Source organism: Acidicapsa acidisoli, assembly GCF_025685625.1.
Classification (GTDB): domain Bacteria; phylum Acidobacteriota; class Terriglobia; order Terriglobales; family Acidobacteriaceae; genus Acidicapsa; species Acidicapsa acidisoli.
The window spans coordinates 1-57,671 of sequence record NZ_JAGSYI010000006.1 but is presented as its reverse complement, the minus strand read 5'-3'; the positions used below and the strand labels follow the sequence as shown (position 1 = coordinate 57,671).

Sequence of the window (57,671 nt, the reverse complement as noted above, 5' to 3'; positions counted from 1 at the left end):
GTATTCACAACGTCATTGAGTCTCTGTCTGATCTGAATGCGATTGATCTCGTCAAATGCATCTTCTGGAAGTGCGGAGATGTTGAAATTCTCTCTTGCCCGATCTGCAGTCTTGGCCGTCGTTAGCAACGCCGTGCCGCGTTGTACCGCCCAGGCCAGCAGTACCTGTGACGGCGTCTTTCCAACTTGCGCAGCAATTGCCAAGACTACTGGATCTTCCAGCAGCCCTGGCCTCATTCCGTGCCCCAAAGGCGCGAAGGCTAACAACACAATGCCCTTATCCTTGCAGAATTCCAGAAGCTCTGTTCCCGGAAGGTACGGATGTGACTCGACCTGTACCACGGACGGCTTGATTCTCGCCGCCTCGTAGATGGGCAACAGTCCGTCCAAGGCGATGTCAGACAGTCCGATAGCGCGGCATTTGCCCTCGTCCACAAGGTTCTCCATCGCCCTCCATGTGTCGAGCAAAGTCACGTCCCGGTCGTAAAGAACATTGCCGTTTTGATCCCGTGGGTCCTGCTCATCCCCCGGTTGAAACGCAAATGGAGTGTGAATGAGATAGAGATCCAGATAATTGAGCCTGAGCCTGTCCAGGCTCGCTTCGAAGGCCGGTTGCACGCGCTCAGGCCGATGATTGGTGTTCCACAATTTTGTTGTTACGAAGAGATCCTCGCGCGCTATCCCACCAGCGGCAAGGCCTTCCTGCAAGGCCTCGCCCACCTCACGTTCGTTCCGGTATCGCTCCGCACAATCGAAGTGTCTAAATCCGGCTTCGAGCGCGTTTCTGGTAGCACTTATCGTCGCGGCTGCATCGGAAATCAGGGTACCAAACCCCAGTGCGGGTATCTGACCGCGTCCATGGTTGAGCGGTATTCTGGTGTTTCGAAAATCAGAAGATCCGATCATGATGACTCCTCGGCACTATCACGTATCCAGCATCACCGTTCGGATAGCCCATCCTCTCATAGGCAGCGAGGTTGTGGGCATTTTTCTGGCAGCATCCATGGTTTTGATTTTCCCTTCCGAAAGAGCAACACCAGCTTGTTCGACCATTCGATGTTGCGGCTATCAGTTGGAAACTCCGTCAAGTGCGATTCGAAGTTCGGTGTAAGCACGAACCAATTGATCCAAGCCAAAGGAACGATTCAGTCCGCTGGGATTGGGCAGAACCCAAGTCTTCGATCCTCCAAGCAGTACGTCTTGCTTGCCCCAGGATACCGACCTTCTATCGAAAATAGCCGCAAAGGCGGCCTTTCCGAGGAACGCAACATACCCCGGTGAGTAGCGTGCGATCTTTGCGGACAAACTCGAGGCCGCGCGTTCAAATTCATCTCGCGATAGCTGATCCGCACGAGCCGTCGGCCTCTCAACCGCAGTCGTAAGACCGCATTTATAAGCCAAAACTGATGCGCCATTTTCGGGAGCAATCTCTTCCATAGTAAAACCAGCGAGGTGGATAGTCTTCCAGAATCTGTTTCCGCGTCCTGCGAAATGATGACCCAACGCAGCCGATCTGAGGCCAGGATTGATACCGCAGAATACGACGAGCAAATTCTGCGCTAGGATATCTTGCAAACCATGTGAAGTGTTTGTCAACGTAGTCAATTTCCCAGCTCCTCATGACGTTCATTACCGAACAGGAATGGAATGCTGCACTCTCTGCATATTATTCTTTATGTAGATCAGACTAATGGGTCACAGCAGAGCGCCGTCATAAGTTGTCGGCAGACCTTTCTTGCGAGTGAGCTCAATCGATCAAAATTCATCAACGTCAATCACAGCTTGGGCAACGGAGTGCGGAGCTTTTCGAGGCAGATCGTGTCCGACTTCTTCGCTATTGCATCATCGTCAACTCTCCTCTGAATTCGATTCTGCTCGCCTAGTTACGCTCTTCGTCGGCTTTCCCAAAGCAATTCGCCAAAGCCTATTCATTCAATCTTGCCTCCATTCAGCTATGAACGTCGTACCGGATGAACTAGGCAGAGTCTCCCTCTTGAAACGAACTGGCCCCTGTCTGAGCCTCCACATGTAGACCTCTGAAGGTGCGCGCTGCTGTCAGCCGTGCACGTGCGCGTAAGAGCCTGGACTTGACGGCGGCTTCAGAGATGTTAAGTGCTTGAGCAATCTCTCTGATAGAGCTTTGCTTCATCTGTAACTCAATGACCTGGCGCAGCCTGGGTTGGAGTTTCCCGATGGATCTAAGTAAACGAGCGCACCGCTGGCGGTGAACGCAGATTTGCTCCGGACTGGGAGCGGCATCTTTGAATTGAAAGACAGAGTTATCCTCCTCCGCATCATTCGGATGGTCAAACGATATTTCAGGACGGGTTCGGCGTTTGCGAAGAATCATCAGCGCGGAATTAATCGCGATGCGGGTTAGCCACGTATAGAAGCTCGATCTTCCTTCGAAGGTATGGATCGCCAAGTATGCTCGCAAGAATGCATCCTGCAAAGCGTCTTCGGCATCTTCTCGGTTGTTGGTAATGGAGAGGAGTCGCCTATAGACTCGATGCGAATAAATCTCCCTGAGCTCGGCAAACGCGGCAGACGATCCCGCTCGTGCCGCAGAAATAAGGCGCTCACTCTGAAGTGGATTCCTGCGTAGGCAAGCGACATCAATTGCCACTTCTTCATCTGTAACATTCATGGATTGCTCCTTTTCAGCGCGATGTGGTGTGATCTTGCAAAGAAAACAAATCATTGACATGGATCTGCTGTCTTGAGACGCACGGCTAAGGTTACGGTGCGAGCTTTTCGAGGCTGCTATTCTTTCTGATTCTGTGCACCTTACTCAGCGCAGTGATCGAAATGCCACCCGGATCTCTTCGAGAAGAGTTGAGGTTGCTCCCACGCGGCAAAGTGATTGCCTCCTTCTCTGGCCACTGTGTCGCCGCCAATCGACGATGCAGGTCGATGAGTGCCTCTTCTGGAATATTGATGCGAAAAGGCCGTCTTGAATCGCCTGCAACTCCGCCAGTCTGTACTACAGAAGCCGCGCTCGCATCAGAGACCTCTACATCGACTGCCGATTTGGTTTGAGCGTGACTGTAGGAAATAAAAACAATCGGACCAAAGACGGCCGCACTTATTACGGCAAGCAGGTTGCGCTTTGACTGTGACAACATCATTCGTATATGTGGAGTTATTTCATCCTGGATCACGTGAATACCCCCTGAAAGAAAGGTTGATCGGCAATGTGGAAAGAATTTGACTACGTTACATTGCGATTAAGACAGAAGATCGGAGGGTAATCCATTGGACGAAAGTATCGACCGATACCTAGGTATCACGGAACGCGATGGGCCTTCTGTCGAGGAGCTTGAATTCAGCCGGTACTGTGGAACTCGCCGGCCATCGTTAGGCGCTTCGCATGGTCGGCCAGATGGGCATCGCCGAGCAGACATGCTCGTTTGTGCTGTTGAGAATTAGGTAGCCACTTCTGCGAATAGCTTCAGAAGCGCCCGCGCTGCGGCGGTCGAAGATGGTGGATTCTGTCCGGTAATCAGGCGACCATCAGTAATCGCAAAGCTCTGCCAATCGGGTGCCTTCTCATAGAGGCCACCAACACGCTTGAGTTCGTCCTCGACGAGGAACGGAACAACATGGGCAGCGGTACGGCTTCCTCTTCGCTGTCAGCAAGGCCGGTGACGCGTTTGCCCCTCACAATGGCCTCCCCGTTGTATGTAACATGGAACACAGCCGGCGCATGGCAGAGTGCTGCAACGGGCTTGCCTGACTTGTAGAAGGACTCGATCAGCGCAATTGAATCCGGATTATCGGCAAGATCCCACATAGGACCATGACCGCCCACGTAGAAGATAGTGTCGAAATCTTCCGATTTCACATCCGCGAGTTTGACAGTCTCAGATAGAGCCGCTTGTGCCTTCTGGTCCTTCTTAGAACGCGACATCGCGTCTGTTTGATTCTCCAGCAGATCGCTCTTTGGATCGATCGAGTGCTGCCAGCCATTCGGCGAGGTGAGAGTTATCTGCGCACTGGCGTCTCCGAAGACAAATAAGGGGCCGCGAATTCCTCATTTGATCCACCGCATCACCTCACTGGCCTGATCCGGATTCGATTTCTGTGCGATCCGGCCACATACCGCTCGACGGCCAAATTTCTTCATTTCCATTTATTACGACGCTACACGTTCAGCGGAATGAAGAAATCAGTGATTTTCCGAATTCCGAAGAATATACTTCTATCTAGCGAGCAACGTGATCCTGAGATGAGGTAATCACTTATGTCGCAAGCCACTCCAATCGTATTTGTTGTCGATGATGACGTTTCAGTACGTGAATCTCTGGAAATGCTCATTCGCTGCGAAGGTTGGCAGCCCGAGACCTACGCAGCGGCATCGGAATTCCTCGCGCGTCCACGCGTCCAGACGCCGAGCTGCCTGATACTTGACGTTTCCCTTCCGGGCCTCAACGGACTTGATCTGCAAAAGCAAGTGGCCACCGAACGGACTGAGATGCCTATCATTTTCATTACTGGCCACGGCGATGTCCCGATGACGGTCCGCGCCATGAAGGCCGGCGCGCAAGAGTTCCTGACAAAGCCATTCAGCGACGATGTGCTATTGGCCGCCATTCGACAGGCGCTCGAACGTAGCCGCATCGCGCTCGGCCGCGAGATGGAGATTCAGTCGCTCAAACATCGCTTCGCATCGCTCACGGGTCGCGAACGCCAGGTAATGGCATTGGTAGCCTCCGGCAAACCGAATAAGGTGGTGGGCAGCGAACTAGGCATCAGCGAGATTACAGTGAAGGCGCACCGAGGCAGGGTCATGGAAAAGATGAATGCCGATTCCATCGCCGACCTGGTTAAGATGGCCGGGAAGCTCCGCCTTACGCGCGCTTCCGAAGTCGCTGCGCCTATGGCCTAATGTTCCTGAACTACCACCAGCGTTCAGTCGGAATGCCGTAGGTCAGCTTATTCGTTCGCCTCTCAAACAGCACTCCTACCAATCTACGATGGGCGTTTGAGCAATTGGCGTATGCGAGCGCCCCATCAAATGAATCCGCATGCGCTCGGATCTGTGACTTCGAAAGATAGATGGGAGAGTTCGCCGGATTGAGTTATTCCAAGCGGCGCACCGTGGTGGTTCAAGTGAGCCAATGCTTTGCATCATCTAATACGAAGGTATCGATCGATACCTTCGTCCAATAGGATCATTTCTTCTGCCGTGGCTTAATCAGAACATCGAGCAGCCCGAATGGATGGCGCACGCGATCCTGCGATTCGGTTTGAAGGCAAGTCTGGATCAGATGATCTCCATGGATGCGGTTTCACTGTGGCCTCCTCACAATATTCCCCGGAAATCAGTAACCGTTAAGGGGCATAGTAACCCCGTTGCACAACAACAGGAGATAGGCATGGCAACCAAACAGACGGTCATTGTTACAGGAGCCTCACAAGGCATCGGTGCAGCCGTAACTCAGACATTTCTGGATCGCGGTTACAACGTGGTCGCGAATTCACGCAACATCAGCAAGTCGGAAGCATTCAATGCGTCGGACCAACTCGCCCTCGTCGACGGCAATATCGGCGAGAGTGCGGTAGCCGCGAAGATCGTCGAAACGGCCATCACCAAGTTTGGGTCGATCGATGGGCTCGTGAATAACGCAGGCATTTTCTTCACAAAAGCGTTCCCAGAGTACACCGCCGAGGATTTCAAAGCCCTTTCTTCCGTCAACCTCGAAGGCTTCCTTTATGTCACGCAGGGCGCGGTAAAGCAGATGCTCTCGCAGAAGTCAGGCGGCAGCGTTGTAACTATCACAACGTCGCTCGTGGTTAATCCCATTGCTGGCGTCACGGCATCCGTGCCAATGATCACCAAAGGCGGCCTTGAGGCCGTGACACTCAACCTGGCGAGCGAATACGCGAAGGATCACATTCGCTTCAACGCCGTCGCGCCCGGCATCGTAGATACACCGATGCACGTAACCGATCCGAAGGACTTTCTCAAGACACTGTCGCCGATGGGCGTGATCGCTGAGGCGAAGGACATTGCCGACGCTGTCGTTTACCTGACGGAAGCTCGTTACGTCACAGGGGAGGTGCTGCACGTGGACGGCGGTGCGCACGTGGGCCGGTGGTAGACGGTAACAGCTCGCTGTCTGTCAGTGCAGAGCGGCGGCTGCAGGAACTTGGCATTCAACTCCCAGCGGCCCCGACGCCGTTCGGCACATACGTTGAGGCGCTGCAGACGGGCAATCTTCTCTTCCTGACCGGCATGCTCCCAGTTGTCGATCACAAGCCGAAATATCTGGGCCGGCTTGGAAAAGAACTCGATGTCGACGCAGGACGGGATGCCGCTTATACCGCGGCATTGAGCGCTCTCGCCGCGGCCAAGCAGTACTTGGGATCTCTCGATCGTGTGAGTCGCGTTGTCCGGCTCGGAGTGTTTATGGCAACCTCCGGTGACTTTTTCGATCAACCCAGGGTTGCGGATGCAGTATCGGACCTGTTTCGGGATGTCTTCGGAATCGAGAAGACATCTGTTAGGCTCGTTATCGGCGTTGCCAGCCTTCCTCTCGGGATGCCGATTGAGCTTGAAGTCATCTTCGAGGTTGGCGAGTAAGAAGTTCGGGTAGAGACCAAACAGTTTCTCCCTTTTGCATCCAAAGGATAGCCATGAAGGAGCGGTCTACTAACTCGCCTGCACCGTGGAATAAGACCCGTGTTACATCGAGCCTGGGAATTGAGTACCCCATCATTCAAGGTCCACTGGGTGGGCTGTCGACGCAGCGATTAACCGCAACAGTCTCGAACTTCGGTGGTCTGGGTTCGTTTGGGGCGCATGGCTTGACTCCGTCAGCAATCAGAGATGTCATCGCTGAGATTCGTGAACTGACTGCCAAACCTTTCGCCATCAATCTGTGGGTCTCGATGGAAGATGAGGGCGCAGGCACTTCCGGCAGAGCAGAATTTCAGCGAAGTCTTGCCCACTTGGCCAAGCATATCGAGGCCTTGGGCGTCCCACTCCCGGAGTACAAGCCTTACGTTCCCAAAAGGTTTGAAGACCAGGCGCGCGTTTTGCTCGACGCGAAGGTGCCCATCTTCAGCTTCATCGTCGGAATTCCACCAAAAGAGATCCTCGACGAATGCCGCGCTCAAGGCATCGTTACGATCGGAACAGCCACCACACCATCCGAAGCCATTGCTCTTGAACAGGCCGGGGTCAATGTCATTGTCGCTTCCGGCTTTGAAGCGGGCGGCCATCGCGGATCTTTTCTGCTCTCCGCCGAGGAGTCACTCACTGGAACCTTTTCGCTGACGCCTCAAGTTGTAGATGCTGTTTCGCTTCCGGTAGTTGCCGCCGGAGGCATCGCTGATGCTCGAGGAATCCTGGCGGCTTTGGCCCTCGGAGCCGAGGGTGTACAGATCGGCACCGCCTTTCTAGCGAGTGAAGATTCCGGTGCAAGCCTGCATCATCGCAATGCGCTGCTCAGCGGAAAGGCTCAAAACACCGCGTTGACCAAGGGCTTTACTGGACGGCTTGCTCGCGGAATTCGCAACCACTTGCTCGACGAACTCAATGGCCCAGGAGTGGAGATTCTTCCATATCCATTGCAGCGCTTCCTGGTGAAGAATCTCTCCATCCCTGCCGAGAAGGCAGCGAGACCTGAGTTGCTTCCGCTCTGGGCCGGACAGAGCGCAAGCCTCTCTCGAGAGCGCGATGCGAACGTGTTGCTTCAGACATTAGTATCCGAGATTAAAGATGTTGCCGGTCCAATTCTTCATTGGAACCGCGAACGCCGCTCTGGCCATCGAACTCCATGAGTCGAGGCAACCCCGGTCACACTCAAACCAACCTGCGCCCCTGATCTTCCGCGATCATTCCCAGCATCCGACGTTGCATATATTGCCATGGTGTGACTTCCATGATCGCTTTGAATCGTCGCATGAAATGAGCCTGATCGACGAAGCCTGTGTCCAACGCGATGTCCGAGATCGTGTTGCCGAGACGCAAAATCTGCTTTGCTCGCTCCGCCCGAACCGGCGTCAGAAGCCATGCCGAGTACCATGCGGCGTATTTCTCCAGCGTCTTCAATCAATGCAAGAGACGATCTACTAGGTCTCGGCGATTGTCCCAACAGACCAATTGTCAATTGCTTTTACAACGCCAGTTTCTGGCATAAAGTTCAATCTAGCTTGCCGCTCAAGATCAGAAGCCATATCCAAGAGGGAAGCACATAACCGCATTTCGGTGTACTTCGACAGGTTGTTTCCGTCTCTTGATCTTGCCTCTTCTATTGATACCTTCGCGCGAAGCTCCTCGGCACTCATACTCCACAGCGAGAGCTGTTCAGGTGATTCTCCTTCGATTGCATTCGCCAATCGATGAAGCACACTGGATGCTCTCTCTTCCACCTCCTGAATCAGCCCCTCTTCCACCTCGCCTACCGCCAGGCTTCTTTGCTGCAGAAGTCCCGTCTTCACGAGCAGGAACGCGCGCAATTCCGGCAGGAGCGTTTGAATGCTCCGGTTTACCAGGCTTTCGTGCGGCTTCTTCGGGAAAGATTCAAAGGCGTAAAAATCAGCAAGATCTCGCAGCTTATCGAAATCCCGGTTGATTTTCGAACTCTCCGCAGTCAACAGCTGATTTGTCTCTCTAGAAGATCCAGCCGAGACCGCTTTGAAGTTCGCTACGTTACGCAACGTTCCGAGGAATAGGCTGCGGACAGATGCACTGGACGTCTGAGCCCAGAGATGGTCAAACACTAGCCACATTGCAACAATCCCAAGTACGACACCCAGAACCGTGTCGCGAGAGGGCACAAGGGAAGTATTGATCGTGAACCTGTTGAGGTTCACCAGGTTGTAGGATAGGACGATCTGAAGCCCCAAGAATGCTATCCGCGGACCGGATGTCGCTACCCAGGAGCCAATCCAGACGACCGACGCGAATAACACAGCGTACTCCGCGATCGTGTTTAGCTGAGGGAGAATGAACACCTCGGTTCCCCATCCGATAACGCCTGCCCCCAAGAGGAAGCCCGCAAATCGGAGACTCTGTCTATGCCGGCCCGCGCCTATCAATCGACGAGAAGTAAGGGTACACGTTAAAATCGATGACGCAGCAAGACCCATCCAGCCTGTGCTCATATAGAACAGATAGCAGAGAAAAGCTGAGAGCGTGCCACGCACGGCAAACTTCATATGCTCCGGATCTCGAAGGGCGTTAACGACAAACTCACTGATCGACGGTGTCGAAGCCGATGTTGGCAAGAGCCAATGGATACGAAAACTCTCACCGCAAAAGCTCTGAGCTATTAAAGTTATTGTGCGCTCAATTTCTGTCAATATCGGATTTGACGGCTGACTTGCGAAAGGAAGATCGATCCATGCCGGACACTCCAGGCGCGTGAGGCTGGAACGAACCAAACCTAGATTTCGCGCAATGGCTCTGCAACGTTCCTGGTCCTCGATAGATAAGATTGGAGCTGATTCGACAAGATTCGAGCCCAGCTCCGTGAGCTGTCTTGTGAGAGCTATCACCGTTGCGAGCAAATCATGAAAGCCTTCGTCATACCTGGAACGCGTGAGGAGTTCCCGCAAATCATCTACGCCTCTTGTGGCAGAACGAGTGAGCTGAATCGTCAACGTTGAGGAGGCAAACTCTGCCTCGGATGTTTCACTCAAGAGCGTTTGTATGAGATTCAAGCGGCGAGAGATTCCCTCGAGCACGGCGTCCGGCGGGTTCTTCTTCGCAAATATGGTTTCAATTATGATGGAAATTACACACGCTAATAGAATCGCGAGCAGCGTGTAAAGCGTACGTTCCACGCGTTCTTCAGCAGAGATTGGATAATCCCAAGTCCGTATCCCAAGCGAGAGCACTGCGCTAACAGTGAGAGACGGATTCGAAAAGTTCAAGCAGCTGATTGCGTAGAATACTGCGAAGAGGCTCACCATCACCCATATCACATGAAGAAATGGTGAGCCTGCCGTCAACATTCCACCAACAATCACTTCAGCGGTTCCGATGGAACAAGCAAGGCCAATCTGAAATGCACTTTTTCGGGTAGCCTTTGGATTTTCCCGCGAAATCAATATCGGGAAGCTGGCGCCCAATACCGCGCCGGGAATTCGAAAGATTACTGCGAGCAACATTACGCTCGTACAGGCGAGTACGATTCTTCCCACTAAGGCGGGCCGGGCAGGGTACCACGCAAGTTCGGTTCGCAAAATCTCGATAAGATTCCGAAGCGATGACTTGGACCTGCCATACGTGGTCATAGCTGGCCTCAGTGATCTCGGTGGAGAGGTCGCATCACGACAACTGCAACCTGACCTACACGAAGTGTGGCCGGGGGTGGGTCAATAATCCTAACGCGTACCGGGTATCGTGACGCCAGACGCACCCAATTCAGCGTACGCTGTACTTCGGGTAATCCCTCCGAAAGTTTTCCCACTACATCAGGATCGGGTGTGACACCAAAGCTCGCGCTCTCGACAACGCCATGATATTTCGTGGTTGAATCGGATACGAGGAACACGTCAACCGGCGTTCCTGGCCGAGTATGTGAAATTTGGGTTTCTCTGAAATTTGCGAGTACCCACCAAGTCCGATTGTCGATAAGGATGAACAATTGCTTGCCCACCTTCACGTATTGCCCCTCGGATGTGGTGAGATTGGTTACGCGGGCATCGAATGGCGCCACCACGTTGCACTGCTCATAGTTGTATCGAGCCAATCGAACCGCTGCAGCCCTGCTGTCGCGCTGCGCAAGCAAAGGCGCTAAAACCAGAACCGAATGTGTCGATTCTTTGACTTGAGCTCGGCTCTGTGTAATCTGCGCCGTGGCTTGCTGCTTTTGGGCAGAAGCTGAAAGCAGGCTCGCTTTCGCCAGCTGCAATTGAGACTTTGCCTGTTCCACTGCTGCCGTCCTCGCATCGGCCAGAGATCGAGCTTTATGGACATCATCCTCAGTCACGAAGCCTTTCGCGAGGAGCGGCTCGATACGATGAAAATTGCCTATAGCATAACTTTCATCAGCCTGCGCTTGCTTGACTGCAGCTTCCGATCGCGCAATCGCCGCTTCCGCGACCTCGATTTCATCGGTGGCCTTGCTCTCATTCGCCAAGGCGCTTTGCTCGCCTGCGTTCGCCACATCAACGCCGTTGACCTGAGAGGATATCCTACGGGATTCATTCTCAATTTCGCCTTCGAGCTCCGCTTGAGCAGCGAGTGCATTTTGCAATGCGTACAGATAGGGTCGATCATCAATCTTGTACAGCAGGTCACCCTTTTTGACAAGGTCGTTGTCATGAATAGGTAGTTGCACGACGGGACCTTCAACGACAGGCGCTATACCAATGAAGTTGGCTGTCACTTCAGCGTCATCAGTACGCGGGAACAACACCACGGCCCGAAGCACCAGTCCGGCCGAGATAAGTGCGCCGACAACAATACAGACACTGATGATCGATCCTTTGCGTCTAAGCGTTTCTGAAATTCGCAATGTAGTTTCCTCCTACTCGAAAAAGATCATCCAAAGAGTGCAGCTGAAGAAACATACAAGCGCTGAATATATGATCGGTAAAGGCCAAAGCTGCTCCGCAAGCTTCTTCGTCGTAACCAACAGGTGAGCCAGAAACGTCAATCCTATCGAGATGCCCAGACATACAAGCCACGACGGGAAATACGAGCCCAGGATGTTGAACACGGGCGATCCGGAGCACCCGGCAATAGCCAGCACAAACAGACTCGTCACAAAACTTGTCCACAATCGACGTGTGCTGGAGCGATTAAATGATTGGTGATTCGTGCTCATGGATTCTTGCCTTTCGGATGATTTGTCAGTAAGTCGCCTGTTCGGAAGTCAAGATCGGTGAAGGTTTGAAGCACTTGAGTGCGAGCAATGACGTCGATTGCGCGGGCTTGCGCCAGAGCATCTTCCGCCGCCAGCACATCCAGGAAGTTGCGGACGCCATCCTTGTACGACTCCAGCGCCGCCGAGTACGACTCGGAAGAAGCACTTAATAAGGCTGCCGCCGCCTGTCTTTGCTCTAACGCTGTCGCTGCATTGGCGTAGTCGTTCCAGACTTGATTTGTAATCTCGTCCTGACGATCGCGAACCTCCTCCGTCGCTACCTTCTCCTCTGCTTTCGCGTTGCTGATGCTGTTTTCGCGACGGAATCCATCGAAAACTGTCCATTTCAGAGCGAGTGTCGCACCGTAGGTAAAAGTCTTTGCATAAGTGCCAGGCGAGTCATATTGCTCTCCAAAGCCGCGGATCCAACCTTTCGAACCGTCGAATGTCAACGATGGATAATAGGCGGCGTGAGCATGTTTTACTTCAGCCTGTGCGGCACGAACCCGGGCCTGGTCAGCTTGCAGGTCGGGGCGATCTTTGAACGCCGTGTTTATGGCATCCTCGACTGATTGATCCAGCTTGTCTGGAATTCTCAGTTGATCGAGTGGTTCCACTTTCAACGGTTTCACCGGATTCGCGGTAATAACCCTGGCGAGATTTCCTATTTCGACCTGTTCAGCTCCGATCGCACTCTGCAAATCATAGGCTGCTTTTGCAGTCGCAGCCTTAGCCTCCAGCACCTCCGGCACGGTAGCAAGCCCGTTTTTACGTCGTTCTTGCGCAGCGGTCTCCGTTGTCCTGGCGTCGTTAAGCGAAACCTCTGCTGCTTCTCGCAATCCTCTTGCCCTGAGTAGGCTGAAATAGGCTTGGCTGACTTGCCGAATGAGGATCAGATGTTCATTGTTGAACGACAGATTTGCAGCAACAAGCCGCGCTTGAGCTGCACTGATCTCGGTACGCCGCGCACCAAAATCCACAAGCGTGTAAGCCAGATGGATCTCCGTGTCAAAAATAGCCCAATCTTGCAGGACAAAGGTTGGACCGAAGAGTTGTGGGTTGAGATACGTTGTTCCGGACACCGCAGCAATGATTGTCGGATACAATTCGCTTTTTGCGATCCCGACCGATGCGGCAGTCATCTTAGCTCGATTCCATGCAGCTTGTGTCGTAGGGCTGTTTGATTCTGCAATGTCGATCAGCTCGCCCAGACTGTAAACGTGTTCTTCATCGATCGGCGCTTCATGAGTGGCGACAGCGGTAGTGTGGCGTTCCAATGAGTGGTGGTCTGGTAGCCAAGGCACGTTCGGCGTCGTCGGAGCTCTTTGACCCCAAGCCCCGACCGACAGGAGAGATGTCATCGCCATACCAAGCGCAAATAGCCTTGAGACTACTACCAGCGTCGGAGTTTGCTTTGCCTGATGACGAGATCTCATATCAACAACTTTCCATCACTGATTGACTGTGGGTCTTGTACAAATTTGCTGTATTCTGCATTTCGTCGAGAAGCTTATCGGGTCGTTCACGCAACACAGCGCTTCGTCGAGCCTGACAGGCCACGATCGGCTCATGGAGAAATTCAGATCCAATACACATTTGCGATTAAGCCAGAAAAGGGGAGAGCTATCTATTGGACGTTGGTATCGATCAATACCTTGGTATGGGGTCGGCAAGAACCGGTTTACATGAGTTCCTAAGACTCAATAAGCTCGCATGACGGCATATGCGAGAGCATCCGAAGGACAAGTATTTCTTAGCAGGCACTTTTTGAAAGGGCCGACAGATTTGGCTTAAAAGTCAGGCTTGAGGAGACGGACACACCTCCTGCGAGCAACACCATTGCTGACAACTTCCTCCTCCACAGGATTGAGGGAAGCCCGAGATTCCTCTTGTAGTGATTGCCACTGCTACGAGGCCATTCAAGCCAGGAAGAGAAACCTCCAGGACCATACAACTTGGTGCGGATGTAAGAGGATGCGCAAGGAATCCCCGTGCCGATCTGAACGTCTCGACCTCCAGGCCTTCGAGGCGAATCAATATTTGAAGCGATTCTAGAACGGAGATATCGTTATCGACAACGAACACGATGGGCGGTGTGCGCGAAACGAGGCGCGGGATCATTTGAGAGCCATATCCACTCGCGGAAATCGTTGCACTTCCGCATAACGAGTCGAATCGCCAGTCAGACCTCAATTGGTTCGAAGCGCTGCATTCAACGCATTGAGCACAGCCGTATCAGTGAAAGGCTTAAGCAAACATTCCACCGCTCCTTGATCGATAGTCTCTCTCCGCACTGCCTCATCCTGATGAGCGGTGATGAAGATGATTGGCGTCTGTATCCGGCGAAGCTTTAACTCGCGTTGAAGTTCCGGGCCGCTCATGCCTGGCATTGCAATGTCGAGGATCAAGCATCTGGTCCGTAGAACTATGTCGGATTCAAGAAACTCTTCTGCCGAGGAAAAAGCACGGGCCGTAAACCCCAATTCTTTCAGCAGATCAGGTAAAGATTCGCGCACCGATTCATCATCATCAACTACCGATACCAACAAACGTGTATCCGTCATGGAGTTCCCATTTCGTGCCTAATTAACACCTAGAACGCTTTGCCCAACAGCTTATCCAGGAAGTCGATGTATTCCGAGAGTGCGCGCTAAAGGTTGATCTAGGAAAGAGATCGATCACGCAGCCGAATTTTTCGATAAAGTCCTGTTTGTGTGACACTCTGATAGAAAGAATGCCCGAACCACGCGAAAATCTCTATTGCACTTTGGTATTGGTTTTTGCCTTTACACGAGGGAATCGTGCGTCTGTCATGATGTGCTGTCCATCTAAAGCCCGGAATCACAAGGAATAGAAAAAGCAAAGGTCGCACCTGGGCCATCGTTTCTGGTGGCCCATAGATGGCCGCGATGGGCCTCGACGATGGAGCGACTCAGCGAGAGTCCGATGCCCATCCCCTCTTGTTTCGTGGTAAAAAACGACTCGAAAAGCCGGTCAGTAGTCTCGGGATCGAAACCAACTCCAGAATCCTGAACAAAAACAGTAGCGTGACCACCATCTGCATCTGTCCGTATGAATAGCTGCCTCGGCCGATCGGTGATCGTGACCATAGCGTCAGAAGCGTTGCGGAGGAGATTCAGAAGGACCTGCTGAAGCTGAACCCGATCACCCTTGACCGGCGGCAAATTGTCGTTGAACTGGTTTTGCACGATCACGCGGTTTTTCTGCAATTCGCTCAATGACAGCGCGATTACTTCCCGAACCGCCTCATTCAGGTTTACCTGTTCGATGTTGATTTGCTTCTTGCTGATGAGTGTGCGTAAACGGGTGATCACATCCGTAGCGCGATTACCATCGCGTATTGTGCGTTGCGCAGTCTCGCGCGCACCGTCGACATTTGGAGGTTCGCTATTCAACATTCGCAAGCAGGTGTTCGCGTTCGTGATAATCCCAGACAGGGGCTGACTAACCTCATGTGCGATCGAAGCGGTCAGTTGTCCGATCGTCATAACGCGCATCATTCTTGCAAGTTCCGCCTGAGTATTGCGTAATTCTTCTTGTGCCTGCTTCCAATCGTGCATGTCCACAACTGTGCCGTGCCACCTTACTATGCGCCCTTCTTGGTCAAGTAATGGCAGCGCTCTCGTCATACACCAACGGTATGTGTGGTCGGCAGCGTGAAACGTACGAACTTCGACGCTATAGGGAGTGCCGCTTTTCACACATGATTTCCAGACTTCCGCTGTCGGTTCGACATCATCGGGATGCAGAAGGTTCATCCAGCCACCGCTCCTAACTTGTTCGGGGCTAAAGCCGGTGTAATCATGCAAGCGGCCATTGCAGTAGTCAATCGCTCCATCGGGCGAAGCACTCCAAAGCATCTCGGGTATGGTTTCTGTTATCTGGAGCAGGTTTAACTCCCGTATGCGTAGCGCCTCTTCTGCTCGCCTCCGATCGTCGATATCGGTATTTGTGCCATACCATTTGAGGATTGCACCTGAGTCATCGCGCATTGGGTCTGCGCGGAACAGAAACCATCGATAATTTCCGTCAAAGCGTCGAAGACGTGCTTCAATTTCGCCCGGTCCTCGCGAGAGAATGATGGATTGCCAGTACTCTGACATCTGGCCGAGATCGTCAGGGTGAATTGCGTCAGTCCATCCTCGCCCCTGTGCCTGCTCAAGTAATAAACCCGTGTAGTCCAGCCACCGCTGGTTGAAGAATTCGACAGTGCCGTCTGGAAGAGCGGACCATGCAAGAACGGGCATCGTATTGATGATCAGGCTCAGGTTTCGCTCACTTGCAAGGATCGCTTCTTCAGAGCGCTTCTTTTCGGAGATATCTCGAATGAATCCGGTGAATACCTTTCGCTGATCCGCGGCCATCTCTCCGAATGAAACTTCTACAGGAAATTCCTCACCGTTAGCCCGCAGCGCAGTCACCTCGGTTCCCTGCCAGTTCAGATGTCTCGCGCCGGTTTCCAGATATCGTTTGAAACCTGTCTCATGGAGGTTACGCATTGCTTCCGGCATGAGAAGCGTGAGAGGTTTGCCGATAAGCTCTTCCAGGTTGTATCCAAATATCCGCTTTGTTGCGGGATTCGCAAGAATGATCGCGCCGCTTTCGTCGATACTGATTACCGCGTCGCTGGCTGTTTCAACCACAACCCGGTATCTAGCTTCGCTTCGCCTGAGTTCGTCCTCCACCCGCTTCCGATCTTCAATATCGGTTGAGAGAATGTACCACCCGGTTATCCGACGATCTTTGTCTCGCACGGGAAGAGAGCGAACGTGGAACCATCGATAAACGCCATCGGCCCGGCGATATCGGTACTCATCGACGAAAGGAGGTCCGCTTGTGATCGAGTTCGTATACGCGGCTATCACGCGAGGGAAGTCATCTGGATGAACGAAGTCGTTGGTTGCCCAACCTTTCACTTCTTCGAGCGTCTTGTCGTAGTCCTCAAGGAATTGCCGATTGACAAACTCGATCTCGCCAGTGGAATTCACAGCACAGACATATCCAGGAATGTTGTCAAGAATGTGACGGAAATTGCTTTCACTCGCTCGCAGCTCCTCTTCGGCACGTTTCCGATCATCGATGTCGGTGGACGTACCGACAAATTTGAGGACTTTTCCTTCTGCATCGCACAAGACCACGGCTCGATTGAGATGCCAGCGATAGGTCCCGTCCTCTGCGCGGAGAAAACGGGTTTCCATTGCGAAACCCTGGCCCGAGCGAACTCCGTCCCAAAAGCTCGTCGATGTTTTTTCCAGATCGTCAGGGTGGACCGCACTCATCCAGGCCTCGGGATGCGATCGGACAAAAGCGAGGGTCTGACCGGTGTATTCAAGCCAGACTTGATTCAGGAAGTCCGGTGTCCCATCGGGCTTGAGCGTCCAGGCGGCTACAGGAATATGCTGCAGTAGTCCAACTTGGAGTTGCAGCTCTTCGTTGGTTTCGGCAAGCTTCCTTGTTCGTTCCGCGACTCGTTTATCGAGTTCACTTGCAACCTGTTTCTGCTCATTCAGCAGAAGTGCATGCTGCAACCCGATAGCTACCTGATTCGCAGCTACTCCAAGCACCAGCCTCTCGGTTTGTTCCGGAAAGCCGAGCCTCTGAGATCCCGCCACGATGAGTCCGAGCTCGCCTTCTATGCCCATTCTGATGGGAAAGGCCGAAACCTCCTGCTCTCCCAGATTCCTAAGTACTTCTTCCGGCCATCGCTGCGGATCTTCTCCAAACCAGTGCTTGAGAGCCTGACCAATCTCCTCCCCGCTATAGCTCGTTCCGGAGAGCTGAGCAGTCTTAAGCGCGTCGGTTGAGGTTCCGTGCGAGTCAAGCCGTACTCGCGCATAGAGGAAATCAAGGTCCAGCATCACAAGAAGGGCATCGAGAAAGGTATCCAGGATTCGACTTGGCTCGCTGCCACTCCAGACAGCTGGAAGTGCAAGGACGCTGACCAGATCGCTCATGCAGCGCTGCAGCCGTTTTACTTCAGTCGCAGGATCTGTTGGTTGCTGGTGCATACTAGCCCGCCGCTACTGGGGATTTGTTCGTCCAGACCGCCGTCTTTTAAATTCGCCGAGAAACTCCTCAGGACGCGTGAAAAAGGGGTTTTGTTGGAGATGCCCCCCCAATAATGACCATCGGGTGCGTCCGCATGATGTCAATTACGGCATCTCCGCTGAGCTTAGCGAGATGGTAAGTGCAGATAACTGCGTCGTCATATCGGCGCCAAACATCGTTCACACGCGATTCAAACTCGATCACATCCTCGATATGAGATTGATCTCCCGACGCCCAATCCATCCGGCACACGATGCGACTCAGTCGGAATCCTTCTGCACTCCTGGCAGAAGCCGCCATCTCTTCGAATGCTGCAAGCATCCGGTCTTGATCGAATTGTCCATCTCGTAGATAGACTTCGGTATTGTTTCGGATCTGAAGCTGTCCGCTTTGCTGATGAGCGGTCGAGTCGATGCCCACCTCAGCTAGACGCTGCAGATGCTTTTGGCGCGCCTCGGGATTGATGACTTGTATGGCTTTGTCTCCGCAGGACAGACCCTCCCGGATGAAGGGAAGTAATACGCGATATTCTTCATCGTCGTTCGCGAAAAATGCGCAGACGTGGCGCACTTCACCGAGTAGAGAGCCAGCGAGAGAAATTGGCTGCAGAGGGCGCTTCATTTGCAAGTCCTCCCGTTGGGAGTCGCTTCGCGAACGGCAAGAACTACCAGCGCGGGTGAATTTCCCGAGCAAAAGTGCCTGACTTATCAGCGATTTCACTCTTCATCGCAAAAGAACAAAGCAGAGATCGATAGTCGGGAATCGCGGGGACCGGGGACCATGGTGACCTACGCGAAAAGGCTTGCATATGCTGCGTAAGGTACAAGCAATTCTATAACGGCGACAACCTTCGTCGACTAAAAAACTCTTTGTCCTGTCGATTTCGGAGCAAACACGCGTCGCGAGGTTGCCGCAGCCGCGAACGACGTAAAGAATTATGACGTCGCACCCTTGAAGAGTCTGACGATCAGAGATCGAGTTCGACCGCGGTCAGCGGAGTTGAGCAACAGATCAAAATGTTCCCTTCGGCTGGCCGATCGAGCGGCTCGGGCGCGTAGCTGATCCTTCCATCGATCAACCCGCACTCGCAATTGTGGCAGACACCCGTCCGGCAGGCCCACCTGACGGGAACATCGCAGGCTTCCGCGAATTCGAGGAGGCTTTCATACCGCGAGTTCCACGGCACTGTGAGACCGCTGCGTGTGAAGGAAACCTTCGGTCCGGTGCCAACGTTTTCGACGGGCGGATGCGGAGAAACGGACGTGGCGCTCGCGATTCCGGGTGTTTTCGACGATTCAGCGCCGAATACCTCGGAATGGATACAGGAGACAGGGACACCCCACGACTTCAAGTCAGCGGTAAAGTCGCGAAGGAAAGCAGCCGGTCCACAGAGATAGAAGTCCGCTTCCTTCGGTACCCGGAGCTGTTGCAAGGATGAGAGATTCAGGTGTCCGCAGATATCGTAATCCTTACCTGACTGATCTCCAACTTCCGGCTTGCTATATGCGACGAAGGAATGATTCTGGGGAAGACCGAGGAGAAGGGCTCGCGCCTCTGCGGCAAATGGGTGCTCCGTGCGATTTCGAGTACCGTAACACCACCAGACTTCTCGCGTTGAGTTTGCGGCGCCATCCGCAAGCGAGTGAAGCATTGAGAGAACCGCGGTCACCCCGATACCGGCGCTGAGCAAGGCAACAGGCCTGTTGCCCGGAGCAAGTGTGAAGCTGCCTCTCGGCGCGCTCACCTGTAGCAGATCGCCAGCCCGAACCCGGTCATGAAAGTAGCGACTCCCTGCGCCAGCGGCACGCTTCACGCTGATGCGATACGTTCCCGTCCCCGGCGGACCGGACATCGAATAGCTTCGCAGGATTAGATCTGAATCCTTTTCCAGTTCGAGTTTGAAAACGAGAAATTGACCGGGAAGAGGCGCCGGTAATGGGCTGCGGTTTTCTGACTCCAAAACAAACGAGAGCACGTCACCACTCTCGCGTTGTACCGCCGCAACTCGCAGTGAGCGAAACCCGCGCCACATCTCAGGTGGCGCGGAAGACGGAGCAAAGCTCGCATTTCCACCCCGGTCGTGTTTCTCTTCGGCCGCGACCAGCGATTGGAACGAGCTCTTCCAACCCGCGCTGAGTGCTGGGATGCGCAGAGCACGTTGCAGTTGATCCGGCGTGCGGCCGGGCAGGTAAAGCAGTCTATCGATTTCCTGGACAGTGACATGCTCTGGTCCGTCGACGACCTTCACGATCTCGTCTCCCGCACCAATTTCCCCTTCTTCGATGACTCGGAAATAAAAGCCCGGTCTCCGATGCGAAACCAGCAGCGCTGGCATCGCCGGGTTCTTCATTCGTATGCCGACGCGATAACAGGTGACGCGCGGCTGAGTTACTTCAAACAGCGCGCCACCGATCCTGTAGCGATCTCCGATACAAACCTCGTTATCTGGCAGACCATCGACTGTCAGGTTTTCGCCGAACTGGCCATACTCAAAGTCGTGTCTTCGGAGATACGCCTCCCAGTGGCGATAAGAGTCGAGCTGATACACCATGACGGCGCGATGCTCTCCACCGTGCCCCGCTAGATCGCCCTGTCCATCGCCATCGAGATTCAGTCGCCGCGCCATCACCCTGCCTGCCACGGATCGTTTCCAGACAGCGGTGTGCACTATCCTGCCTTGCCAGGCAATGTCGCGTGGAAGACCGACGTTCACAGAGATAAGCGAATGCACGATGCTTTGCCTTTCGACGGAGCTCCAGCCGACCTCTTTTGTTGCGGAAAGGGCAGCATGACGATACCGCCGTTTCATGCCTTAGGACGCACCTCCGCAAAGTATTGCGGCGTCTCTATTTTGCTTGACGATCCCTGGTAATATGGCGATCACACAGCCGCAGAGACGCGATGATCTCTGCGGTGCGTGTCACGTCGCATGTGGCGAATGTTCAGACAGCCACTAGATTATTTGCGTCCTTCGGCGTTACTTCTCTCAGTTCGCCTGTCGACAAATCAAAAACAAATCCACGAATCACAATGTCCGAGGGAATCCACGGGTGCGACCTGAGTTTTAGTACCTGCTTTTGCGTAACCAGATTCACGTCGGAATAGCAATGGAATTTATCGGGAGATACTGCGTACACGCCGGTTAGTGTGTGAATGTGGTTCTCAAACGCTTCTTCCGAAAAGATTTCCATTCCGCAGCCAGTGTGCCCGACGATCATGATTTCCCGCACGCCGAGAACGTGAATTGAAAACATGAGAGACCGCACAACATCTTCCGTTGCTGCCGTTCCGACGTTCCGAATCACATCCGCGTCAGCGGGTTTGATGTCTAGCCATTCGAGCAGTTGGTTCACGCGAGGGTCCATACACGTGAGGATTGCAATCTTAGGAGCAGGCTTGTTTGCCAGCGAAGGATCATGGTGCTGTGCATTCTTGCGGTTGGCCGCAATCGCGTGATCGATCAAGCTCATTTGGATTCTCCTGAATCGCGTTGCAAGTCCGGGATTCGGTTTGCGACTACGCGTGGTTGGATGTTGTCTATGCGGATCGAACCCTCTCGTACGGGCTCCGCAGTCTGTTGTCAAAGCTCCAGAGAGGATGAACTCAAGAGTTGTGCATTGAAACCGGAGCATGTGAGGAGTCTCAGTCCGCGCACCTGTAGGCTCCGCAGCAAGCGATGCCTGCGTTGTCAACAAATGTCACGCACGTGTTCTTTCTCCTGCATGGGGCGCTACAGGGTCCGGCTCGACTTTCATGGAGATTCACCGTGGCCGCAGCGCCGATAGCGTGATTAAGCCAGAGATGCCAGCTTGGATCAATTGGACGATAGTATCGGCCAATACCTTCGTATAGGCATCGGCGGTCTGGAATATCGACGGCCATAGAGACTGTCCAGTGCCGTACTTGGCTTGAATTGTGCCAGGGAGCAAGAGAGACACTGGACACGAGAAGCGTATGGCAGGCCTATTGCTGCGAACGGACACCTCTGTGCCTACTGACTCTTCTCTTAGCGCAGAGTGAATCTACCGTACACGATAGCTCCATTCCGTGCCCAAACCTGACAGGGAACTAGTGCCTAATTGATGCTGTGGTCAAAATCGACAATCGTACCGTTCGGCCTTAGCTTTCGTGTAGTCTCTTCGCGCGTCGCTATTTCGCCGGCGCACTGGATGAGCACACGCAGGGCCCGGAACGGGAGATCGTAGAAGCTGCGTTCACGCTGACCCGTAGGCTGAGCATAACCGGCCGGCAAATCAAGCATTGCCATAGACCGGCACGGCCGCGCCGTGAATTGTCTTTGCGTGTTCGCTGGACAGGAACAAAATGACCTGGGCAATGTCCTCGGGCTTGGGCCAGGTCGCGAAGTCCGCTTGCGGCATGGCTGCCCGATTTGCCGGAGTGTCGATTATGCTTGGGAGAATCGAGTTCACTCGCACTCCTGAACCCATGGCGTCCGCGGCGAGCGAGTCCATGAGAGCCACGGCAGCGGCTTTTGAGGCGGAATACGCGGCGGCGCCCGCTCCATGATCGATCGCTGCCTTTGACGCGATGTTTATGATGGAGCCGCGACCCGCCTTCAACATCGCGGGCATGGCAGCGCGCGCAAGAGTGAACCCTGAACGGAGATTTAGAGCCAGCATCTGTTCAAGGGTCTTTGTCGTTATCTCCCATAGCTTCATGCCGCCGGTGTATCCCCCCACCGTGTTCACGAGCACATCGAGAGCGCCGTGGAGCGAGAGCACTTCATCGATGAAGTGTGCTGTCTCCGCTTCGTCGGTGACATCGACTTGCCGGCCTTCAAGTGAAGACGAATGCGAATCGGCAGCAAGCTTCAGAGCGACGAACTATTCTTCTCTGCGATAAGTGACTACCACTTTCGCGCCCTCTTCGAGAAAGGCCTGAGTTACTGATTTTCCCAGGCCACCTGTACCGCCAGCGACTACAACCGTGCGTCCGACAAAGTTGATATTCAAGCTGCCTCCGAGTCACAAATCTGTTGTGTCTAAGAATAACGGGATAGGTGCGCGTCATGCATCTTGTTTCCTTCCTTACGGCTCACCCGAGGATCGAAAACAAAGAGACGGTCACACTCCTCGTTACTCGACCTCCATCTCGTGGGGTCGCAGAGGATCGATCACCACTCACTTGGCGTGTGGGCCGTGTCCATATAGAGCTTTGTCCAAAGCGCAGTTTGAAGCTGCAGAGACTTACACCAGGCGAGGTGCATCTTAGCAACATCTTCAGCGGAATGTCCCTTGGCAGCAAGATACGGTTTGATGGTTTCGTTGATGACCACGATGAAGGCCAGGATGTCGCGCAAAGGAACATAGGGGGTCGAACGCACTCCGTCAACCTTGTTCTTACTTGCCGAAGTATGTCTGCGGGCAATTTCCAGCTGATAGTTGAGCCAGTCCTGGTCATAAGGCCGCCGGCAAGTGTCCAATATCCACTGCTCAAAACGCTCGCCGCTGTTGGCAACATATGCGGGAATACGATCGCCTTCGGGCGTCTGAGAGTGGCGCGCAAGATCGGGAATACTCGCGATGATGCCGTTGCGCCAGTGGTCGACGATTTGCTTTGTCTGGTCTTCGAGCACTTCTCCCGCGAGACGCAGATAGATGGGATCATCATCCGTCCACCCTACCGTGACCTTTAGCTCTTCCAGTTCCTGCATCGAGACCGGCGAGAGTTGAATGTCTTTGCTGCCGTAGGCATACCCTGGGATTTCTTTGGTGGCGTGAATCACGGAAGCGATCTCCTCCCAAACTTGAACGAAAGTCAACTGCAATTATGCGGACGCGACGGAGATTCAGCCGAGAGTCTTCCCAAGGAAATCTCTCATTGCGGCAGCGACCTCTTCCACATGCGTCTCAAGAGCGAAATGCCCTGTGTCGAGAAACTGAACCGTAACGCCTGGAATGTCCCGGCGGAATGCCTCCGCGCCGGCCGGGACAAAATATGGATCGTGCTTGCCCCAGATTACCAGCAGTGGGGGAGTAAACTTTCGGAAGTACTCGTGGAAGGCGGCAGGCTTTAGACGGTCGGGGAGAAATGATTCGAACCTCCTACCCCCTGGTCCCGAAATAACAACCGATGTACTAAGTTGTTGATTCTTTGGGGCTGGTGTTGCGTCTGAGCAGTCCCAAATACATGGTTTTCGGCAGCAATTGGACCCAAGTTGGACCCAAGCTTCCGATCTGCGTTTCAAGATACCGTGGCGCGGGCCGGGCCGTTAGAGATTCGCTTCCTTCTGGTCTCGGGCAAGCTGATCGAGGAGCCGCTGGCGTGGCATGGACCGATCGTGATGAACACGCAGATGGAGCTACGGCAGGCGATAATGGGGCTGCAGAACCGAACATTCATCCGGTAGGAAGTGCTCATTAGATTGGATGGGGGCTTTGCCCATGTGGGCAAAATTCATAGCAGCCCCGCCTGCATCGCCTGCGCAACAAGGCGTCTGAAGAATCTGTGCGTCGCCTTCGGCCCTCCCGCGAATCAGATCTCCCCGGCCTTCTGAAACCGCGACACCTTCGCGAACATCAGTCGCTGCAGCGCCAAGTGCCGATCGGTCTGCAACATTCGCTTCAGCACCTGTGACTGCTGCAGCAGCCCAGCCCCGAACGGCAACTCCGACACGTCCAGCGTTTGGATTGGCTGCTGCACCTCCGCGCAGAGATACTGCACCGCCGCCAGGAAAAGCCCCTCGTTGCCCCCGAACTCGCGATAGATAAGGGTCTTTCGAACTCCCAGCGCGCTGGATTACCCAAGATGCGAAAGGGATTTTTCAAATTCCTTTCGCATTTTCATTCCGTCCCGACACGATGGTTCCCGTTGCATCCGACGCATGTTCCGCGTCCCGATCCGCGGTCCTCGGAATACACACAATTGAGCGCCGTCGGATCTATGTTGATCGGCGGAGTTCGGCGTGCGAGAATTTCAACCCGCGTCGCTCATGGCAACTTTTGGGGACATCTACGCCTTGCGGTTGTAGAGTGGGTAAAACGTTATTCAACGACATTCAGCTTGCAGTGTGTTTCGTCTCGATCGGCGATTAGAACCTAAGGCCGGGTTCGAAAGGGCAGCTTTTTGCTCCGTTCTTCGGCCAGGAAAGGGATGCAATGTATTCGTTTTTGATGAATCTGAGGTGTCCGCCGAGGCAATTCCTGGCAATTGGGCTCCTGGCTACGTTGATGAGTCCATCTCTTTGCGGGCAACAGGCCAGTGGCCAGGCCGCCAGCGATCCCGTTACCCTTGAAATTTTGCTGAAGCGTATCGATCAGCTGGAGGCAAGAGTTCAGCAACTCGAAGCAGAGAGACAACAGGGCGGAAACGTTGGAATCGCGCCGCTACCTGACCGGACTGCTCTGCCTCACAGCGGGCCGCCAGACCTAGTTCGCCCAACAGAGCCAGCCGTTGCCACGGCTGAGTCGTCAAAACCCGCTCTGCCGGTCGCACCCCCAATCGCACCGCCCGTAGCGCACACTCCCGCAGAGCAGGAGCCGATGCAAGGCGAAAGCGCCATGGCTGAGCGCATGGATATGAGCAAGACCCTCTTGCGTATTCGTGGGTTTGGGGACGTCGACCTTCATGGCGACACCCAGAAGGGAGATACAACATCTTTTTCTTTGGGAGAGCTAGATCTCTTCGTAACATCCGATATCTCGGATAAATTCAAGTTTCTCAGCGAGATAGTCTTCGAGGGCGGCCCAGACAACTACCTTGGCGTAATTCAGTCTCAGAGGAACAGCTTTAGTGTGGATTTGGAACGTTACCTGGTGCGCTACTCCCAGAACGACTACCTGAATATCTCGGCCGGTAGGGGCCATACTGCGATCGGATATTACAACACCGCCTATCATCACAGCACATGGCTGCAGACGACTACCGATAGGCCGTTCCTCTTCGCCTTCGAAGATAGCGGAGGGATTCTGCCAATTCACACTGTTGGCGCGACCGTTTCAGGTCTGATTCCTTCAGGTTCCCTGGGATTGCACTATATCGCCGAGATAGGCAACGGGCGGGAATCCCGCTATCCACTTGTGGACGAACCGGTGCAGAATGAAGTCTCCGATGCAAACCATAAGGCCGTCAATCTTGCGATGTTCGCGCGGCCAGACGCGGTGCGGGGACTCCAGACCGGCTTCTCCGTTTATCGCGATCTTCTGGTTCCCGCCAACCAAAGCGCCATCCATGAGACCATCCTCGCAGCACATGCCGTGCTGATTCGACCCAGGTATGAATGGTTGAATGAGGTGTTGCTGGATCGCCACGCACTTGTTTCGGGACCCGAAGTCTTTAACACAGTCGGCTTTTACACGCAGACATCGAGACAGTTCGGCTCTTTCCGCCCCTATGTTCGCTACCAATATGTGAACGTTCCCCGCAAGGAGCCGGTGTACCCAGACGTCGGATTGCGGCAAGGTCCGTCTCTGGGCATCCGTTACGACGCCAGCGAGTCAGTCGCATTGAAGTTCCAATATGACTACACCATGCTGCGCGACCAACCGGCAGTCAAAGGCCTGACTCTCCAACTTGGCTTCACCTTTTAACGAGACTCCTCTGAGAATGAAGCCCAGAACCTCAATCGTCGCCCTGTTGCTTCTGGCTGTGCTATCGCGGCCCGAGGGAGGCATGACGCTGGGGCCAAAGGATTCCGAGACGTCTTCAGACGATCGTAGTACTCCGTCCGAATCGCTGGCGATCGTAGTGAACAAATCGAATCCGATTGACGAGCTCTCGTTTGTTGAACTGCGCCGAGTGTTCTTGGGAGAACGCAGTCACTGGTCAAACGGGCGGCGAATCACGGTTGTCATGCGCGAACCGGGAGAACCGGAACGACGGACAATCCTTCGTGAAGTCTGTACTATGAACGAAGCGCAGTTCAAGACGCACTTACTTGGCGGCCTGTTTACAGGCGATATCTTGGTGTCTCCCAAGATCCTTGCAGCACCCTCCGGTGTCCGAAAATTTGTCTTCAATGTGCCGGGAGCGATAGGCTACCTGCGGATGAGCGACGTCGACGCAACTATAAAAGTTGTGCGCGTTGACAAACTACTCCCCGAAGATAGAGGCTACAGGCTCCGTATAAGAGCTGAGGCTGGCAATTGAAATGAGCGACGACCTCAAACTCGATACCAAGCGCCCATCCGGATTTGTGTATCTGTTTGTGGCGAGACTGGTCAGTTTCGTCTCGCGTCACAGCGCTTCGCTCCTGTTGCTACTTATATCCTGTGTTGTTGGCACGGTTGGCATCTTTGTGATTCGTGACCTGCAGGCAGCAAACCGTGAGGCCCAGGATATGTATACCGGCTCGGTTCACGGGCTCCAGCGGATCGGCGAATTACAGTACGACACTCAAGAGACGCGGCGTGCTACTTTGTATGCTTTGACGACCAGCGACAGTAATCTCCAGATTGAATATGCGGACCAGTCCCGCAATGCAGACCAGCGCGTGAAAGAGGGGATTGCAGAATATCAGCTACAAGCGAAACAGCCTGTTGAGATAGCAATCGGCGACCGCTTGACCCGTGATTGGACCCAGTATCTCAACATTCGCGATGAAGTACTTGCCTCGATTCTCGAAGGTAGCACAAAGGAGGCGGTCAGCCTTGATCTTGTGGGAGGGGTGCAGGCGTTTGAACGAGTTCATAGCGATCTTAAGGAATTCAAACAACTTTACGATGAAGAAGCAGCGGCGCGCCGGGCTAATCTGGTAGCATCCTCACGCCGCTCGACGGTAAGGCTGATTGCGGTATTTAGCATCGCATTTCTGACCTCCTGTGCAGCGGCTTGGGCCATCCAGAAAAGCAAGACGATGAGCGCGATCCAACTTGCAAAACTACAGATGGAGTTTGTCGCCTCTGTATCCCATGAGTTGCGAACGCCGCTGGCCGTGCTCAGTTCGGCGGCAGACAATATCGCCGATGGGCTGGTACATGATAAGGCGTCTCTCAGGAAATACGGGGGCGTGCTCCAGAATCAGAGTCGCCGCATGGGCGCACTGATTGACGAGATATTGCTCTTCGCCTCCACCGAGGACCGGAGTCAGCGATACGTGCTGCAGCCAATTCAAGTTGCCCAGGTAATCGACTCAGTTATTTCCAATTCGGAGGGGCTGATTCGAGACAGGAACTTCATCCTGGATCGCAAGATCGAACCGGATCTGCCACTCGTGATGGGCGACTTCGGAGGAATCTCTCAGTGCCTTCACAATCTCATCGGCAACGCATTGAAGTATGGTGGCGACGAACGATGGATATCTATAGAAGCCTTTCTTGCGCCTTCGGGGTACACTGCAAGCCGGGAGATATGCATTGCCGTCGCCGATCGTGGAATCGGTATCGAAGCGTCGGAAATCGGGCGCATTTTTGAACCGTTTTATCGCAGTCCCAGGGTTACAGCCCGCCAGATTCACGGAACAGGCTTGGGACTCTCGTTGGCGCAACGGATCGCGGAAGCGATGGGAGGCAGGATCACCGTGGTAAGCACCGCGAATGTGGGAACAACGTTTACGTTGCACCTTCAAATTGCGAAAGGGGCGGAACTGCATTTGGCTCCTGCCGGAGGCCAGCAAACGTCGTCACCGTCATGAACGAGAGCATTCTGATCGTCGAAGATGAAGAAGAATTATGCCTCACGCTCGGGGACCGCCTGCGGAGCGAAGGATACTCAGTGGAATTTGCCGGCGATGGCCAGGCCGGCCTCGAAAAGGCAACTCGACTGCCCTTTCATCTCATTATCCTGGATATCATGCTACCGCTCCGCAGCGGACTGGATGTGTGCGCCGAACTCCGCCAACGCGGATTATCGACTCCGATTTTGCTTTTGACAGCGCGCAGCCAGACAATCGACAAGATAGCGGGATTGAAGATAGGCGCGGATGATTATGTCACCAAGCCCTTCGATACGTCTGAACTGATGGCTCGTATTGAGGTCCTCTTACGTCGAGCTCCATTCAGAAATGAGATTGAGCCCAGAAGAGGGCAAAATATCTATCGATTCGGCCAGATAGTAATAGATATTCAGAGTACCAAGGTCACTCAAGACGGCAAATCTGTCGATCTAACAGATCGTGAATTTCGTCTGTTGCATTACTTCGCGAAACATCCCAGAGTAACCCTGTCTCGGGAAGAACTGCTACGGGAAGTGTGGGGTCACAAGTCCGGAACATTGACTCGAACCGTCGATGTCCATGTCGCCAGCCTGCGTCAGAAGCTGGAGCCGTTTCCCAAAAAACCCGAGCTTATTCTTACAGTTCCCGGAGCCGGTTACCGATTTCAAGCGTGAACTGAGCGGACTCCAACCCGCGCAACATAAGACGGTTTGCTTGCGCCCTGCAACGCTGCCAAGGCTCGCTTATGATGTTCTTCCGTGTACCAGCTTGGCGCGTAGTCTTCGAGCAACTCGATCAACTCCGCCAGCGCTTCCTTCGCAGTCAGCGGATGTATATCCGCGATGAGAGCAGACTCCTCCGCCATTGTATGCACATTGCTAAGTTCGGAAATTTTCAATTTACCTCCCATTGCGATTACTCAGGGCGCCGACCATCACCGAGGAAGGTGTCAGTTGAAATTCCTGACCGTGCATGGAGCCCTTACCCTGCGTCATATAAGACCACCTTCGCAAAGAACTGCGCTGTAAAAAGATGTAAAGACGAGAAGAGGGCAGCTTTCGCATGCAAATGAGCCCTTCTTTGCTCTTGATCAAACTCCGCCCGGCGAAGACCTTGTATAAGGTCCAGAGCAACTGCTTAGCGTGGCACTGAAGAACTTAGGGCACGACCGCCGGCCTTCGCTCCTTGATTGCCTTTCTCGATTTACAGTCCCGGCGATTCGATTTATCGAAGCCTGGAACAGACTTTGCTCTCGTGAGGGAATCCGGATGCGTAAAATGACGCCTGTCCTGCCCGCCGTCGCCACTATTCTCGTCTTTCTTCCACTGGTTCTTCGCGCGGACAATCGTACCTATACGCTCTCGGGAGGAACTTTCGTCGCTGGAACCGCGGTGGGCCAGACTATTGCGGTCAAGGGTGCTCCTCTCTCATCAAGCGGAGCAGTCCTTGCGTTTTCTTGTCCAATTACGACGTATGGAGCGGGTACTTATCAAGTGAACTGGACCTGCCAGGGTGGGGCCATATCGATCGTTACCCAAGACAAATCTCTTTCCTTTACGGGGCAGTTCGTTTCGGGCTCGATGGAATTGACTGCAACCGGTGGAGGCCGAGGCAGCCGTCTCACCGAGTCCTACAGGTTTGCCGGAGAGTTCAGCGGAATCGTGACGGCAAACGGTGTAACGCAGAGATCCTACGGCTCTGTAGAGCAGTTGGTGCAATCAGGCTCGATTGTTGGTCTGGCCGGTGCTCCGGTCACCAGCGGCAGCTTTGGTTGGAACTCTGCCTACAGCCCTCTTTTGGTCGGAGACAACACCAAGGGGCGCGTCGTGGCAAGCGACAACATTACGGGGGCGAATCTAACGGCCTATGGAAGCATGGGGCGGGCCACCGGCCAGTTTACGGCCATCTCCGGGATTGCCGAGGATCCCAGTGGACGCATATATATCCTCGATTCCGTGGTAGACAGGGTTGTACGGATAGATGATCTCACCGGCAAGAACTGGGTCGAGATTGGCGGCTATGGGATCGGAGCAGATCATTTCAACGCTCCGTCAGGATTGGCTGTCGACGCTGCAGGCAAGATCTGGGTGGCGGACTCCGGTAATAACCGCATCGTCCGCTTTGACGACATGCTGGGAACAAATTGGACGTCGTTCGGCAGCGCCGGCAGCGGCAAGAATCAATTCATAAATCCAATCGACATTGCCCTCGACGCTCAGGGGATGATTTATGTAGCCGATGCAGGGAATAATCGCGTTGTTCGGTTCAGCGATCTCAAGGGTACAAACTGGGCCAGTCTTTCCGAGGTATTGAGCGGAACCACCGCCTACCTGCTGACTACTCCCAAGGCCGTCGCCGTCGGTCCTGGAGGCAATGTCTACATTGCGCTCGGTGGAACCAGTCCTTCTCTGATTGAAACGTCCTTTCCTTCGCGTGCTGGTTCAACCATAAGTACGTGGAGTAATCCCATCACTTCGATCAGCCTGGACAGGGCCGGAACCATCTACGTTGCGGGAGAGTTCACTCCGGGGCTGGCACAGATCAACGATGCGGCGGCAACCGGCTACTTCGGTTCTGCACTAGGCGGCGCGGTTCCGCGGTCGGGACCTGTGTATGCCCGGCCTTCAACAACTCCGCCGCCTGCAGCGCCACTATTTTCTGCGTCTGCGCTTAATTTCGGAAACCGCAACGTCGGCGAACCGAGCGCCCCATACGTGCTGGGTCTCGCCAACCTGGGTGCCACTGCGTTGACAATCGATTCCATTTCGGCAAGTGCAGATTTCCCACTGGCCAAGAATTGCCCCGCCAGTTTGGCGGGAGGCGCCTCGTGCCCCGTCGCTGTCCAGTTTGATCCAAAAGCCACCGGCCCGCGGCCGAGCGAACTGGTGCTGACTTCGAGTGGTGTACATCCCTCATTGGACGTCGCTCTGAGCGGAGTTGGAACAACGCCCACGGCGGTTGTTCTGCCGGCATCGCTGCTTTTCATCTCACAGCAGCTCGGAAGTAGCAGCGGAGCATCCGAAGTAACCCTGTCGAATACAGGATCGGGGCCGCTCACCATCACCTCGATTGCAGTAAGCGGCCAGTTCGCAGAGACCAACAACTGCGGAAAAACCCTGACGGCGGGGGGTGGGTGCACAATCAATGTGAGCTTCAAGCCCACAACAGTGGGCGCCGATGCCGGCCTGTTGACGATCTCCGATGACGCGGTTTCTACAGGTGCGCATCAGGTGATAAGTCTATCTGGGACCGGAATTGGAGGGCCGCCGTCCGTTGGCCTGTCGCCGGAGAGTCTGCAATTTCCCGATCAGGAAATTGGAACCACGAGCGTTAAGCAGGTCATTACTCTCACGAACGTGTCCACGGCCGCGTTGACCCTTGGCAAGCCCACCTTCCCGACCGAATTCAAGGTTACAAGCACCTGTGGAGCGACGCTGGCCAAAGGAGCAAGCTGCGCGTTCAGCGTGTCCTTCGCACCTCAGGTTACAGGCGCGATTGCCGGAGCGCTCACCCTGCCTATCGCTGGGCAGCCCACTCTTTCAATCACTCTGTCCGGAACCGGAAGCTCTGCAGGTAAAGGGGCTGTGCTGAAGTTCACCCCATCTGCAGTCAACTTTGGTCCGGTCGCCGTTGGAGAGGATGTTTCGCAGACAGTCACAGTCACGAACACCTCTGGTCTGCCTACCGCGATTCAATCGAGCGCACTTACCGCTACGGGCGGGTTGACGCTGACGCACAATACCTGCCCTGCGATACTCGCCGGGTTGGGGAGCTGCAGCGTCACCATCCAATTTGTGCCGAGCAGCGTTGCTCTCTCCTTCAGCGGGACGTTCACGGTCATTGAAGGGAGTGGCGCTAAGATTGTGGCCACGATTACGGGGCAATCTGTAGTCAACGGCAATTGAGCACTTTGGCCGCTTGAAAGGAGTCGCAACTGCCAGAAGGAAAAGTCGTCGCCGCCTTCTTTGCGCTGGCGCAAATCAAATTTCTCATCGTTGATCTATAGTCCGCTTGAACTTCGACGGTGAATCATTCTGCATACCATGTTCCGTATTCGATTGTTGTTGTGCGTGGTGCTGCTTGGAGTATTGGCTCATCCTCTTCTGGCCGAGAGCCCCGAGTCCAGCTACAGGAAGGGCGTTCGCGCCGAGGCAAAAAGGAATCTCGATGCGGCCTTTGAAGCGTATAAACAGGCGCATGAAAAGAAGCCGTCCGATCCTAAATACATGGCCGCGTACCTCAGGGTTCGCGCGATTGCCGCGGCGAAGCATGTTGAAGCAGGGGAGGAATTCCGGGACTTCAGCAAGTTGCAGGAAGCGCTCGCGGAGTTTCGGCTTGCGGTTCAAATCGACGGCAGCAACTACGCGGCACAGCAGGATTTGCGTCGAACTGCCGACCAAATTCAGAAGCAAACGGTCGAAAGTGAACAGCCTCCTCGGCAAAAAGCAGAAGCGTCCGCGATTCAGAAAGCCGCGGCCAACGCGGGCGGACCGATCGTCCTGAACTACAATCCTGCCACGCCAATCTCCATGCATCTGATCTCCACTGCGGATGTAATCTACAAGACGATTGGCAAAATCGCGGGTCTCAACGTCTTGATTGATCCCGATTACAAGCCGCAAAAAGTCAACTTCGAATTGAAGGACGTGAGTGTCGGCGAGGCATTGGGAATGATTGCCATGCAATCGAAGACGTTTTGGCAGCCAATGTCGCCGAATACCATCATGGTCTCGCCCGATAATGGAGGCAAGCGCAAAGAGTTTGAACAGAACGTCATGATGACGTTTTATCTGCAGAACGCCGCAACACCGGCTGATTTGCAGCAGGCTGCCGCTACGCTCAAGAGCATTCTCGATATTTCACGTATCCAGACAACGCCTGACCAGAGGTCGCTGACGATTCGCGGTACGCCAGATCAAATGGTGCTTGCACAAAAACTGCTCACAGACATCGACAAGCCCAAAGCTGAAGTGATGATTGAGGTCGCAGTCCTTGAAGTCAGCCGCGACAAAATCCGTACCATCGGCATAAACCCACCGACCAGCGTTTCGGCTACTCTTGTGCCGGGCGGCACAAACTCGACGACCGGAACCGGAACCTCCAGCGGCTCGGGCTTCACGCTGAATTCTCTCGCCGCTATTACTGCCAATAATGTGCAGATATCGATCCCCGGAGCGTCGCTTTCGTTTCTCATGTCCGACAGCAACACCAAGGTTATCCAAAAGCCGCAGATAAGAGCGATGGACAGTGAAAAGGCTACACTGAAGATAGGCGATCGCATTCCGATTGCCACTGGATCGTACCAGAGCGGCGTAAGTAACGGCGTAAATACGCAGTTTCAATACATCGATGTCGGCGTCAATATCGATATCACTCCATACGTGCACGGAAACAACGACGTCACCCTCAAGATGGCGCTGGAGATTTCTTCTGTAACCGGAGAAGAGACGATTGATGGCGTCACCGAGCCAACCATCGGCCAACGGCGTATTGAGCATCAGGCACGCCTGGCGGATGGCGAGGTCAACCTTATCGGAGGTATTCTCGAGGATACTGAGAGCAAGTCTCTCAGTGGCTACCCGTGGCTTACAAAAATTCCACTGTTAAAGTACCTCTTCGGTCAGGAAAACAAAGAGAGGCAGCAGAATGAAATCATCTTTGCGATCACTCCCCACATCATTCGGTCGAATGAGATTACCGAGGACAACGTGAAAATGGTAGATGTCGGCACGGCGAACTCTGTGACCTATCGCCCAGGAGACGCAGTCAGCACCACACCCAAGCCGGTTGTGGCTCCGCAAACGCCTGATGGCCGGCCGGCTGTTCCCGCGCAGGCGCCGCCTGCCTTGCATTCCCCAACGTTATAGCACCTTACTCACACAAAGCTGGAGCCCCGCTTTACTGCAGTTTCGGTGTTGAGGACTGCGTTTCGATCATCTGCTTTCGCTTCTCAAACAGCTGTTCCATATTCGTGATCTTGTCTTGCGTCTCCTTGTCAGCCGGAGAGACCGTGCTCGGATCGGGCGGAACCGCAGCGTTCGAATCTGCCGCCGGCGTCGCATTTGGATCGGCAGGCGAAGTATTCGCATTGTTGGCGGGAGTAACGTTGTTGCCAGGCGTATCACCGGCCGCTCCTGCCGGTAATGGCGCACCAGGCTGAGCCACAGGGGCGCTTGCCGCCGCTTCTGGCTTGGCATCCCCAGCGACCACCGGAGCGTCCTGGATAGGCGTGGCAACTGGCGTGGGGTCGGATGTATCGGTTGCACTAATCTGCGAATCGGTTGACGAGGAACCGTCACTTTCTTCCTGGTTGTGCCTTGCATTGCGCCGAGTCTCGAGCCACGCTCTGCGTGCCGGTGTTGACGCAAGCGCAGGAGTACCCATGGAATCTTTATCGTCTACTCGGGCAGTTAAGAGAACAGCTTGAATCTTGCTTGAATCAGAGCTTGAGAGCTGGATGACGTAGTCCAGATCGGTTGAACTCAGCAGCGACTGCAAGACTTGATTGACCGGTCCGGGGCCGAGGTCGGCAAACATGCGAGTTGAAGATGCTCCCGGCGGCAGATCGATCGCGGCTCCTATACATCCGTGGATAGCAGCGAAGACGCTGGACATGGTTGAGTTATCGGCAACGATGGTGAGCTGGCCGCCGGTGCAGGTCACCTTAGGCGGCGTCGCCGGCATCTCTGCCGGCAGCCGTTGCGTGGTCGCAGATGACGGCTTGACGACCGTATCTCCGGCGGGATCGGTTGGCGGAGTCGAGGTCTGGGTCTGCGCATATGCGGATCCGAGAGCAAGTGCGAAGGCGCCAGTCGAAGAGAGCAGCAAAAAAAATCTCCTGCAAGACATTTGCACCTCAACTATTCTGACTATCGTTCAGCGCTTGAAGAAATAAACAAGATGCTGCTAGTCGCCTCCACCTGAAAGCACCAGCTCTGGACTCTGTCGATTATCAGGGGAGTTACCGGCGAAATCCAGCGGCTTCTTCGGAAGGAGTTTGTTCTTCCACACTTCGTAAATCGCAGGGTAAACGATCAGTTCGAGAACAAACGATGTGAAGATGCCACCCACCATTGGCGCAGCAATCCGCTTCATCACATCGGAGCCGGGACCGATCGACCACAGGATTGGGAGGAGCCCTATACAAGTGGTCGCAAAGGTCATGAACTTGGGCCGCAGACGCCTGGCTGCGCCATTTCTGATGGCAGTATGCAGTTCTTCAACCGAGTTGAGCCGGCCAAGTCGCTTTGCGTCGTCATAAGCGAGATCAAGATACAGGAGCATAAACACCCCTGTCTCCGCGTCAATGCTCAAAAGCCCGATAATCCCCACCCATACCGCGATACTCAGGTTGTAATGAAGAAGAGATAAAAACCATATCGCCCCGATTGCAGAGAATGGAACCGCCAGCATGACGATTGCGGTCTTGATCATCGATCGCGTGCTGAGATATATCAGTAAAAGTATGACGCCAATTGTCAACGGGACGGCTAGCTTCAGTCTTTTAGAGACACGCTGCATGGCATCAAATTGACCACTCCAGGAGAGGTTATAAGTGGGCGGAATATTGACCTTCTGGTGCAGTATCCCGTTAGCTTCCGCGATGTAACTGCCAGGATCACGGCCATCCAGATCGATGTAGACGTAACCAGTTAGAAGACCGTTCTCGTCCCGGATCATGGCAGGTCCAGTAGCAAACCGGATGGTCGCCAACTCTTGTATCGGAACCGGATGCTTGCTGTCGCCCATCACGAGGATCTTGCCTATAGCGTCCAGAGAGTCGCGATAGTCCCGCATGTATCGGACACTGACGGGATAGCGTTCCGGTCCGTTGACCACAGTCGTAACACGATCTCCGCCAATCGCATTGGTGATGAACTGCTGTGCCTGCTCTAGACTGATCCCATATCGAGAGAGTTCGTCTCGCTTCCAGTTCACGTCCACGAAATGACCTTGATTGGTGCTCTCTGCAAAAACTCCACGTGTTCCTGGCACGGATGGTAGAACCGACTCTACCTGGGCGCCGATTGTTTCGATCGTCGCGAGACTGGGGCCGGTGATTTTTAATCCGACAGGGGTTCGAATCCCACTTGTCAGCATGTCGATACGCCCCTTGATGGGCATGGTCCATGCGTTGCTCATGCCGGGCACTTTCAAGGCTGCATCCATCTCACGCAATAGTTCTTCCGACGAGATTGTGTCTGGCGTGAAGTGACGCAAAAAGGGCCTGATCCCCTCAGGCGCCCACGAAGAATACCAGTTATCGATGCGACGCCACTGACTGCGTGGCTTGAGAATGATCAGAGTTTCAAGCATAGAGAGAGGCGCGGGGTCCGTGGAGGTTTCTACTCGTCCTGATTTACCAAGCACCTGTTCCACCTCAGGGAAGCTTGCCAGGATCTTATCCGTGGCTTGCAACACGCGTTCCGCCTGGGTTATTGAGATGCCGGGAGCTCCTGTCGGCATATATAGGAGAGTGCCTTCATCCATGGGTGGAATGAACTCGGAGCCGAGGGACAGATACGCGGGAATCGTAGCTAGCACAAGGAGGAGAGCAGCACCGAAGACAAACCATTTCCAGCGGAGTGTCCAGCGAACCGCCGGGTCATAGATCATTATGAGGAAAGTACTAATCGGATTGCGCTCTTCCGGCCAGATGCGGCCCACGAGAAATGAATTCGTAAATCCGCGGAACCAGGAAGGGCCTCCCTGCCGACGCCTAATATTGGTCAAGAAGAGCCGTAACGCCGGGTCGAGAGTTACAGCCAGGATAGCGGCCGCGACCATGGCCATTGTCTTGGCATACGCAAGAGGTTTGAACATCTTGCCTTCCTCTGCCTCCAGCAACAGCACGGGAAGGAATGATACTGCAATCACCAGCAGAGCGAAGAAGGTAGGGCCGGCCACTTCCTTGACGGCCGAAAGCACGATATCAGCCTGTCGGCCAGGCGCCCCCGCTCGCTCCCACTGTTCAAGCCTCTTATGGGTCTGCTCGACAACCACGATGGATGCATCAATGAGTTCGCCGAATGCAATCGCTATCCCGGCAAGGGACATGACATTGATGCTGATGCCCATCATCCTGAGCGGGATGAACGAAACGAGGATGGCTACCGGCATTGTGACGATGGGAATGACGGCGCTCGGAAAGTGCCACAAGAAGATAAGGATGATAAGCACAACCGTGACGATAATCTGGATGATCGTGTAGGTAGCGTTGTCGACCGTTTCGTGGATCAACTTGGATCGATCATAGACGGGGACTACCTTGACGCCTGGTGGCGTACTAGCCGCAACCTCGGCCAGTCTGGCCTTGACGCCATCGATCACTTGCAGAGCGTTCTCTCCGTTCCGCATGATCACTATGCCGGAGACGACATCGCCTTGCCCGTTCAAGTCAGAAATGCCGCGACGCATGTCGGGGCCAAAACTGACGTTGCCAAGGTCCTTGACGCGCACTGGCACTCCATCGCTGGGCGTGGCCACAACGATATTCGCAAAATCATCCAGTGACTTTGCGTATCCGCGGCCACGGATCATGTATTCTGTGCCGCCCAACTCGAGCACTCTTCCTGAAGATTCGGTATTTCCTTCGCGGACTGCATTCACCACGCGCGACAAGGGAAGTCCATAGGCTTCCAGGCGGTTCGGATCAACGTTGACCTGATACTGACGGGCGAATCCACCAATCGATGCCACCTCCGCGACTCCTGGAACCGACTGAAGGTGGTAGCGGAGATACCAGTCCTGGTACGAGCGCAATTCCGTAAGGCTATGATGCTTCGTCGTATCGACGAGCGCGTATTGAAAGACCCAGCCGAGACTACTGGCGTCCGAGCCTATTTCTGTGACGACTCCGTCGGGCAGGTTAGTGCGGATGGAAGACAGATATTCAAGTGTTCGAGAGCGTGCCCAATAGAGGTCCGTGTCATTGTCGAAGATTACGTAAACGAACGAATACCCAAAGTCCGTGATCCCACGGACCGTCTTCACGTGCGGGGTGCCGAGCATCGTGGTAACGATGGGGTATGTCACTTGACTCTCGATCATCTCGGGGCTTCGTTCCCAGCGCGAGTAGATAATCACCTGGGTTGGACCGAGGTCTGGGATCGCGTCGAGGCGCATTTTGGTCATGGACCAATACCCAGCGAAACACGCAATTGCAGTTGCAAGGAAGACGACATACTTATGACGTACTGAGAGGTCGATCAGGCGTTCGATCATGGATGGGTCTCTACGTGAGGCGTCCCAAGCGCCATCTCGCTGGGTTTACTGGATGGGCCGGTCTTATCCGAAGTCGTGGCCGCTTCCAGCCTGCTTTCCGAGTCAATCAGGAACGTGCCCTCCGATGCAATCAATTCGCCTTCATTCAGGCCCTTCACGATCTCAATGCGATCATCGAAGCGAAGGCCGGTCTGAACTTCGCGGGGAGTGAAATACCCCGCCGGCGCCTCAACAAAGACTCGCTTCGATACGCCGGAGTCGAGGATGGCGGCGGCCGGGACGCTTAGCCCTGTGGGTGCCGCTGTGACCAGTTCGACGCTGACTAGCATCTCTGGTCGCAGTTTGAAATTTGGATTGTCGGCCTCGAACCTTACCTTCAGACTATGCGATACGGGATCCACCTCAGGGAGAACGCTTGAGACGCGAGCCTTGAACTCCTCGTTCGTGTCTGCCAGCGTGACACGAATACTCGCTCCAGCATGAAACGCATCTGCATCGACGCCAAATATCTCGGCAACGACCCAGACATGACGTAGATCAGCAATCGTGTAGAGATCTGTGTTTCTTTCAAAGCGCAGGCCAGGAGAGATGTTCCGGGAGAGAATAAAACCATCCACTGGGGAAACAACGTACACGTCCTCAGGAATCTTCCGCGAAATGCCGATCTCTTCAATTTGCGTATCGCTCATTCCAAGATTGCGTAAGCGATCTGCGCGCGCCTGTGCACTTGCGGAGTTTTGGGCCGACGCGTTGGCGTCCTTACCCGATGCAGTGGGCGACCGTTCATTGGCGGAGAGGTAGCCGCCAGAGACAGAAAGAAACTCCGGCGAATAGACGACCGCGAGGCGCTGGTTCTGCGTAATGTGAGTTCCAACCGCATCTGACGTCGTGGTCTTGACATAGCCGTCGGTGCCAAGATTGATTCGAAACACCCGCGTCTCGTCTGCGACGACCTTCCCAAAACCTCGTATCGTTCGTACACCCTGGGTCCTTTGCACCTTCGTTACCTGAATTCCGTAAAGCCCCTGGGTCACCCCATTGATGTGAATCGATTGCCTGGCGTCTCGAACTTCGAATGCAGTAGAAGCGTGTGAGGCGTCGGAGTAAACCGGTACAAGGTCCATGCCGCAGTCCGGAGCGACACCTGGTTTGGACGAGCGGTACGACGGGTGCATCGGGTCAACGTAATAGAGGATCTCACGGGCGGACGCTGTTCTGGAAGGAGAGCGGAAGCGTCCAGCGAAGAATCCCACGGCGATGGCCGCGAGCAACAGAGCAATGAGAACCGGACTTTTCACAAGACCCTTCACCTCACTTGCGAATTGAACGCCGGGCAGCGATCTCTTCGAGTGATTCACGTCGCTTCAGGGGTGGCCAGATGGGACCTGCGCGGCGAATACAGGACAATCCGCTGACCCTGTTTTAGGCCCGGTCAAGAGCCAACCCTCACTTAGCACAAGTGCAACCGATCATCTTGAAGGATTCTGGGGCTGTCTTTGATCTAGCGCAAAGTGCGCGGCGGATGGCGCTGGTAATCGTCTTAACATTGATTTTGTGAGTCTGATGTCTGAAGTCTAAGCCTTTTCCTCTGAGGGATCAGAACGGCATTCAAGCATGTATTGATCTTCAGAGAGAATACTTTTGACATCGAATGAAACGAATGCTAGCCTTCGGTCGGATCATCCGGTACCCCCTAACCGCAGATCGACCACGGCTTTCGAGAATCTGACCCGGTAGCCACAGAGTTACCGGGCATGGTTTCGAGAGCGGTAACTCTTGTGTCAGTATCCCAATTGTTATTCCTTCCCGATCTGAGGTTTAACCGGACCCTCTGCGCCGCCTATTGATCGGGCATCAGCGCTCGCCGTGCCTGGAGACGAGACTGATGACCAGGTTCTTTTGGTTCAGGGCGGGGGCGTGCAAGTGGCCACAGATCCATGTTTCACACATGAAAGTTCAGAACGAATTTTTGCACCTTACGTGCATCTGAACCGGCGATTAAATTTGATGCACAGTTCCGCAATATGCGCAGGCATGTCTGACGCAGAGACGGTGGAATTGGCCGCACTGGCGCGGACCAAGTGTTTTGATCGCCGGGACAGCCTCTTCGAACAAGGTCAACCGGTGAGGCAGATCGTTCTCATTGAATCCGGAAGCGTCAAGCTCACACAACTCAGTCACGGCGGCAGCGAAGTCATTCTTTGGCTGCACGGGGTAGGTGAAGCTGTTGGACTCACCGGGAGCGTCTCAGGCAGTCTGCACACGTGCTCCGCCCGCGCTGTCCTGACGACCCGAGTCATGATGTGGGATTGGTCTACTCTGGAGCGGGGATTCCCTGCGGCTGTCAAGATCAAACGCAATCTAGGAAGAATCCTGTCTGAGAGACTTGGTGAACTGGAGGAACGATTTCGCGAGGTCGCGACGGAAAGAGTCTCGCGTCGTGTCGCCCTTGCGTTACTAAGGATCGGAAAGCAGGTCGGGCAAGCCAGAAGCAGCGGCGTCGAGGTGTTCTTATCGCGAGAAGAACTCGCGCAGCTTACGGGTACAACCCTCTTCACGATCAGCAGACTGATGTCGAAGTGGAGCGAAATGGAAATCGTCACACCGCGTAGAGAAGCAGTCGTCATATTGAACGTCGACCTCCTTGCGAAGATCAGTGAGGACGGAGACTAACGGAAGTCAGCCTTCATAGGATTTCTATTCTGTCGGTGAACCAATGGCAGAAAGTGAGGGCGCGCATCCAGTTGAGACATCGATTCCCTCTATCGCGACATAGATATTGAAGAACGCCTGCGCTCTCCTGCGAGCAATGCAGCCCTTAGCCTTTTGTCTGTTCGGAATAACGCGGCACATCTTGATCAAGCTATTTGCAACCGGCCGTTGTGACCGAGCCGAGGTGGCCTTTTTGAATTGGCGATTTACAGCGGTCTAAGTCAAGCGCAAACAAAACATGACGTTCTTTGCGCTTGAGCAAAGCAGCATATCGATCCCGTGTCAATACTCCTTGCCAGCAACAAAACACACGCCAACGAGAACTGACCGCGTGCCTGGTGCGAAGGAGAGTGCATGTCGAAGAGAAACGTGTGGACCTTTCTGATTGTGTGCGGACTCACGCTGTATACGTCACAATCCGCAATCTCACAGTCCTTTCGGGTGCAATGCCCGACCAGCACAATCACACATCCGAATGCTGCGAACAATAATTCTGAGCCGGCGTTCACCGGGCCTACGACGATGACACTCGGTGGTGGTGGATTTCTAACTCCAATGGCCAACGTTAATGGGGCAATCAAGTGCCAGCAGATCTCGGGCGGCGATGGTTTCGCCACTATGGCAGACGGTACGCAGACTTTCATGTTCTCGTTTGGACCGCTGTCGGGACTCGCTGATATTGCAGCAGGACAGCCGGGTTCTGAATATCCAAATGTTTTCAATACGGTGTTCCCGGGCACATTGCAGCCAGGCGATCCGGCAACCACTGATGGTGCGGCTCCCACTACGCTTGGCAACTTTACTTATAACGGTGCAGTGGGACTCGCGCCTGACCTTGACGCGGAGAACGACAATGGGTGCAAAGCCCCTTGCCTCGATGGCCATGTCGACCCCCGGCAGATCATGGATGTAGGCGTAATGAACGGGAACATTCCCGCTCCGCTGATGGCCATGGACGAGGATGATGAGTTCTTTCTCACGCTGAGCAATGTCGGCATGATCATGAGGCCAGACTTGTTCGAACAGCACACGGTACATTTCCACGGATATCCAAACGCATCCTCCTTCTACGACGGCGTGCCAGATGCCTCCGTCGCCATCAATATCGGCGGTAGCTTTACCTATTACTACCTTGCGCCGGACGCTGGTACTTATTTCTGGCACTGCCATATCACCCCACCGGAACACCTGCAGATGGGCATGGTGGGCCAGATATTCGTGCGTCCACGGCAAAATCGTGTGCCCTCCTCAACCCATCTTTACGCTGCTCTGCAGGCACAACAACAGGACCTTCGCACAGCATGCAATCCCAATTCAGACATTCTATGCAGCAATCCGCTTCCCCAAAAGGGCGATAACGGCGTAACTGGTGGATTCACGGGCGGCACGGCAACCAAGAAGTTTGCTTACAACGACGGAGATGGTTCTACGTACTACGACGTTGAGTATCCAATTCAGATTCACGGGTTCGACCCGAACTTCCACTTTGTGGGCATGACCTTCAATCCCGAAGCATTCGTGGATATGAAGGACAAGTATTTCCTTCTGAATGGGCGAAGCTATCCAGATACAGTCACACCCGGCCCGATGCAAACCGAGACATCCGATGGCAGAAGCCATTTCTCGCAGCCGCTGCCTTCAATCATCAATATCGCCGCCGGTCAGAAGGCCCTCCTGCGTATATCCGACCTGGACGTAACGGAATATCAGACTCTCGCTTCGTTGGGGATTCCGATGCAGGTGATCGGATATAACGCTAAACTGCTACGCGACCAGGCCGGCAACAACATGTACTACAACACGAACTCGATTACCCTCGCCGGCGGTGAGTCGCTCGACGTGATTCTCGATGCGAGCAACACGTCCCTCTACCCGCCCGGCAGTGTTTTCTACCTCTACACTCCGCAACTCGACCATCTTTCGAACGACGCCGAGAACTTTGGCGGTCTCATGACCGAGGTTCACATCAATTAGGAGGGCAGCAATGAGGCTCATGCACAGGATACGAGAGTTCATCAAGGTGAGTATGCCGACAGCTGCGGGATGCGTGGTGTTGGTTGGGTCGGGGATATCTCACGCTGCGGCTCCGGGTATCACTGGTCCGACATTCAATCTGGTGGCGCAGACCGCTTACCTCAATCAACCGGACGGATCGTCGGTGTATTCGTGGGGCTATGGATGCAACGGTGCACCGACTGGCTTTGCACCTGCTGCAATCACAACGGCGACTTGTCCGTCGATGCAGATTCCTGGCCCTACTCTGATCGTCACGGAAGGCCAGGCCGTTTCGGTGACACTGACCAACAACCTTCCGACACCGGCGGGTAATACTTCGATCCTGTTTCCTGGATTTCAGGTAAGCGCCACGGGCGGCGTATCTGGTCTGCTTGCTCAAGAGGCAGTGCCGGGCGGATCGGTCACCTACACATTTACGGCTTCATCGCCAGGAACGCGGGCCTACTATAGCGGAACGCAAAGCGATCTGCAGGTTGAGATGGGCATGTATGGGGCGGTGATCGTACTTCCTGCGCATGTTCCGGCCGCGTGCGACGCAGGCGTTCATGCGGCGAACAGAGGAGCTGCCGCCACTCACAACGAGTTGGATTTCCGGCTGGCGCACGCGGCCTACGACCATGACAAAACATGCTATGACCGCGAATATCTCTTTCAATTTTCCGAGATGGACCCCAACATTCATAACACAGCATTGGCCCAGGTTACGGCGAAGGCGGGCTGTACGGCTGGCTCTCCCGGCTGCAGTCTCGAGGTGCCGACCGAGCCTTATCATCCGGCCTTTTTCATGATCAACGGACGTTCGATGCCGGATGACATGGATGGAAACTATGAAGTGGAGTATCCGCATCAACCCTACAACGGAAATCCGCATGTGCATCCCGGCGAACAACTTCTGTTGCGCATCATTGGACAAGGGAGATGGCAACATCCATTTCACGAGCACGCCAATCATGTTCGCATTCTTGCGCGTGATGGAAACCTGATCCTAAGTCAGACCGATCCAGAGAGTCTGGCCGGCCCGGCTCTTTTCACTACCACCACAACGCCCGGTCTGGCTATGGATGGAATCTTCTACTACACCGGTCGCGGATTGAACTGGGATATGTATGCACATACTCCCAGAACGGACCGTCCCGATCCGGACGTCGTCGCAGCCAACCAGGACCCGCCATGTTACCCCGATGCCAATGGTTACAACACCGGATACGATCCAACCTCTGGCGCGCTCACCCATCAAGAAGTTTGGTCGGCAGTCAACTACTACGAATGGTGTGCGGATCACAATAAGCCGCTTGAAGTGGCGCCTTTCGGAGACGTAGCAAGCGGTGGTCCCGTTACGCTGCCTGACCCAAACATTCTTACCAATGGTAACTGGTTTGGTGGCAGTCCATATCTGGGTCCAGACGCGACGAGCCGCGCGACCGGACCGAACAGTGCCTTTCAACCTGCGAATACCCAGGCCAACCCCTCCAATGAGCGCGGTTTCGCGTTCATGTGGCACTCGCACAACGAACGAGAGATCACCACCAACAATGTCTTCCCAGGCGGAATGATGATGATGCTGCTCGTCGATTCCCGCGAATTTGTTATCGACGAATCCAACTAGCAAGAGGAGATCCACAATGCAAGTCAACTATCTCAAGAAATGTTGGAAGATTGCGATACTCGTTGCGACTCCTCTCTTGTTGCCGACAGGCGTTGCGCTCGGGCAGGTCAGTCTGACGGCGGCCCCGACGGCGGCGACATTGCCTGATGGCTCCTCGGTGCCGATGTGGGGCTACACATGCGGACCCGTGACGAGCACTCCCGGACCCACTTGCAGCGCATTGAATCCCAATGCAGGCGGTGGATGGTCTCCGGTTGTGATCACTGTGCCGACAGGTACCAGCCTGACAATCAACCTGACCAATAACCTTACGTTTGCGAATGGCAATTCGGTGCCGACATCGCTCACGATCGTAGGCCAGCTTGGTGGCGGTCTCGGTAAGCCGACCACGGTTGCCAGTCCGGTCCATCCGGATCTGGGCGTGACATGGCCGGTAGCAGGCAGTCCCGGTGGGGGCAGCGCCACCTTTACTCCACCGGCTCAGGGCCCTCGTGTTCAATCCTTCGGTACTGAGGTTGCAGCTGGAGCTACAACGCCGTTGATCTGGTCGTCCCTTCGGCCCGGGACATATCTACTGGAATCCGGTACCCACCCATCCGTTCAGGGCACAATGGGTTTGTATGGAATTGTAGTCGTAACTACCGCTCCGACATCGAACTCTGGCAACGAGGTCACCCCAGGCACGGCCTATCCCGCGGCCGGCAGCTCTCCGGCGGTCAGTTACGATGCAGAGGTTCCGTTGATCTTCAGTGAAATCGATCCGGTTCAGAACACTGCAGTCACGACGGCCATCAACACCGCTGGATTCAGCGAAACGATGGTGTGGTCAGGCCAGCCCGGAGGATGCGGCGATCCGACACCCGGGAACGCGGCATATCACAAGTGTTACCCGCCGATCGTCAACTACACGCCCCTCTATTACCTGATCAACGGAGTTGCCTTCAATAAGACGAGCGCGACGGCTTCACTGTTCCCGGTAACCCCGTCGACACTCGCGCCCTCCGGTGCGACCGGATCGGTGCTGGTGCGCATGGTCAATGCCGGTGCGCGCATGCATGTGCCATCGATCGTTGGTTCCCAAACCGGAGTTGCTTCCGGTACGTCTACTGCGCCGCCGTCCGGCTTCTCCCTGATCGCCGAAGACGGCAATCCTCTTCCCGGAATTCCTCGCGTGCAAAGTGAAGTCTTCATGTCTGCAGGTAAGACCTATGACGTGATGATCAACGCCTCGGCGCCCACCACGCCTCTGCCTCCTGCGCTCGCTGTCTATGATCGCGAGCTAAGTCTCTCCGCGAACGCCATTGGACGCGATGCCGGTATGCTTGCGTACATCAGCATCAACGGCAGCAGACTGCCACCGGCCACTGCAATCAAGCCTGCAGTGGCCAACCCGGATAGCTACCTAGTCGTTCCCACCGAAACCCTTACAATCTCGGATCCAGGCAAGGGTGTCATCGCAAACGATGTCAATGTCTATGGAGTGAAGGTCTCAACACCGCCTGCACAAGGCACGTTAACGCTGAACGCAAATGGCACCTTTACCTACGTTCCGAACAGCGGCTGGTCTGGAGGAGACTCATTCCAATATCAGGCGAACGGGAACGGGCCAATCGCTACTGTAACTCTGAACGCCGCGACGATTGAGTCTGCCGCTAATATCGTCATGAATAACAGCACCTTCACGTCCAGGATTGCGACCTTCATCAAGATACCGTCGCCAGGCGTGCTGCTGGCGGACAAGGACACCAGTGGCTATCCCCTGACCGTGGTTGCATCGTCGGTCACGATTCCTTCTGGATCTGGCTTGACCGTTCAGATGGACGCGAAGGGGGGCTTTATCGCGTCTGTTCCGAGCCCCGGAATCTACACCTTCACTTACAATGCACAGAATTCTCAAGGTACGGTGAGCGCGGCCTCCGCAACTGTCACATTAACGTTCCCTCGACCAAGCAATCTCGCCGTGAGTGTAGTGGATGGAGCCACCAAGGTTCCGCTCGCAGGCCAGGATTATCGCTGGATCATTGAGGAAGACAAGACGTTCTACGTAGATCCGACCAAGACCACGAATACGGGCGGCAACACGATTGTCCCGACCTACGGAACCAATTTCCATACCAGCAACATGCCATTTGTCGCGCAGGGCTGCACTGGTCCGAAGTCCTGCGAGGCGGGCCAGACAGTCTTCGACTCGGGCACTCCCTGCACCTCAGCGGGTGTACCGGCTGGATGCAGTCCTACAGCGGGCCAGCACGTGCCCGCAGTCTGCGATTTGGGCAACGGCAAGTGCCGGCCGGATACAACCGGCCAAGGCCAGACTCCGACGCTTCCTAGCCAGGTCTATCTTGATCCAACCAAGCGCTACTACATCTCGGTTCTCCCGGGTGACGCAGCAGACCCCTTCACCAGCGGCTGCTCAACGCCTGGTTGCGTCGGCGGTGGCAAGATCGGACATGGCATGGGCGGCGCTTCGATCGCTGCGGGCCAAACCTCGGTCACAGTGATTACTCAACCCAGTCCGTATCCGCCGGGTAAACTCTCTGTCTTTGTGTTTGAAGATGACTTCCCGCTCAACGGTGAGCAAGACGCAGGAGGCGGTGTCGATGTGCTGGCCACCAATGAGCCTGGTCTTGGCGGTTTCCAGATTCATCTTTGGGATGCCATGGGTGGCAACGGCGACTTCACCGGCCAGATGACCTACGACATGTTCAACCAGCCACTGACGAACAGCTTGCAGGGAACGATAGATCCCGTGACCGGAAACGACACCTGTTACATATCTCAGGAAGAGACCCAGAACATAACGGGAATGATCGTCACGTGCCCAAAGTACGAAGTCAAGAATGGCCAGGTTACGTCCGTTCTGTCGCCTCTGGCCGGCCAGGCACTCATCGACAACCTGATGCCCGGCAGGTGGGGAGTAATCGCGACTCCTGCTGCCGACAGAATTGCGAGAGGCGAGGAGTGGCATCAGACTAATACTCTTGACGGACAGAAGGCGCATGATTCCTTCATACGAATTGGCGAGCCGAGTTTCTTCCAGGAATTCGGGCCAGCCGGCTATCACGTAACCATCGGCTTCGCCAACCCGGCGATCATTCAAGGTCGTCTCGCCGGCGTATGCGCGGGCACGGATGCGTTTCTGAGCCTGCCCGCCGGAAGCTCGTGCAATAACACCGTGACGGGCAACGTCACTACCGAACGCATGAGCAGGACACCAGACGAGCGGCTCTACAGCAGCGGCTCGCACGACAGCTTCTATTGGACCCAATGCTACGTAAGCCTTGGCGATCCGGACGGCGAGGACTTCGCCTTTACCAAGTGCGATGAGAAGGGCCATTTCTCCTTCACTGGCATCCCTCCCGGCGACTGGAGAGTCACCGTCTTCGATCAGTGGAACGACATGTTGGTCGACGGTCTTTCCACACCCGTTGGCTTGGCGAATACTTCCACGGGAAGTACCGCCAATCTCGGAGACATTGCCATGAACCAATGGCAGGCCAATGTCTATACCCGCACGTTCATTGACGACAACAAGGATGGCGTTTCGCAGGCCAGCGAAGGCGGCATTCCGCTGGTTCCAGTCGCGGTCCGATATCGCGACGGCAGTCTGGCCAACGGCCTCAGCACGGACTTTGACGGCACAGCGAATTTCAATGAGACTTTCCCGCTCTTCAACTGGTACGTCGTGGAAACCGATACTACCCGGTACAAGAACACGGGTACGCATGTGGTGTATGATTCCGGCGGTCCTGCGGACGGTTCTGCATCCTGCGGACAGCCCGGCTACCCGGCATGCGGAAAATCGACGATCGGCGCGTTCCTTGCCAACACCGACGAACCCAATCCGGTGCCTGCAAATCTGCAAGTGCCAGGCTCGGTGTACTGTGGTGTGGCGGACTGCACGGATGTTAATCTCTTTACCAATCCGACCGGTGGCGGCCCGGGGGGATCGACTGGAAGAGTCGATTCGCCATGGACCGGGGGCGTAGAGGGTTGGCAGGGATTCTCAGGACAAAACAACTTCATCGAATTCGGTAAAGAGCCCTATGTACCCGGTGAGACCGGCGGCATCAAAGGCCACGTAGTTTATGCTTCAACCCGGCCTTTCGATGATCCTCAGATGCTCGTCCAGACGCAATGGGAGCCTCTGGTGCCTCACGTCACCATCAACCTCTACCAGGAGGGCACTGCTCCGGATGGAACTCAGTCTCTGACCCTCGTCGACACCACGCAGACCAGCAGTTGGGATGACTACGCGCAGGGTTTCCGGGCCGATGGAGTGACCCCAAATATGAATTGCCCGGGGCAGTCCAAGGCGGACCTCTTCTACTTCACGCTGTATAACCAGCCGAACTATCTCAATGTTTACGACAGCCTGCACGGTGGCCCAGCCGCGCCGCAGCTCCCAGACAATTCGCAGTACAAGTGCTATGACGGTATGCACAACTGGAACCAGATACAGCCGGCTCCTTACGATGGCATGTACAAGTTCCCCAGCGTAACCGCCACGGACGCCACGGGGAAGCCGACCGCATCCGCCTGCACGATATGCAAGCCGAACACCGCAGTGCCGCAGAGCGATCTGTACTACGGCACTCCGATGTTGCCTGCCGGAAAGTATGTGGTGGAAGTCGTTCCGCCGGCCGGCTACGAGATCGTCAAGGAAGAGGATAAGAACATCCTCATCGGCGATAACTTCATCGCTCCGGTTACTCAGGAGTTTGGCGGGTTGGGCGATATCTTCATCATGCCCGATCAGGCCCAGGTAGCCGCGTACTACAACGAAAACAACGCGCAAAATTCGACAACGAGTCTTGGCGCCAATCCGAACAATGGGATTGTTCCGGGCTTTGTTCCCGAGCCGACCTGGCCTTGTGTAGGTGAGGCGCGCGTGGTTCCCGACTACATCAGCCTGTTCCCACAGTCGACCCAGGTGGCGCCGTTCGCCGGTGCTACACGCAATCTGTGCGATCGCAAGGAAGTTACCCTTTCCGATCAGACCGCCGCGATCGCCAAGTTCTACATCTATACCTCGACCCACATCGCATCGAAGTTCACCGGCGATATCACGGACGATTTCACCTCTGAATTTGATCCCTTCTCGCCGCAGTTCGGTGAGAAGTTCTCTCCACCTAACATGCCAGTTTCAGTCAAGGACTGGACTGGCGCAGAAATCAGCCGCGTCTACACCGACCAGTGGGGCACGTATGACGGCATGACCTATTCCACATGGGAGGTGAATCCGCCCAACCCGACCGGATATTCCCCGACGATGATGGTCTTCTGCATGAACGATCCCGGAACCGGAAGCGCAGCGTTGAATCCGCTATCGACTCCGGATCCGTTGTACAACCCTGGATACAGCAATTTCTGCTACGAGCTGCCGTATATGCCAGGGCAAACCCAGTACCTCGATACGCCGGTCGTGCCTACGTCTGCGTTTTCCGCGGGCTACAATCACCCGGACTGCGCTTATCCGGACGCAACGCCTGCCATCAGCGAAGTTGACGGTGACGGCAAAGGCCCATGGGTAAGCGCGCCGGGCAAGACTCTCACGATTACCGCATTGGGTAACTCAGTTGTGCAGGACTACGCATATTCGGGTCCCGCAGCCACCACGGCGCCCTTCAACCAGAAGACGACAACCCGGCATTACGGATTTGGAGGTCAGGGATCTGTCACGATAGGCGGCGTCTCAGCTCCGATCAAGAGCTGGAGTGACTCGACGATTACGGTGACCGTACCGAACGGAGTACCTGCCTGCGCGATGCAGCAACAGGTGCAGTACGGCGGCAGCACGGCATCTTGCGGCGAGGTTGTGGTGACCACAGCTGCCGGCAAGCAGTCGATCGATGCGGTGACTGTCACCATTGGCGGCAAGGCTCCGACGTACGTAAGCGGGAATGTGCCACTCTCTCAATCCGGTCCGGGATCGATTCAGCAGGCAATCGACGCGGCCGCGCCCGGCGATCTGATCATGATTCCTCCGGGCACGTACAGCGAGATGCTCATCATGTGGAAGCCGGTTCGGCTCCAGGGCGTAGGTGCTGCCTCGACCATCATCGACGCGAACACGCAGCCTGCGGGCAAGCTGGATCCATGGCGTCAACAGATTGTCTGCCTCTTCGGCCTGGCGCTCAATGGCACGCCGATCACTCCTACTAACCCGTACAATCCGGCCGACCCGACCAACAACCCGACGCAGGGAGCAAGCTGCCCCGGCAACATGAACTACTTCAGCGGGACGACGAACAATCCTCAGGTCGATCGTCTCCCACTGGAAGGTATCGTCGGCTGGGACACGACCACAAACGGCAACCTGGCACAGCTCCTTCAGGAGCCAACTCTGCTCGGCGCCTATGAGGGAGCAGGCATCACGATCCTCTCCAAGGGGGTCAATTCTCATGGCGCGGCTGGCTATTACGGTAGCGGGAACGAAGCCGCATTCCCGACAGGCACCACAGTGCTCACAGGCTCTGCATTGGATTGCGGATTCTCATTGCTCGGAAAGACCGTTGAGAAGAATCCTTATCCCAGCAACTTCCAGTGCAATCCGTCCCGCATCGATGGATTGACGATCACAGACAGCTCTCAGGGCGGCGGCGGTATCTTCGCTCATGCCTGGGCGCATAATCTTGAGATCGCCAACAATCGAATCTATGGCAATATCGGCACTCTCTCGGGTGGCATCAACATCGGTCAGGGTGAGTCTCCGGACGCCTACCTGGCTGGACAGACATCGGACACCGATCCTGGTTCGTGCCAGGTAGGCAGCTATACCAACCAACAGTTGCCTTATTGCTTCAACCTGCACGTCAACGTTCATCACAATATGGTCACGTCGAACACGTCGATCGGCGATGAACTCTTCTCCGGCACACCTGCGGGCGCAGGCGGCGTAAGCTTCTGCACCGGCGCCGACTACTACAACTTCCAGTACAACTGGATTTGCGGCAACCAGAGCACAGGCGATGGCGGCGGCGTAGCGCATATCGGCTTCAGCTACAACGGCGACATCGAGCACAACACCATCATCTTCAACCAGAGCACCAATCCGACGATTTCAACCAACGGCGGCGGATTGATTGTGATGGGAGCCGCTCCAGATGGCATGACCGCGGCTGGCGTCGAGTGCGGTAGCACCGTAGCTGATGCTGATTGCCCGCCGGGTCTGCCGGATGGCACCGGTCCTGGCCTGACCATCAACGCCAACCTGCTTATGGGTAACGCAGCAGAGAGCGGCAGCGGCGGCGGCTTGCGCCTCCAGTCTGTCAACGGCACCGAGGTATCTCTATTTCCCAGGAACCCAGCGGATTGGAACCATGTCACCATCACCAACAACATCATCAACAACAATGTAGCCGGATGGGACGGCGCCGGCGTGTCGCTTCAGGATGCTCTGAGCGTAGACTTCATCAACAACACGGTCGCGTCCAACGACACAACGGCCTCGGCCGGAGTGCTCTTCAATACCCTTGGCGCTCCGGATGCCAGCGCCCCAGGCGCCGGTAATCAGACCACCTCGCCCACAACCTCGGCCCCGCAGCCGGCGGGCCTGGTCACCATGCCCAACAGCTCTAACCTGACCATGTCACTGGGGAACACTCCGGTGACATGCCCGACCAGAAACCCACACTGCACGACCATATCGAATCCGTATCTGGCCAACGACGTGTTCTGGCAGAATCGTTCCTTCTACATTGGTGTGGGCGCTTTGAGCTCTCAATACCAGCAGAACATCGTCAGCCTGTACAACGCTTCCTTCAACAGCACCCCTGGCACAGCGGCAGCAAGCCAGCCCTCAGCCGACGCCACGACGCCTCTCGGGACAGGCTCGATGATCACAGGTGGCACAGGAGCGTGCACGCCAGGCGCCAGCTACTGGGACATCGGCGTTCGTGGGGATTCTGGACCCTCGAACCACGCCACGGGCATCGCCTTGTCGCCCACATACTCGGTCATTACCGACATCGCCGACTACAGTACGGCGGCGCTGCACAACACGGGATCGAACCCAAATATGATCAGTCAATATTGCAACGGCGCCAGGACTCCACCGGAATACGCCTCCGGCGGATACCAGGTGCCGCCCGGCATCTCTGACGCCACGGTTCCCAACCCCATCTTCAACCTGTCTCCATCCGCAACCGTGGACGAAGGCAACAACTGGATCAACATCAGCTGGGGTCCGCTTTCCGAAACCGGTCCTGTTACCAACACGACGCTCGGCAACTATGGCCCGTCTTCAAGCTCCTCCGTCATTAACTACATCCCCAGCACTGCGCCGACTTATGGCGCGGCTCCATCTCTCGACTACTATGGCACTCCGAGAAAGACAAATAACGCCGTCGACGCGGGCGCAGTCGAATTCGTAGGCGCAACGCTGGCAATCGGCAGCGTAACCGGTGGACCGCTCAACTTCGGCAACGTCGTTGACACTACCACCAGCGCTGCGCGGACGCTCACCCTCCACAACACCGGTACAGGTACGCTGACGGGCATCGCCATCGCGGTTACCACACCGTTCTCGCAATCGGGCGGCACCTGCGGAGCAACGCTGAATGCTGGAGCCACCTGCACCATTAACATCGTCTTCTCACCGACAACGCCTGGGGCCGCAACCGGCAATGCAACGATCACCGGAAATGTTGCCATCACGGGTTCTCCCGTGGCACTTACAGGAACTGGAGTCGCTGTCAGCAAGACAGCAACCCTTACGCCCGCCACACACAACTATGGAACAATCACCAGGGGCGCTACGCAGGGCATCCTCTGCCTCGGGGCCAACGCCGGACCTTGCCAGGCGTTCACCCTCTCCAACACCGGGAATGTCGCAATGACGGGCATCACGACAACCGTCAATTCGGCCATCGGAACGAACTACTATGTGATCGCCGGCCTTACCAGTTGCGGTGCAACTCTGAATGCGGGTACGACCTGCAATGTCGAAGTACAGTTCCGGCCTCCGTTAACCGATGCTGCAAATTCGGCTCAGACAGGATCGCTTGTTATCACGAATACCAGCGGCTTCCCAACGTTGACATCGACCTTGTCTGGAACCGCACGATGATCCCAGACAACCAACGCAAAGCTGTTCGCGGGATAGCAGCGGGCAGCTTTGTCGGAACTCCAACGCTCAGTCGCGAATCACTCGGGCCGGCGGTCTACCAGCCGCCGGTCATCGAATCGCAGGGATGAGGGAACAAATGTTCAGGATGTTAGCCCCAGCCAACGCAACACTGCTCATTCGTGCGGCATTTCTGGCGAGCCTGGCGAGTCCGGCGATCTTCGCACAGGTGCCGGCCACTAAGGGGCAGGTGGCGCCCGCTGTCGCTCCTTCTCCTCAGAAGGGAACTGGCACTCCAACGCGCTACCAGCCCAACCGGACATCCAGGAGAGAAACAGCCTATTACGAGTCCGTCTGGGGAGTAGATTCGCTGAGCGTAAGGGCAGTCGAGTCGGGCGAATTGATCCGATTCACCTACCAGGTCGTAGATCAGGAGAAATCCAAATTGCTCAATGACAAGAAGCTTGAACCGGCATTGATCTATCCCGAAGGCCACGTAAAGCTGATCATTCCATCCCTCGAAAAAGTTGGCCAGCTAAGGCAAAGCAGCACGCCGGAAGCAGGGAAGTCCTACTGGATGGCATTCTCGAATCCGCAAAGAACGGTCAAGCGTGGAGATCGTGTCGATGTGGTGATCGGAAGCTTTCGCGCAGAAGGCTTAATCGTCGAATGACTGCCACATTGAAAGCCTGCGATTTATTTGGGCCCGGGACAGCGATGCATCAGGATCATCCGTGTAGATGTACTTGAAACTCTTGGAACGAGGAAATCCAATATGCTCCGAATCAAGCTGATAGTTGGTATGACGCTCGCATGCGCCGTTGCCGCCGCAATGGCTGCAGATACGACCACACCCAGATCGAGTCTTACCGCAGCTGAAATCGTCAATAAAAACGTTGCCGCACGTGGTGGGTTACAGGCGTGGCGCTCCGTTCAATCCATGACGTTCCAGGGTAAGCTGGGCGCGGGAGGCAATCAGCGGACTACTCTTCCTGCTTCGCTTCCGGACAAGAAAGCTGCTGCGCTTCCCACGGATCCGCGGCCGAAGGAAGAGGTCTTATTGCCGTTTGTGATGGAGATGCAACGCCCGCACAAGGTACGTTTCGAACTGCAATTCAGGGGTCAAGCCGCGTTACAGGTCTACGACGGAGAAAATGGCTGGAAGCTGAGGCCCTATCTTAACCGTCGCGAAGTCGAGCCATTCACCGCCGACGAAGCAAAAGCCGCATCGATGCAAGCTGAGCTCGATGGTCCGCTCATTGATTATGTAGCTAAGGGGACTCGTGTCGACGTTGAAGGGATGGAGGAAGTAGAGGATCGCGACACCTACAGGCTCAAGCTGACCATGAAGAATGGGCAGTCAATTCATCTCTGGATCGATTCCAAGACATTCCTCGAGACCAAGATTGAGGGACAGCCTCGAAGATTGGATGGTATAGATCATCCAGTCGAGATCTACTATCGGGATTACCGCCCAACGAGCGGCTTGGAAATACCATACCTGCTGGAGACAAAAGTTCTTCCGCTGCCCAATCCCGCATCGCGAGTCAAGGAGAACCCGATCCCTGCCGAGAGAATACTGATCGAAAGAGTGTTGGTTAATCCCAAGTTCGAAGCATCATTGTTCTCCAAACCTCAGGCCGAGGTCGCTTCTCTCAACAAGTGACGGACTCGCGCCGAAGTGGAACCTGCTGGCAAGCCGCTATGATTGCGAATTCCTCTGTGCTTTGCGTGGCTGCCGACCGAGGTCCCAATACCGTTTAACTCTGGATATCAATATCGGCACTCGATGCGAAACTCTCCCAAGATCATTGAAAATAAAGGGATGAGTCTTTGCGATAGTGGATAAGTGTCGGACGAGAAGATGGAATAAATCAAGTCTAAACTGCTTATTCTAAAAATTTTGGTCGGGGAGAGAGGATTCGAACCTCCGACCCCCTGGTCCCGAAATAACAACCGATGCACTAAGTTATTGATTCTTTTGGGCTGGTAGCGCGTCTGAGTAGTCCCAGATACATGGTTTTCGGCAGTAATTGGACCCAAATTTCAGAGCTGAATGTCTACATCAGAAGCCCTGCGTGATACCTGGTCAGTGGCGACAAGCAAGCTTTGGCGGCGCGCGATTCATGACCGAGGTTGTAATCGACGCGCGGTACGCTCGGGCGCGGCTGTGGTGGATGGGGAAAGTTATGTATTGGGACGGGTGAAGGGGAGAACAAGCACTTGCTGAGGAGATGAAGTAGGTGAGGGAGGGAATTCAAGGCACATGAAGAGAAATTTGCCGGACCCTAGGGGTGTGCCCAAACTCCGAGGTCCATTGCCACGATCTCTCGGAAGATCTCGCCCGAGAGGATCTACCGCCACAATGTCGCCACCGCCCGGGGGATGATCTGCCGCATGATGATAAACTCGCGGTCACCGTTTACAGCAGCCTGCGTCACGCATCCAGCGCGGAGGCTATGGCCGCCGATTGAATCTGCTTTCAACCCGTGCCGCACAGCATTTCGTTTCAGGATTTTTCCGATCGAGTCCTTTGCAGACCGTGCCGGAATGCATCTCCATATCGGCCGACCGAACGGAAGACCGGACCTTCCGAAATGCCGGCGGCGGAGAGCCATTGGGGCAGCGCGGACCAGGCCCGTGTCGGGATTGGATCCGAAGGGAATGCCGCGGTTCAAGGCGATCCTCATTCGTACCGCCGTCATATCTGAAACTGTCGCAACCAGTTCATTGCGACATCGCCAATCGCTGCAGTTGCGCGGGGCGCCGGCTGCTAGCTAGATGGGAATAGGTTATTATCTGCGCCTTTGCATCTCTGAATCGAAAGCAGATCGTTAGTCGCCGACTTTGACGCATGTGAAGCGCGGGTCTTTCTGCCACTCTCCATCATCGAGCGTCTCCCAGGTAACCGTGAACTGCTGAGGGTCTATCACTTCGTAAACGATGCGGTTGGGAGGCATTAGCTGATCTTTGTGATCGGTCGAAATCAGCGTGAGCTTTGTCCCGTGCCAGCCATCGGTAACATACGAGACAGACGCGGGGTCGTCCGCATCGATCATGAGAAACTCTCGTTTATCCTGGTCGTACCCAATGAAATAACGCCCGCTGAATTCCTGCTGGCTTTCCTGAAGTTTCGTCCAACTTCCAGAGAGAGCCTGCTCTGAATCCGGATTCTGCTGCTCTCGCACATCCAGGTGCGCTGCCGACGGGCCATGGCCGCAACTCCACTGTCCGCGAAAATCAAAGCCTTTGGGTGGCGGCAGGCGCCGATCGACAGGAATGATTGTCTGTGCTGCGGCTGTTGCCAGCGACAGACATAGCCCAACGTAACTACCGAAGACCGCACATGTTCGGAGGACTCTATTCATCGTGTCGCCATCCTTCTGTTGTACCGTGGGTGCCGCGTTTCAGGATGAGGCCGAGAAGGAGCGGCACATTGAGCCAATGACTCCATCGCACCAGGAGATGATGCTTCCTAGCCACGAGCACGCCTCGCTTTTCCGGCAATGTGCTAGTGGCGGCCAGTTGATTCTCAGTAAGT

The 57,671-nt window shown here is 55.0% G+C and carries 43 protein-coding genes and 1 pseudogene (1 of these 44 running past the window's edge); 18 read left to right on the top strand and 26 right to left on the bottom strand.

Annotated elements, in window-relative coordinates:
- The 5 genes from OHL23_RS26690 to OHL23_RS26670 all read right to left on the bottom strand — a co-directional run.
- Window positions 1-905: the 5' portion of an aldo/keto reductase gene (locus tag OHL23_RS26690; protein WP_263355103.1), read on the bottom strand. Its footprint begins 40 nt before the window's first position; the window shows 905 of its 945 coding nt (coding positions 1-905); its start codon is at window positions 903-905; the stop codon falls past the left edge of the window.
- 162 nt (window positions 906-1,067) lie between these two features.
- The gene (gene mug, locus OHL23_RS26685) at window positions 1,068-1,574 is read right to left on the bottom strand and encodes a G/U mismatch-specific DNA glycosylase (RefSeq protein WP_263355278.1); all 507 of its coding nucleotides are present in this window, start codon (window positions 1,572-1,574) and stop codon (window positions 1,068-1,070) included.
- A 400-nt stretch (window positions 1,575-1,974) separates the two neighbouring features.
- Window positions 1,975-2,700 (bottom strand): RNA polymerase sigma factor, encoded by a 726-nt coding sequence (locus OHL23_RS26680; RefSeq protein WP_263355102.1) that lies wholly within the window; start codon window positions 2,698-2,700, stop codon window positions 1,975-1,977.
- Window positions 2,701-2,737: 37 nt separating this feature from the next.
- Entirely contained in the window at window positions 2,738-3,160 is a 423-nt protein-coding gene (locus OHL23_RS26675) for a hypothetical protein (RefSeq protein WP_263355101.1), read from the bottom strand.
- Window positions 3,161-3,501: 341 nt separating this feature from the next.
- The gene (locus OHL23_RS26670) at window positions 3,502-3,909 is read right to left on the bottom strand and encodes a DJ-1/PfpI family protein (RefSeq protein ID WP_263355100.1); all 408 of its coding nucleotides are present in this window, start codon (window positions 3,907-3,909) and stop codon (window positions 3,502-3,504) included.
- A gap of 333 nt (window positions 3,910-4,242) precedes the next feature.
- On the opposite strand from OHL23_RS26670, the gene OHL23_RS26665 reads away from it, so the two are divergent.
- The 4 genes from OHL23_RS26665 to OHL23_RS26650 all read left to right on the top strand — a co-directional run bounded on the left by OHL23_RS26665 (window position 4,243) and on the right by OHL23_RS26650 (window position 7,787).
- Window positions 4,243-4,887: a response regulator transcription factor gene (locus OHL23_RS26665; protein ID WP_263355099.1), complete on the top strand. Its 645-nt coding sequence runs from the start codon at window positions 4,243-4,245 to the stop codon at window positions 4,885-4,887.
- 490 nt (window positions 4,888-5,377) lie between these two features.
- Window positions 5,378-6,103, top strand: a complete 726-nt coding sequence (locus OHL23_RS26660) for an SDR family NAD(P)-dependent oxidoreductase (protein ID WP_263355098.1) — start codon at window positions 5,378-5,380, stop codon at window positions 6,101-6,103.
- Window positions 6,097-6,585, top strand: a complete 489-nt coding sequence (locus OHL23_RS26655; RefSeq protein WP_263355097.1) for a RidA family protein — start codon at window positions 6,097-6,099, stop codon at window positions 6,583-6,585. Before OHL23_RS26660 ends, OHL23_RS26655 begins: the two co-directional genes overlap by 7 nt.
- Before the next feature lie 53 nt (window positions 6,586-6,638).
- Window positions 6,639-7,787, top strand: a complete 1,149-nt coding sequence (locus OHL23_RS26650) for an NAD(P)H-dependent flavin oxidoreductase (RefSeq protein ID WP_263355096.1) — start codon at window positions 6,639-6,641, stop codon at window positions 7,785-7,787.
- 22 nt (window positions 7,788-7,809) lie between these two features.
- On the opposite strand, the gene OHL23_RS26645 is transcribed toward OHL23_RS26650, so the two are convergent.
- From OHL23_RS26645 to OHL23_RS26590, 14 genes are all read right to left on the bottom strand, one after another.
- Window positions 7,810-8,058: a helix-turn-helix domain-containing protein gene (locus tag OHL23_RS26645; RefSeq protein ID WP_263355095.1), complete on the bottom strand. Its 249-nt coding sequence runs from the start codon at window positions 8,056-8,058 to the stop codon at window positions 7,810-7,812.
- A 20-nt stretch (window positions 8,059-8,078) separates the two neighbouring features.
- Window positions 8,079-10,121, bottom strand: a complete 2,043-nt coding sequence (locus OHL23_RS26640; RefSeq protein WP_263355094.1) for an FUSC family protein — start codon at window positions 10,119-10,121, stop codon at window positions 8,079-8,081.
- Window positions 10,122-10,255: 134 nt separating this feature from the next.
- Entirely contained in the window at window positions 10,256-11,473 is a 1,218-nt protein-coding gene (locus OHL23_RS26635) for an HlyD family efflux transporter periplasmic adaptor subunit (RefSeq protein WP_263355093.1), read from the bottom strand.
- Window positions 11,474-11,485: 12 nt separating this feature from the next.
- Entirely contained in the window at window positions 11,486-11,785 is a 300-nt protein-coding gene (locus OHL23_RS29095; protein WP_396127430.1) for a YtcA family lipoprotein, read from the bottom strand.
- Window positions 11,782-13,260 (bottom strand): TolC family protein, encoded by a 1,479-nt coding sequence (locus OHL23_RS26630; RefSeq protein WP_263355092.1) that lies wholly within the window; start codon window positions 13,258-13,260, stop codon window positions 11,782-11,784. The genes OHL23_RS29095 and OHL23_RS26630 overlap by 4 nt, the downstream gene beginning before the upstream one ends.
- A 753-nt stretch (window positions 13,261-14,013) precedes the next feature.
- Complete coding sequence (locus OHL23_RS26625; protein WP_263355091.1) at window positions 14,014-14,388, bottom strand: response regulator; 375 nt, start codon at window positions 14,386-14,388, stop codon at window positions 14,014-14,016.
- Window positions 14,389-14,652: 264 nt separating this feature from the next.
- Complete coding sequence (locus tag OHL23_RS26620) at window positions 14,653-17,853, bottom strand: PAS domain S-box protein (protein WP_263355090.1); 3,201 nt, start codon at window positions 17,851-17,853, stop codon at window positions 14,653-14,655.
- A 67-nt stretch (window positions 17,854-17,920) separates the two neighbouring features.
- Window positions 17,921-18,514: an MEDS domain-containing protein gene (locus OHL23_RS26615; protein WP_263355089.1), complete on the bottom strand. Its 594-nt coding sequence runs from the start codon at window positions 18,512-18,514 to the stop codon at window positions 17,921-17,923.
- 346 nt (window positions 18,515-18,860) lie between these two features.
- Entirely contained in the window at window positions 18,861-20,702 is a 1,842-nt protein-coding gene (locus OHL23_RS26610) for an MOSC and FAD-binding oxidoreductase domain-containing protein (protein WP_263355088.1), read from the bottom strand.
- A 133-nt stretch (window positions 20,703-20,835) separates the two neighbouring features.
- The gene (locus OHL23_RS26605; protein WP_263355087.1) at window positions 20,836-21,363 is read right to left on the bottom strand and encodes a beta-class carbonic anhydrase; all 528 of its coding nucleotides are present in this window, start codon (window positions 21,361-21,363) and stop codon (window positions 20,836-20,838) included.
- A gap of 783 nt (window positions 21,364-22,146) precedes the next feature.
- Entirely contained in the window at window positions 22,147-22,728 is a 582-nt protein-coding gene (locus tag OHL23_RS26600; protein ID WP_396127434.1) for an SDR family NAD(P)-dependent oxidoreductase, read from the bottom strand.
- Window positions 22,729-22,737: 9 nt separating this feature from the next.
- On the bottom strand, window positions 22,738-22,866 hold the full coding sequence (locus OHL23_RS29090; RefSeq protein ID WP_396127429.1) for an SDR family NAD(P)-dependent oxidoreductase: 129 nt from the start codon (window positions 22,864-22,866) through the stop codon (window positions 22,738-22,740).
- Window positions 22,867-23,027: 161 nt separating this feature from the next.
- Window positions 23,028-23,639, bottom strand: a complete 612-nt coding sequence (locus tag OHL23_RS26595; protein ID WP_263355086.1) for a protoglobin domain-containing protein — start codon at window positions 23,637-23,639, stop codon at window positions 23,028-23,030.
- A 63-nt stretch (window positions 23,640-23,702) separates the two neighbouring features.
- The gene (locus tag OHL23_RS26590) at window positions 23,703-24,101 is read right to left on the bottom strand and encodes an alpha/beta fold hydrolase (RefSeq protein WP_263355085.1); all 399 of its coding nucleotides are present in this window, start codon (window positions 24,099-24,101) and stop codon (window positions 23,703-23,705) included.
- A gap of 6 nt (window positions 24,102-24,107) precedes the next feature.
- Between OHL23_RS26590 and OHL23_RS26585 the strand changes: the two genes are divergently transcribed.
- Window positions 24,108-24,263 (top strand): pirin-like C-terminal cupin domain-containing protein, encoded by a 156-nt coding sequence (locus OHL23_RS26585; protein WP_263355084.1) that lies wholly within the window; start codon window positions 24,108-24,110, stop codon window positions 24,261-24,263.
- 125 nt (window positions 24,264-24,388) lie between these two features.
- Here OHL23_RS26585 and OHL23_RS26580 read toward each other — a convergent pair whose 3' ends face one another.
- The gene (locus OHL23_RS26580; protein WP_263355083.1) at window positions 24,389-24,577 is read right to left on the bottom strand and encodes a hypothetical protein; all 189 of its coding nucleotides are present in this window, start codon (window positions 24,575-24,577) and stop codon (window positions 24,389-24,391) included.
- Window positions 24,578-25,083: 506 nt separating this feature from the next.
- Between OHL23_RS26580 and OHL23_RS26575 the strand changes: the two genes are divergently transcribed.
- From OHL23_RS26575 to OHL23_RS26560, 4 genes are read left to right on the top strand one after another with little or no spacing between them, the layout of a single operon-like run.
- Entirely contained in the window at window positions 25,084-26,442 is a 1,359-nt protein-coding gene (locus tag OHL23_RS26575) for a hypothetical protein (RefSeq protein WP_263355082.1), read from the top strand.
- Between the two features lie 16 nt (window positions 26,443-26,458).
- Complete coding sequence (locus tag OHL23_RS26570; RefSeq protein ID WP_263355081.1) at window positions 26,459-27,001, top strand: type 2 periplasmic-binding domain-containing protein; 543 nt, start codon at window positions 26,459-26,461, stop codon at window positions 26,999-27,001.
- A 1-nt stretch (window position 27,002) separates the two neighbouring features.
- A complete protein-coding gene (locus tag OHL23_RS26565) occupies window positions 27,003-28,484 on the top strand; it encodes a sensor histidine kinase (protein WP_263355080.1) in 1,482 nt (493 codons plus the stop codon).
- Window positions 28,481-29,179, top strand: coding sequence for a response regulator transcription factor (locus OHL23_RS26560; protein WP_263355079.1), 699 nt, complete (start codon window positions 28,481-28,483; stop codon window positions 29,177-29,179). The genes OHL23_RS26565 and OHL23_RS26560 overlap by 4 nt, the downstream gene beginning before the upstream one ends.
- Here OHL23_RS26560 and OHL23_RS26555 read toward each other — a convergent pair.
- Window positions 29,170-29,403, bottom strand: a complete 234-nt coding sequence (locus tag OHL23_RS26555) for a hypothetical protein (RefSeq protein WP_263355078.1) — start codon at window positions 29,401-29,403, stop codon at window positions 29,170-29,172. The two genes, OHL23_RS26560 and OHL23_RS26555, sit on opposite strands and share 10 nt — an antisense overlap.
- Before the next feature lie 379 nt (window positions 29,404-29,782).
- Here OHL23_RS26555 and OHL23_RS26550 point away from each other — a divergent pair, with 379 nt between their 5' ends.
- Entirely contained in the window at window positions 29,783-32,410 is a 2,628-nt protein-coding gene (locus OHL23_RS26550) for a choice-of-anchor D domain-containing protein (protein WP_263355077.1), read from the top strand.
- 183 nt (window positions 32,411-32,593) lie between these two features.
- Window positions 32,594-34,372: a hypothetical protein gene (locus OHL23_RS26545; protein WP_263355076.1), complete on the top strand. Its 1,779-nt coding sequence runs from the start codon at window positions 32,594-32,596 to the stop codon at window positions 34,370-34,372.
- 31 nt (window positions 34,373-34,403) lie between these two features.
- On the opposite strand, the gene OHL23_RS26540 is transcribed toward OHL23_RS26545, so the two are convergent.
- The 3 genes from OHL23_RS26540 to OHL23_RS26530 form a co-directional block, all read right to left on the bottom strand.
- Window positions 34,404-35,333: a hypothetical protein gene (locus OHL23_RS26540; RefSeq protein WP_263355075.1), complete on the bottom strand. Its 930-nt coding sequence runs from the start codon at window positions 35,331-35,333 to the stop codon at window positions 34,404-34,406.
- A 78-nt stretch (window positions 35,334-35,411) separates the two neighbouring features.
- Complete coding sequence (locus OHL23_RS26535; protein ID WP_263355074.1) at window positions 35,412-38,729, bottom strand: efflux RND transporter permease subunit; 3,318 nt, start codon at window positions 38,727-38,729, stop codon at window positions 35,412-35,414.
- Entirely contained in the window at window positions 38,726-40,027 is a 1,302-nt protein-coding gene (locus tag OHL23_RS26530; protein WP_263355073.1) for an efflux RND transporter periplasmic adaptor subunit, read from the bottom strand. The genes OHL23_RS26535 and OHL23_RS26530 overlap by 4 nt, the downstream gene beginning before the upstream one ends.
- Before the next feature lie 736 nt (window positions 40,028-40,763).
- Here OHL23_RS26530 and OHL23_RS26525 point away from each other — a divergent pair.
- The 7 genes from OHL23_RS26525 to OHL23_RS26495 all read left to right on the top strand — a co-directional run bounded on the left by OHL23_RS26525 (window position 40,764) and on the right by OHL23_RS26495 (window position 55,796).
- Window positions 40,764-41,402, top strand: a complete 639-nt coding sequence (locus OHL23_RS26525) for a Crp/Fnr family transcriptional regulator (protein WP_263355072.1) — start codon at window positions 40,764-40,766, stop codon at window positions 41,400-41,402.
- Between the two features lie 393 nt (window positions 41,403-41,795).
- A complete protein-coding gene (locus OHL23_RS26520) occupies window positions 41,796-43,415 on the top strand; it encodes a multicopper oxidase domain-containing protein (RefSeq protein WP_263355071.1) in 1,620 nt (539 codons plus the stop codon).
- A 10-nt stretch (window positions 43,416-43,425) separates the two neighbouring features.
- A complete protein-coding gene (locus tag OHL23_RS26515) occupies window positions 43,426-45,063 on the top strand; it encodes a multicopper oxidase family protein (RefSeq protein WP_263355070.1) in 1,638 nt (545 codons plus the stop codon).
- Between the two features lie 16 nt (window positions 45,064-45,079).
- Window positions 45,080-54,133: a choice-of-anchor D domain-containing protein gene (locus OHL23_RS26510; protein WP_263355069.1), complete on the top strand. Its 9,054-nt coding sequence runs from the start codon at window positions 45,080-45,082 to the stop codon at window positions 54,131-54,133.
- Window positions 54,130-54,261 carry a hypothetical protein gene (locus tag OHL23_RS26505; RefSeq protein WP_263355068.1) on the top strand — a complete coding sequence of 44 codons (132 nt, stop codon included), beginning with the start codon at window positions 54,130-54,132 and terminating at the stop codon, window positions 54,259-54,261. The genes OHL23_RS26510 and OHL23_RS26505 overlap by 4 nt, the downstream gene beginning before the upstream one ends.
- 8 nt (window positions 54,262-54,269) lie before the next feature.
- Entirely contained in the window at window positions 54,270-54,803 is a 534-nt protein-coding gene (locus OHL23_RS26500; protein WP_263355067.1) for a hypothetical protein, read from the top strand.
- A gap of 102 nt (window positions 54,804-54,905) precedes the next feature.
- Window positions 54,906-55,796 (top strand): LolA family protein, encoded by an 891-nt coding sequence (locus OHL23_RS26495; RefSeq protein ID WP_263355066.1) that lies wholly within the window; start codon window positions 54,906-54,908, stop codon window positions 55,794-55,796.
- A gap of 1,168 nt (window positions 55,797-56,964) precedes the next feature.
- Here the strand turns inward: OHL23_RS26495 and OHL23_RS26490 are convergent.
- Together OHL23_RS26490 and OHL23_RS26485 are read right to left on the bottom strand one after the other, a co-directional pair.
- Entirely contained in the window at window positions 56,965-57,498 is a 534-nt protein-coding gene (locus tag OHL23_RS26490; RefSeq protein WP_263355065.1) for a hypothetical protein, read from the bottom strand.
- Window positions 57,491-57,671 (bottom strand): annotated as a pseudogene (locus OHL23_RS26485) (hypothetical protein); the annotation flags it as partial. The gene OHL23_RS26490 and the pseudogene OHL23_RS26485, both read right to left, overlap by 8 nt.

Coding starts and splice junctions, on each gene's coding strand:
- OHL23_RS26620 (WP_263355090.1), bottom strand. CDS start 17,853: ATGCACCAGCAACCAACAGATCCTGCGACTGAAGTAAAACGGCTGCAG.
- OHL23_RS26535 (WP_263355074.1), bottom strand. CDS start 38,729: ATGATCGAACGCCTGATCGACCTCTCAGTACGTCATAAGTATGTCGTC.
- OHL23_RS26630 (WP_263355092.1), bottom strand. CDS start 13,260: ATGAGATCTCGTCATCAGGCAAAGCAAACTCCGACGCTGGTAGTAGTC.
- OHL23_RS26665 (WP_263355099.1), top strand. CDS start 4,243: ATGTCGCAAGCCACTCCAATCGTATTTGTTGTCGATGATGACGTTTCA.
- OHL23_RS26680 (WP_263355102.1), bottom strand. CDS start 2,700: ATGATTTGTTTTCTTTGCAAGATCACACCACATCGCGCTGAAAAGGAG.
- OHL23_RS26570 (WP_263355081.1), top strand. CDS start 26,459: ATGAAGCCCAGAACCTCAATCGTCGCCCTGTTGCTTCTGGCTGTGCTA.
- OHL23_RS26550 (WP_263355077.1), top strand. CDS start 29,783: ATGACGCCTGTCCTGCCCGCCGTCGCCACTATTCTCGTCTTTCTTCCA.
- OHL23_RS26565 (WP_263355080.1), top strand. CDS start 27,003: ATGAGCGACGACCTCAAACTCGATACCAAGCGCCCATCCGGATTTGTG.
- OHL23_RS26610 (WP_263355088.1), bottom strand. CDS start 20,702: ATGAAACGGCGGTATCGTCATGCTGCCCTTTCCGCAACAAAAGAGGTC.
- OHL23_RS26670 (WP_263355100.1), bottom strand. CDS start 3,909: ATGTCGCGTTCTAAGAAGGACCAGAAGGCACAAGCGGCTCTATCTGAG.
- OHL23_RS26505 (WP_263355068.1), top strand. CDS start 54,130: ATGATCCCAGACAACCAACGCAAAGCTGTTCGCGGGATAGCAGCGGGC.
- OHL23_RS26640 (WP_263355094.1), bottom strand. CDS start 10,121: ATGTTGCTCGCAGTAATCTTTCGAATTCCCGGCGCGGTATTGGGCGCC.
- OHL23_RS26650 (WP_263355096.1), top strand. CDS start 6,639: ATGAAGGAGCGGTCTACTAACTCGCCTGCACCGTGGAATAAGACCCGT.
- OHL23_RS26560 (WP_263355079.1), top strand. CDS start 28,481: ATGAACGAGAGCATTCTGATCGTCGAAGATGAAGAAGAATTATGCCTC.
- OHL23_RS26575 (WP_263355082.1), top strand. CDS start 25,084: ATGAGTCCATCTCTTTGCGGGCAACAGGCCAGTGGCCAGGCCGCCAGC.
- OHL23_RS26510 (WP_263355069.1), top strand. CDS start 45,080: ATGCAAGTCAACTATCTCAAGAAATGTTGGAAGATTGCGATACTCGTT.
- OHL23_RS26625 (WP_263355091.1), bottom strand. CDS start 14,388: ATGACGGATACACGTTTGTTGGTATCGGTAGTTGATGATGATGAATCG.
- OHL23_RS26495 (WP_263355066.1), top strand. CDS start 54,906: ATGCTCCGAATCAAGCTGATAGTTGGTATGACGCTCGCATGCGCCGTT.
- OHL23_RS26500 (WP_263355067.1), top strand. CDS start 54,270: ATGTTCAGGATGTTAGCCCCAGCCAACGCAACACTGCTCATTCGTGCG.
- OHL23_RS29095 (WP_396127430.1), bottom strand. CDS start 11,785: ATGAGCACGAATCACCAATCATTTAATCGCTCCAGCACACGTCGATTG.
- OHL23_RS26615 (WP_263355089.1), bottom strand. CDS start 18,514: ATGAAGCGCCCTCTGCAGCCAATTTCTCTCGCTGGCTCTCTACTCGGT.
- OHL23_RS26520 (WP_263355071.1), top strand. CDS start 41,796: ATGTCGAAGAGAAACGTGTGGACCTTTCTGATTGTGTGCGGACTCACG.
- OHL23_RS26525 (WP_263355072.1), top strand. CDS start 40,764: ATGTCTGACGCAGAGACGGTGGAATTGGCCGCACTGGCGCGGACCAAG.
- OHL23_RS26605 (WP_263355087.1), bottom strand. CDS start 21,363: ATGAGCTTGATCGATCACGCGATTGCGGCCAACCGCAAGAATGCACAG.
- OHL23_RS26515 (WP_263355070.1), top strand. CDS start 43,426: ATGAGGCTCATGCACAGGATACGAGAGTTCATCAAGGTGAGTATGCCG.
- OHL23_RS26490 (WP_263355065.1), bottom strand. CDS start 57,498: ATGAATAGAGTCCTCCGAACATGTGCGGTCTTCGGTAGTTACGTTGGG.
- OHL23_RS26660 (WP_263355098.1), top strand. CDS start 5,378: ATGGCAACCAAACAGACGGTCATTGTTACAGGAGCCTCACAAGGCATC.